The organism is Pantoea sp. 18069, from assembly GCF_902706035.1.
Lineage (GTDB): Bacteria > Pseudomonadota > Gammaproteobacteria > Burkholderiales > Burkholderiaceae_C > Comamonas.
Window position 1 is genome coordinate 1 of record NZ_CACSJA010000037.1, and the last position, 48,738, is coordinate 48,738.

A 48,738-nucleotide genomic window follows, 5' to 3' on the forward strand; every position below is an offset into this window, starting at 1 on the left:
GACAGCCCCACCGCCGCCGCCGGTCGTCGCGCCACCACCGCCGCCACCGCCCGTGGTGCAAAAGGACGACGACCACGAAGCCGAGATTGCGCTCGAACGCAAGAAAAAGCGCGAGCAGGCGGAAAAGGCCGAGCGCGAGCGCGAGGAAAAGGCGCGCGAGCAGCGTGAAAAGCTCGCAGCCGAAAGAAAGGAACGCCTGGAGAAGGAAAAGGCCGAAAAGGCCGAGCAAGCCAGGATAGAGCGGGCCAGGGTGGAGAAAGCCGAGAAGGCCAAGGCCGAAAGGGAAGAAAAGGCGCGCGCGGAAAAGGCCGAGAAGGAAGAAAAGGCCAAGGCAGACAAAGCCAGGGCCGACAAGGCCGCCGCAGACAAGCGCAAGAAGGAAGAAGCGGCCCAGGAAGCCAGGGCCGCGGAAGCGCGTCGCGCCGCCAACCTCGAGCGCATGCGGGCCCAGGCAGGCGCGGGCTCAGAAACCGCCAGGGGCAGCGCCGAACGCGGCAGCAGCCCGAACCAGGGCCAGGGCAATGGCTCGTCGTCGGGCGGGCCATCGGCCGGCTACGGCGCCAAGGTCGCAGCCAAGGTCAAGCCCAATATCGTCTACCCCGACGATATCGCCGGCAACCCGCGCGCCGAAGTCGCGGTACGCACTTCGCCCGATGGCACCATCGTCAGCGTGCGCGTGACCCAGTCCAGCGGCAACCCCGCCTGGGACCAGGCCGTGGTGCGCGCGCTGCACAAGACCGATACGCTGCCGCGCGACACCGATGGACGCGTGCCGAGTTCGTTGACGATCGGGTTCAGGCCAAGAGACTGATTCACCCCCTGAGCCGCTCACGCCGGATGGCCGGCCCCGGCTTCCCCCTCTCATCCTTCGGTGGAGGGGGGCGGCCGGCCAGGCGCGGCCGGCCAGGCGCGCCCGGCCAGGGACGGCAGCCTCGCTGCGGGGCGGCCCTTGCTCGCTGCCCCCATGCTAGAGCGCGCCAGCATTAAACGCCTTGCCCAGAATTTAGAATTCTTTCGCCCTGAACCCTGGACCGAAGTATCGAAAGGTGTTTCAGGGCGAAGCGCCAGCGCAACATTGGTCGCTGCCTGAGCCCATCGTCTCACGCGATTTCTCGCAATCAAGGACAATTGCGCCATGCCTCTCAAAGCCCCCGAACTTCTGCTGCCTGCCGGCTCGCTCGACAAGATGCGCGCCGCCTATGACTTTGGCGCCGACGCCATCTACGCGGGCCAGCCCCGCTACTCGCTGCGCGCGCGCAACAACGAGTTCCGCCTCGAACAGATAGGCCAGGGCATTGCCGAAGCCCATGCGCGCGGCAAGAAATTCTTCGTCACCAGCAACTTGCTGCCGCACAACGACAAGGTGCGCACCTATCTGCGCGACATGGAGCCGGTGATTGCGTTCAAGCCCGACGCGCTGATCATGGCCGACCCCGGCCTGATGATGATGGTGCGCGAGAAGTGGCCCGAAGTGCCCATCCACATCTCGGTGCAGGCCAATACCGTCAACTATGCCGCCGTCAAATTCTGGCAGCGCATGGGCATCGCCCGCATCATCCTGTCGCGCGAACTGAGCCTGGACGAGATCGAGAAGATCCGCCAGGAATGCCCCGACATGGAACTCGAAGTGTTCGTGCATGGCGCGCTGTGCATCGCCTACTCGGGCCGCTGCCTGCTGTCGGGCTACTTCAACCGCCGTGACCCGAATCAGGGCACCTGCACCAATGCCTGCCGCTGGAACTACGCGACCCAGGAAACCGCGGTGGACCCGAACACCGGCGAAGCCATGCCGCTGAAGATGGAAGGCGATTTCGACTTCGCCAAGGCCCAGCAGGAAGCCGAAACCGGCTTTTCGGCCTGCAGCAGCGAGCCGCGCCACCCCAAGGCCGACAACGTCTACCTGCTCGAAGAGCAGGGCCGCCCGGGCGAGCTGATGCCCATCATGGAAGATGAGCACGGCACCTACATCATGAACAGCAAGGACCTGCGCGCCATCGAGCACATCGACCGGCTCACGAAGATCGGCGTCGATTCGCTGAAGATCGAAGGCCGCACCAAGTCGCTGTACTACGTCTCGCGCACCGCCCAGACCTACCGCCGCGCGATCGACGACGCCGTCGCCGGCCGGCCGTTCAACCCGAATCTGATCACCGAACTCGAAGGCCTGGCCAACCGGGGTTACACCAGCGGCTTCCTCGAACGCCGCCCCGCGCAGGACTACCAGAACTACGAGACCGGCCACTCGGTTCTTCAGCGCAGCCACTTCGTCGGCGAAGTGCGCGGCTGGGCCGACGGCCTGGCCGAGATCGAGACCAAGAACCGCTTCTCCGTGGGCGACACGCTGGAAATCATCCACCCCAGCGGCAACCGCCAGGTGCTGCTCGAGAAGATGTTCAACATGGAAGGCGAGCCCGTGACCGTGGCCCAGGGCAACCCGATCCGCGTGCGCATTCCGCTCGAAGGCCCGGTGGACGGCGCCTTGATTGCCCGCCTGCTCTGAGCCGGCGGCACAGTCCACCCTACCCTGTGGGCTGCCTTTGCAGCCCCTTTCTTTTTTCTGCGTCCACCCCATGAATATTGTTGTCAACGAAGAACTCAAGGCCTATATCGATCCGCTGAGCGCCGATGAACACGAAGCGCTGGAGCGCAGCATTCTTGCCGAAGGCTGCCGCGACGCGCTGGTGCTGTGGGGCGACCTGCTGGTCGACGGCCACAACCGCCACGGCATCTGCGTCAAGCACGGCCTGCCGTTCGAGACCGTGCAGGCCACGCATTTCCAGAACATGGACGACGTCCACCTGTGGATGATCGACCAGCACCTGGGCCGGCGCAGCGTGTCCGACTTCCAGCGCGGCGTGCTCGCGCTGCGCAAGCGCGAGATCGTTGCCGCGCGCCGCGCCAAAGCCGCTGAACTGGCGCCCGCGCCCGCCGATGCTGCGGCGGCCGGCGCCGCCCCGGCCGAACCCACGCCCGACGACCAGGCCATGGCCACGCGCGAAGCGCTGGCGCGCGTGGCGCGCCTGAGCAGCACCCAGGTCAAGCAGATCGAGACCATCCAGCAAAAAGCCACGCCCGAAGTCGTGGCCGCCGTGAAGGCCGGCGATATCTCGATCAACGCCGCAGCCGCCGTGGCGCAACTGCCCGCCGAGGAACAGGTGGCCGCGGCCGCCGCGGGCAAGGACGAACTCAAGCAGGCCGCCAAGCGCGTGCGCGAATCCAGGAAGAAGCCGCGCGATGCGGCTGCCGACGACAGCGCGCCGGCCGAAGAACATGTAGACGTCGCCGCCTTGCAGCAGCGCGTAGCGACGCTGGAGCAGGAAAATGGCATGCTGCGCCAGCAAATCAAGGCCCTGCAGGAAATGCTCCAGGAAAGGGCTTGATCTTTTTTTCCTTCCTTTTTCACGGGATGCCATGACCGCCTTGTTCTCCCCCCTGCCCCTGGGCAATGTCGAACTGTCCAACCGCATCGTGATCGCGCCGATGTGCACCTACAGCGCCGCCGAGGGCTGCGCCACCGACTGGCATCTGATGCACTACGGCCAGTTGGCCCAGTCGGGCGCAGGCCTGCTGATCGTCGAATCGACGGCCGTCGAAGCCATGGGGCGCATCAGCCCCTGGGACCTGGGGCTGTGGAGCGACGCGAGCGAAGCCGCGATGCGCCCGGTGGTCGAACATGTGTGCCGCTTCAGCGGCATCAAGCTGGGCGTGCAGCTCAACCACGCGGGCCGCAAGGCGTCCAGCCTGCAGCCCTGGGCCGGCGGCGGTCCCCTGCCCCAGGACCAGGCCTGGCCGACGGTGGGGCCAAGCGCCCTGTCGGCTGCGCCCGAAGTACCCATGCCCGCGGCCGCGACGCTGGCCGATCTCGTGCGCATCAAGAAAGCCTTCGTCGACGCGGCGCTGCGCGCGCAGCGCCTGGGCTATGACCTGATCGAGCTGCACGCGGCCCATGGCTATCTGCTGCACCAGTTCCTGTCGCCGCTGTCCAACCAGCGCACCGACAACTATGGCGGCAGCCTCGAGAACCGCCTGCGCCTGCTGCTCGAAGTGTTCGCCGCGGTGCGCGCGGCGCTGCCGGACAGCCTGCCCGTGGGCGTGCGCATTTCGGCCATGGACTGGATCGAAGGCGGCTGGGACGTGGAGCAAAGTGCGGTGCTGGCCAAGGAACTGCAGGCGCTGGGCTCGGCCTTCCTGCATGTGTCCAGCGGCGGGCTGAGCCCGGCGCAGAAGATCCCGGTGGGCCCGGGCTACCAGTTGCCGCTGGCGCGCGCGCTGCGGGCGCAGCTCACGATGCCGGTGATAGGCGTGGGCCTGATCACCGATCCGCTGCAGGCCCAGGCTGCGCTCGATGCCGGCGATGCCGACGCGATCGCCATCGCGCGCGCCGCGCTGTTCAACCCACGCTGGCCCTGGCATGCGGCCCAGGTGCTGGGCGCGCAGGTCACGGCCGCTGCGCCTTATCTGCGCGGCGAGCCGCATGGCGCGCGCGGGCTGTTCGCGCCGCTGGCTCCGGCTGCGGCTGCGGCTGCGGCTGCGGCCTGAAGCGTTTTCACACGCAGTGGTCTGAAGCAAGACGCTCGTGGACGGATACCCTGCGCCAAACCACAGCTAGAGACTGCGCATTGCGCGCTGGCAGATGCGGCGCGTCGCGGCGCTCGCCTCGCCCTGCAGCCACTGCGCGCACAGCGCACGCACCCAGTCCGGCTGGTCCTTGGCCGCATCGTTGAGCCAGTTGGCGACCGAATCCTGCACATAGACCGACGGGTCGGCACGCAGCGGCGCCAGCAGTGGCAACGCGCGCCCGGGCTGCTGCTTGAGCGCTGCAATATGCGCGCACCACACGCCGCGCGGGCGCAGCGCCTCGCAGGCAAAGCGGCGCAGACGCTCGGATGGCGCAGGGGTCCACAAGACAAGCTGAGCGACCGACGCATCAAGCTCCGCCGCCAGGTGGGGTCGCACCGCCATCCAGGCCCATTCGCGCACACCGAAATGCGCATCGTCGGCCAGCGGCCGTATCGCTTCGAGCCGCGCGGCGAGATCGAGGCCGGGCTGGGCGCCGACCATGAAGCAGGCCCAGCCACGCACGGTGTCCGAGGCATGGCTGCGGCAGGCATCGATGCCCGCGCTGCCCAGCGCGTCGAACAGCAGACTGCCGATGCCGCCCATGCGCTGCAAGATGCCGCGCTCGCAAACCTGGGCCGCGGCCTGCTGGACCGATGCCGGCAACGCGGGGAATACCGCGCGCAGCAGCTGCGCCTGGTCCACGGCCAGGCCTTCGACCAGCGTCGCGCTTTGCGCCGTGCCCAGGGACAGCGCGGTGCGCAACGCCTCGGTAATATCGGTGCCGCGGCGCGCGCCCTTGCGCGCAGCCTGCGTCATGGCGCGTCCCCCTCGCCGCGTGCGGCCAGACCCGTGGCCACCTTGTCGAGCAGGCCCGCGAGCTGGCCGCGTTCCGCCTCGGAAAGTCCTCCGAACAAGCCTGCAATCCATTCACTGTGCCGGGCCACGACCACCTGCGCCAATTGCCGGCCCTTGCCCGTCAAGCGCACGCGCAACGCGCGCCGGTCGGCAGCGTCGGCATGGCGCGCGATCAATGCATCGCGTTCGAGTCCGTCGAGCAGGCCCGTGACCGTCGCACGCGTCACGCCGGCCTGCTCGGCCAACTGGTGCGGCGCGAGTCCATCACCGGCCGCATCCAGCAAGAAAAGCAGCACGAAGCGCCCTTCGGACAGGCCATGCAGCGCGAGCAGACGCGCGCAGTCGCGATCGATCGCCCCGGCAAGCGACAGCGTCTGAAAGCACAGCCGGATGCGCTCCTGCCCTGGCAGCGCGCGCCGCTCGGCTTCGCTCAGCAGCGCCTGGTATTTTTGTTCAAGTGGATACATTCCACCATACTATATGCCGCCTAATCAAATACCCATGAAAATGGGCAAAAAAATACTCCAGGACCAATGTCATGGAGTATTTTGTCCCGGACCCGTTGCCGTGTCCGTGCGCATGCGTGGCCTCAGGGCCGACCGCCGCGCAAGCACATCCGAAATTACTGGTTGGCGAGACCGATGTGGGCTTCGCGGTAGTCGGCGATGAAAGTGATCAGGGTATTGATGGCTTGACGCATGGTGTGCTTTCTATGAGATGCACTCAAAACAACTGGCGGCTAGCATCCCAACACCACCAGAGCGGGAAACCTAAGTAGTAACCCGTAGCCCCAAGTATAAACCCTATACGCGTTTTTACGCAGTCAGTGCCACAAAACAACATGGTAAGCATGTGGAATTGTCACAACAGCATCAAAAACGGGAGCCAAGGCTCCCGTTTTCTCTGCGCTGGCTGCGGCTGCAGCCTTGCATCAGCCTTCGGCCGTGAACCCCACGCGCTGCACGATAGGGCCCCACTTCGCGACTTCGGATTTCACCAGCGCGGCGAGTTCGGCGGGCGTGGAAGACATGGCTTCGAGGCCGAAGATCGCGAGGCTGTCGGCCACTTCCTTCGAGGCCAGCGCGCTGCGCATATGGCCGTTGAGGCGTTGCACCAGCTCGGGCGCGGCCTTGGCGGGCAGGAAGAAGGCAAACCATTCGCTGTGCGCCATGTCGGCATAGCCCTGCTCGACCAGCGTCGGCACCTGAGGCGCAAAACGGCTGCGGCGCTGGCCGCTGACGCCCAGGATGCGGATCTTCCCGCTGGGCAGGTGCTGCAGCATGTCGCCCACGGGGCCGCAGACCGCCGAGACATTGCCCCCGAGCATGTCGAGCAGCGCGGGCTGGGTGCCGCGGTAGCCCGCGTGCTTGAGGTCCACGCCGGCATGCTGGCCGAGCAGCGCGCCGATGAAGTGCGGCGTCGATCCCGGCGCGGGCGAGCCGAAGTTCGCGCCCAGCGGATTGGCCTTGGCCCAGGCCATGAACTCGCGCACATTGGTCACATGTGCGGGCACCGCGGGGCCGACCGCGAAGCCGAAATCGAACACGCAGCCCAGCGACACCGGCGTCAGATCGGTGACCGGGTCATAGGCGAGCTTCTTGTAGATATGCGGATAGATGGCCAGCATGGACGTGGGCGTCTGCAGCATGGTCGAGCCGTCGGCGGGCCGGCCCTTGACGTAGTTGATCGCGATCTGGCCGCCCGCGCCCGTGCGGTTTTCGACCACCGCCATCTTCGCGTAGCCCGGCGCCAGATGGGTCGCGACGCGCCGGCAGATCGCGTCCGACGTGCCGCCCGCGGCAAAGCCCGTGATGATGTTGAGGCTCTCGAGCGCTGCCTGGGCATGGGCCTGCATTCCCAGGCTGGCCAACAGGGCACCGGCGCCGCCCGCGCCCGCAGCGCCCAGCCATTCACGTCGATTCAAAGTCATGTATTTCTTTCTTGGTATTGATGGAAACAGACGCGCAAGGCCGCCCTCTCGTTCAGCCTTCGTCGCGCAGCCAGGTGACCGCGCCCGAGTGCGTGACCGCGCCCTGGTGGGCGGGCCGCACCGTCAGCGCGTATTTTTCCAGCAAGCCGCCCCAACGCACTCCCGTGTTTACGCGAGCATGGTGCGCATGTTCCTGCAGACGCAGTGCGAGTTCGGGCGCCGAAAGCTCCACCGTGATCGAGCGGGCCAGCGGGCGCGCGTCGATGCAGACCATGTCGCCATCGCGCAGCACGGCGATAGGGCCGTTGTCGGCGGCCTCGGGGCCGGCGTAGCCAATGCACAGGCCGCGCGTCGCGCCCGAGAAGCGCCCGTCGGTCAGCAGCGCGACCTTGTCGCCCATGCCCTGGCCATAGAGCAAGGCGGTGATGCCCAGCATTTCGCGCATGCCGGGGCTGCCTTTGGGGCCTTCGTTGCGGATCACGATCACATCGCCCGCGGCATAGCGCATGGCCTGCACCGCAGCCTGGGCCGCTTCCTCCGACTCGAACACGCGCGCCGGGCCGCGGTGCGTCAGCGTGCCCAGCCCCGCGGTCTTGAGCAGCGCGCCATCGGGGCACAGATTGCCCTTGAGCACGGCCAGGCCGCCGTCGCGCGAAATCGGCTTGTCGATGGCACGCACCACCTGGCCGTCGGGCGGCAAGGCCGAGGCGAGCTCCTCGGCCAGCGTGCGCCCGGTGAAGGTCAGCGCCTCGCCATGCAGCAGGCCCTGGTCGAGCAGGCTGCGCAGGATCACGCCCGCGCCGCCGATGTAGTGCACGTCGCGCGCGAGATAGCGCCCGCCGGGCCGCAGATCGGCGATCAAGGGCGTGCGCGCGAAGATTTCGGCGACATCGTCGAGGTGAAAGCGTATGCCGGCTTCGTGCGCGATCGCCGGCAGATGCAGCGCGGCATTGGTCGAGCCGCCGGTGGCGCTGACCACGGCGCAGGCGTTTTCCAGCGCCTGGCGCGTGACGATGTCGCGCGGCAACGGGCCCCGGCCTTCTGCGCTGGCCCAGACCGCGCGCATCAGCGTCCTGGCCGCGCGGCGCATCAGCGGCGCGCGTTCGCTGAACACCGCGGGCACCATGCTCGAACCTATGGGCGCGAGGCCCAGCGCCTCGCTGACCATGCCCATGGTGTTGGCCGTGAACTGTCCGGCGCAGGCGCCGGCCGTGGGCAGGCAGCTGCGGCTGATCTGCGCGAGATCCTGCTGCGTGGCCGTGCCGGCCAGCACCTGGCCAATGGTTTCATAGGTGTCGACGACATTGAGGTCGCGGCCGTCGGGCCCCGGCGCCTGGCCCGGCAGCGCCGAGCCGCCGTGCACGAACACGCTGGGCACATTGCAGCGCAGCATGCCCATCATCAGGCCGGGCAGGTTCTTGTCGCAGGCGCCAATCGCAAAGATACCGTCCCACTGGTGGCCGCGCACCGAGGCCTCGACGCTGTCGGCGATCAGTTCGCGCGAGATCAGCGAGAAGCGCATGCCCGAATGCGCCATCGTCAGCCCGTCGCTCACGGACACCACCGGGCATTCGTGCGGCATGCCGCCGCCCGCGTAGATGCCGGTCTTCGCATGCTGGGCCTGGTCGCGCAGGTTCAGATTGCAGGGGCTCATCTCGCCGCCGGTATGGAACACGCCGATGTGCGGGCGCTCGATGTCCTCGTCGTCCTGGCCCAGCGCATGCAGGAAGCTGCGCGTCGTGGCGCGCACCGTGCCCTGGCGGATGATGGCGGAACGAAAGCCGGGGCCGGCGGGCGCGGCATCTTCCGGCGCGCTGTCGAGGGGGTTTGTCATGATGCTATGCGGACTGAACGTGGGTTCGCACACCATAACCAAACACCGCGCCGGCACGAAGGCGCGGCCGCCCGGACCGTCACCCTGGCGACAGCGCCCTGGTCACCGTGGCACCAGAAACGTCGTCTTCGCCTGCACCGCAATAGCGCCGTCGACCGGCGAATGCACTTCCAGCTGCACCGGGTGCGACCCCGGGCCGGCCACGCCATACGGTGCCTGCAAGCGCACCACGATCCAGCGGTCGGCCGCGGCCTCCACCGTGACTTCGGTGTCCGAGGCCACGCGCAGGCCTTCGAGCCCCGAGGCCGCGAGCTGCAGGCGCTGCGGCGCTTCGGTCGCATTGCCCAGTTGCACGCGGTAGATGTTCTCGATCTGGCCGCCGGCGACGATGCGCGACAGCGTGCCGCGGTCGCGCACCACATCGACCTTGAGCGGCACGCGCACATAAAGGCTCACCACCATCGCCACCGTGAGCCCCAGCAGCACCGCGCCGTAGATCAGCACGCGCGGGCGCAGCACGCGCCGCAGGATCTGCGCGCTGCCCCAGCCCTTGGCCATGCCGTTCTCGGTGGACATGCGGATCAGCCCGCGCGGGTAGTGCATCTTGTCCATCACCGTGTTGCAGGCGTCTATGCACAGACCGCAGCCAATGCACTGGTACTGCAGGCCGTCGCGGATGTCTATGCCCACGGGACAGACCTGCACGCACAGCTTGCAGTCTATGCAGTCGCCCAGCCCCTGCGCCTGGTAATCGATGCCCTTGGCGCGCGGGCCGCGGCTTTCGCCGCGGGCGGCGTCATAGGTGACCAGCAGCGTGTCCTTGTCGAACATCGCGCTCTGGAAGCGCGCGTAGGGGCACATGTGGGTGCAGACCTGCTCGCGCAAAAAGCCCGCATTGCCATAGGTGGCCAGCGCGTAGAACAGCACCCAGAAGATCTGCCACGCGCCCTGCAGCGCCATGACTTCCACGGCCAGCGTGCGGATGGGCACGAAATAGCCGACGAACGTGAAACCGGTCCACAGCGCAATGAGCAGCCACAGCAGATGCTTGGCTAAGCGCTTGAGCAGCTTCTCGCGCGTCCAGCCGCTGTGGTCCAGGCGCAGCCGCGCGCTGCGATCGCCTTCGGTCCTTCGCTCTATCCACATGAAGATTTCGGTATAGACCGACTGCGGGCAGCTGAAGCCGCACCACAGCCGCCCGGCGACCGCGGTGAACAGGAACAGCGCCAGCGCCGACACGATCAGCAGCGTCGTGAGATAGATGAAATCCTGCGGATACAGCAGCCAGCCGAAGATATAGAAGCGCCGCTGCTCGAGATCGAACAGCAGCGCCTGGCGTGCGTTGATCTGCAGCCAGGGAATGCCGTAGAAGAACAGCTGCGTGATCCAGACCATGGCCCAGCGCCAGCGCGCGAAGACGCCGCTGATCGAGCGCGGCTGGATTTTCTTGCGCGCTTCGAACAACGGCTGCTCGTGCGCTTCGATGGGCGCGGGTGCGATGGGGATGACCTTGCGCGGTACTTTGCCGCGCGCTGACGTGGGGTGATCTGACATAAGGCCTCAAGGACAACGGTGCCGGCAGCGCTTTGCACCGTGCCGTAACCTGCCCATTACTATGCGCCGCAAGCGCTTAGGACAAAAGCAGCAGATCGGAGGATTTGGGCCGTATCAGCTGGTTTCTTGATCCAGGTCACCTTTTCGGTCCGGCCCCAGCCGACGCGCTGCATGCTTCGTGCCCTGCATGGTGTCGCGCGCAGCCCTCAGCCCCTTTTCGCCACGGCCTTGCGAATGCAGCGCGCAACGACCTGCCAAGGTGCGAGCATTTCCTCCTGCGGGACGCTGGCGAAGGCCAGCATCAGCCCCGGGCTGGGATTGCGGCCGAAGTAGTAGTTCGACAACGGGCGGGCGATCACGCCCTGGGCCGCCGCATCGGCGGCAATCGCCACATCGTCGGTGCCGGGCGGCAGGGACAGCACGAGATGCAGCCCGGCATTGCTGTCGTATTCGTGGACCCAGCCTGGCCCCAGCGATTGCTCGACCAGCTTGATGAGATAGGCGCGTCGGGCCGCATAGATCAGGCGCATGCGGCGGATATGGGCCGCGTACAGCCCGCTGTCCATGAACTCGGCCAGCGCGGCCTGCTGCAGCATGTGCCCACCTCGGTAGAGCTCCGATTGCGCGGTGCGAAACGCCGCGGCAAACGGCGCCGGCACGACCATGTATGCCATGCGCAAGCCCGGATAGAGCGTCTTGCTGAACGTGCCCACATAGATCACCGGAGCGCCAGGCAAAAGGCCCTGCAAGGAGGCCACCGGATGGCCCGCGAAGCGGAATTCGCTGTCGTAATCGTCTTCGACCACCCAGGTCCCATGGCGTGCGGCATAGCCCAGCAGATCCAGCCGGCGCGACAGGCTCATGACCGGCCCCAGCGGGTACTGGTGCGAGGGGGTGACAAAGGCAAAGCGCGGCGGCTTGCCGCAAGCATTGACCGGAAACCGCATGCCCTCAGCATCCACCGGCATGGGCTTGAGCCGGATGCCGTTGATTTCCAGGATGCTGCGCGTTCCCCAGTACCCCGGCTCCTCGACCCAGGCATGGTCCCCCGCATCGCCCAATACCCGCGTGATGAGGTCTATGGCCTGGTGCACCCCTTCCGTCACGACAATCTGGCCGGGCTCGCAGACGACGGAGCGCGCCTGGCGCAGATAGACCGCCAGGCTCTGGTGCAGCTTGGGATAGCCGCCGTTGGTCGCGTAGCTGAGCGTCGCGGGCGGCAGCTCCCGGCTCAGGCGTGCCGTGATCTGCGCCAGCTTCGCATGCGGCACCTTGGTGACGTCGGGAACACCGGGCAAAAAGGCGCCCCACTGCGTGGCCTGGGCCTGGGCATTCATGACGACCTTGCGCCCGCGCGCGGAGAGGCGCCCGGTCACGGCCTTGCCGGGCAGCGCAACGGCCGGATGGCTGGGCTTTGCGGGCGCCAGGTCGGGGAGGCGGTCCGCCACATAGGTGCCACTGCCCGTCAGTCCCTTGGTATACCCCTCGGCAATGAGCTGCTCATAGGCATGCATGACGGTGTTGCGAGAAATCCCGGCCTCCAGGGCCAGGTCCCGCGTGGGCGGCAAGCGCGTCGCGGCGGGCAGGCTGGCGTCGTGGATGGCATCGCGCAGGCATTCATAGAGCAGTCTGTTGACCGGCATGGATGGCTTTTCGCGGCGCAATTGCGCCAGCCGGGGGGCGATCAGGTCTGGGCTGATGGACTTCAATTGGCACCATCCATTTTGGTCAAAGTGGCGCTGGATTATAGGACCGATTATCTATGTAATCCTTTCATCAACCACCCGCTACCGAGGTCTTCCATGAACAACCAGCAGATCAACCAGCGCCGCCTGGATGCCACCCCGCGTGGCGTCGGCGTCATGTGCAATTTCTACGCGGATCGCGCCGAGAACGCGACCATCTGGGACGTGGAGGGCAAGCAATACACCGACTTCGCCGCCGGCATCGCCGTGGTCAATACCGGCCACCGCCACCCCAGGATCGTCGCGGCCATCCAGGCCCAGCTGGAGCGTTTCACGCACACGGCTTTCCAGATCGTCCCCTATGAAAGCGCGGTGGCACTGGCCGAGCGCATCAACGCCCTGGTCCCTATTGACGGCGCCAAGAAGACCGCCTTCTTCACGACCGGCGCCGAGGCGGTCGAGAACGCCATCAAGATCGCCCGTGTCAGCACCGGCCGCCCCGGCGTCATCGCCTTCGGCGGAGGCTTCCACGGCCGCACGATGATGGGCCTGGCGCTGACCGGCAAGGTGCAGCCCTACAAGGCAGGTTTCGGCCCGTTCCCGGGCGAGGTCTATCACCTGCCATTCCCGGCGCCCCTGCGCGGCGTGTCCGTGCAGGACAGCCTGGACGCGCTCGAGCAGCTCTTCAAATGCGACATAGAACCCGGCCGTGTGGCCGCCATCATCGTCGAGCCGGTGCAGGGGGAAGGCGGCTTCAACGTGGCCGATGCGGGCCTTTTCGCCGGCCTGCGCCAGGTCTGCGACCAGCATGGCATCCTGCTGATCGCGGATGAAGTGCAGACCGGCTTTGGCCGCACGGGAAAGCTGTTCGCGATGCAGCACTACGCGGTGCAGCCCGACATCATGACCATGGCGAAGAGCCTGGCGGGTGGCATGCCGCTGTCGGCGGTCTGCGGCCGCGCCGAAGTGATGGACGCCGCCAACCCCGGCGGCCTGGGCGGCACCTATGCGGGCAACCCGCTGGCCGTCGCATCGGCCCATGCGGTGCTCGATGTCATCGAGCAGGAGCAGCTGCTGGCGCGCGCCGTGACGCTGGGCGCGCGCCTGGAAGAATTCCTCACCGGCTTGCGCGAGCGCATTCCCGCCATTGCCGAAGTGCGCGGGCTGGGCTCCATGATCGCCATGGAGTGCGTCGATCCCCGGACGCAGGCACCGGACAGCGCGCTGGTGGCACGCATCCAGAAGGAGGCGCTGCAGCGCGGCCTGCTGCTGCTGAGCTGCGGCCAGTACGGCAACGTGATCCGTTTCCTCTATCCGCTCACCATCCCCTACGACCAATTCGAGGCAGCGCTGGAGACGCTAGGCGAGGCAGTGTCCGCCGCGGCGGATGTGGCGGTTGCAGCGTAAGGAGACACCCCAATGGACATGAAGACCTCCCCCCTGGCCTTGCTCAATGACCCCAGCCTGCTCAAGACCGATGCGCTGATCGACGGCCGCTGGATCCAGGGCGACACGCGTTTCGACGTCAACGACCCCGCCACCGGGCTCAAGCTCGCCGATGTACCCAACCTGGGTGCCGCCGAGGCGCAGCGCGCCCTCGACGCAGCGAACACCGCCTGGCCCGCCTGGCGCACCAAGACGGCGAAGCAGCGCCATGCCATTCTCCTCAAGTGGTATGAACTGCTGATGGCCCACAGCGACGACCTCGCGCGCATCATGACAGCCGAACAGGGCAAGCCATTCGCCGAAGCCAAAGGCGAGGTCAGCTACGGCGCGAGCTTCGTCGAATGGTTTGCCGAGGAAGCCAAGCGCGTCAACGGCGAGACACTGCCGCAGTTCGACAACACCCGGCGCCTGATGGTGCTCAAGCAGCCCATAGGCGTATGCGCGGCGATCACGCCCTGGAACTTCCCGCTGGCCATGATCACGCGCAAGGTCGCCCCGGCGCTGGCCGCGGGCTGTCCGGTGGTCATCAAGCCCGCCGAGCTGACCCCGCTCACGGCACTGGCCGCGGCGGAGCTTGCGGTGCGCGCCGGCATTCCCGCGGGCGTGCTGAACGTGGTGACGGCCGACAGCGCCAGCAGCATCGCCGTGGGCAAGCTGTTCTGTGCCAGCGACATCGTTCGCCATCTGAGCTTCACCGGCTCCACCGAAGTGGGCCGCATCCTGATGGCGCAAAGCGCTCCCAGCATCAAGAAGCTGGGCCTGGAGCTGGGGGGCAATGCGCCCTTCATCGTCTTCGATGACGCCGACATCGACTCCGCGGTGGAAGGCGCCATGGCCAGCAAATACCGCAACGCCGGGCAGACCTGCGTCTGCGCCAACCGGCTCTATGTGCAAGATGGCGTGTATGAGCAGTTCGTGCAGAAGTTCGCGGCCAAGGTGCAGGCCTTGAAGGTCGGCAATGGTTTCGAGGACGGCGTGGTGCAGGGCCCGCTGATCGAGCCGGCGGCGGTCGTCAAGGTCCAGCGGCATCTCGATGATGCGCTGGCCAAGGGCGCGCGCGTGGTGGCGGGCGGGGCCAGGCTCGAGGGCCAGTTCTTCCAGCCCACCGTGGTGGCCGATGCCACGGCCGACATGCTGTGCGCGCGCGAAGAGACCTTTGGCCCCTTTGCCCCGGTGTTTCGCTTCCAGACCGAGCAGGAAGCCATAGATGCGGCCAACAACACGGAGTTCGGCCTGGCCAGCTACTTCTACAGCCGCGACGTGGGGCGCATCTTCCGCGTTGCCGAAGCGCTGGAGTACGGGATGGTGGGCATCAATGCCGGCGTGATCGCCTCCGAGCATGTGCCCTTTGGCGGGGTGAAGCAATCGGGCCTGGGCCGCGAAGGGTCGCACCACGGCATCGATGATTACCTGGAGCTGAAATACCTCTGCCTGGGCGACATCAACCAGTAAGGCGCAAAGCCCGGGCCGGTGCGGCCCGGCTATGCCACGCCGTGGGCGGCGCGCATGGCGCGGGTGATTCCGTCTGCCGTGCGTCGCACATGCGCCCGCATCTCCTGCTCGATGCGTTCCGGGTCCCCCGACTGCAGCACGGCCAGCAGTTGCTCGTGGGCTTCCTGCACCGCGCAGGACCCGGGATCGTTCTCTAGCCATATGCGCATCAACGGCTCGATCACCGAATGCAATGCCGAGATCTGCTGCATGAGCCGCGGTGCGGCGCTGATCTCGCACAGACGCTCATGGAACTGCCTGTGCACCGTGATCCACTGCGAGAGGTCGTTGCCGCATCGCTGCATGCTGGCAAGAAGGTCCTGCAGGTCGGCGATGTCGCGCGGCGTGCAGCGGCGCGCGGCCATGGCGGCCGCAAGGCCTTCGAGCACGGCCCGCATCTCGAACACCTCCATGACCTCGCTTTGCGAGAGCTCGCGCACGATGGCTCCCCGATTGGGCGGCATCACCAGCAGGCCTTCGGAAGCGAGGCGGCGCAAGGCCTCGCGCACCGGCATGCGGCTCATGCCGATGGCGTTGGCGACCTCATCCGCGACCAGCCGTTCGCCGGGTTTCATGTGCCCCATTCGAATGGCATGGGAAAGATGGTGATAGGCCTGCTCGTGGGCACTCGTGGCCGAGCCATCGAGCGGCTGCGAAGCTAAGAAGTTCATTATTGGTCCTCAGGAGCCTCGCCCCCGCTTCGATTCTAAGAGTGCGCGCACCTTTCGACCTTCATGCCCAAGCCCTGCGGCCAAGACCTTGGGCGGCTGCGCAGCAAAAGCTGCACACCCATTCTGCCCAAACGTTGACACAAGCCTTGCATCCCGCACAAAATCTCAGATTGGATACAAAGATACAGGGATATTTCCAATCCTATAATTCCGCTGCGGGCTTAGGCTCTCGGTCGACCCGCTCGCTGCGGCAGACGCAACCCGTCCACCTTTCGAGGTCTTCATGAACATTGCCTTCAGTCGAATCGCCATCGGCCCCGCCATCTCCTGCTGCACGGCAGCGGGTGCCTGCGCGCAACCCCGGGCCGGCGGCATCGAGGGAGCCCTGGACGACACCCTTTCATTGGCAAGAACAGCCTGATCAACGCAAGAAAGAAACACAGTTATGCGCGATTTCCAGAAGCCCGGTCGATCCGTCGTCATGTCCACCCATGGCATGGCCGCCACCTCCCACCCCGCGGCAACCCAGGCCGCCGTTCGCATCCTCGAAGCCGGCGGAACCGCCATGGATGCCGCCGTCGCCGCCTGTGCGGTGCAGTGTGTCGTCGAGCCGGGCTCGACCGGCATAGGCGGGGACTGCTTTGCGCTGTACAGCGAAAAGGGCACCGACAACATCACTGCCTACAACGGCGCGGGCTGGGCGCCCCAGGCCACCTCCATCGACGCCTTGCTGGCTGCCGGCGAGAAAAAGCAGTTGCCCCGCCAGTCGCCGCATGTGGTCACGGTGCCAGGGGCCGTGGACGCCTGGTTTGCGCTGACGGAAAAATTCGGCCGCCTGCCCATGGGCCGCCTGCTGGAAGACGCGATCCGCTTCGCCGAGCAAGGCTATGCCGTGGCACCGCGTTCGGGCACCGACTGGGCCGCGCAGACGCAGTTGCTCGCCGCCACGACCGCGCGCGACATCATGCTGGTCGATGGTCGGGCCCCCGCGATCGGCTCGGTCCACCGCCAGCCGCAGCTCGGCGCCACTTTCCGCACCATTGCCGAAAAAGGCCGCGCGGGCTTCTACGAGGGCGAGGTCGCCGAAGACATCGTGTCGTACCTGCGCAGCCTGGGCGGCGTGCATACCCTGGAGGACTTCGCCACCTACCGCGGCGAGTTCGTGCAACCGGTCAAGAGTGCGTTCCGCGACTACGTGGTCCACGAATGCCCGCCGCCCGGCCAGGGCATCATCGCCTTGCTGCTGCTGAACATCCTGCAGGGCCTGGAACCGGGCCTGGACCCGCTCTCGCCCGAACGTCTCAAGGCCGAGATCGACGCCACGCGCATGGCCTACAAAATGCGCGACGCCTTGCTCGCGGATCCGCGCTTCGCGAATGTCGACGTCGACTATCTGCTGTCGCAGGAGCTGGCCAGCCAGCTGCGTTCAGGCGAGTTTCCGGCCCAGTTCGAGACCTCGGCGACCAACGCCGCGGCCGAGCACAAGGACACGGTGTATATCTCGGTGGTCGACAAGGACCGCAACTGCGCCAGCTTCATCAACTCGATCTTCCATCCGTTCGGCTCCGGCCTGATGGCGCCCAAGTCCGGCGTGCTGCTGCACAACCGCGGCCAGAGCTTCGAGCTCACCAAGGGCCACCCCAACTGCATAGGCCCGGGCAAGCGGCCCCTGCACACCATCATCCCCGGCATGGCCACGAAGAACGGCAAGGTGGAACTGGTGTTTGGCGTGATGGGCGGCCACTACCAGGCCATGGGCCACGCCCACTTCCTGTCCAAGGTCATCGACTACGGCTGCGACGTGCAGGCGGCCAGCGATCTGCCACGCCTGTTCCCCGTTCCAGGCACCGACACCGTGGAGTTTGAAAGCACGCTCCCGCAAGATGTCAAGGAAGCGCTGGAGCAGCAGGGCTACAAGCTCGTGGCCCCCGTCCATTCGGCCATTGGCGGCGCCCAGGCCATCAAGGTGGACTGGGAGAATGGCGTGCTGCAAGGTGCGTCTGACCACCGCAAGGATGGTTGCGCCATGGGCGTGAACCTCGCCTGACCGGCGTGCCGTGCGCCACTCGCCGCGCGCCCTCACCGGGGCGGGCGCACCAGGCCTGTGCCCCCCGGTTCAGGGGGTCTGGTTGGCCTGGAGTATGCCCGGGAGCGTGCGCAGGATATGGGCACGCATCAAACCTTCGACCAGCGCGCCGTCCTTGGCCTTGAGCGCCGAGATCAGTTCGTGATGGCGGTCATGCACATAGTCCGGCGACGGGCGCCCTTCGAGCCATACGCGCATCAACGGTTCCGAGACCGAGTGCAAGGCCGCGATCTGCCGCAGCAGCTGGGGGGCGTCCGCGATGATGCACATGCGCTCATGGAACTGGCTGTGCGCCGTGATCCACTCCGATGCATTCAGGCCGCTGCGGTGCATGCGCTGCAGAAGCTGCTCCAGATCATGGATGTCATTGGCGGTGACGTTCTCGGCGGCAAACGATGCGGCCAGTCCTTCGAGCACCGCGCGCATGGCGAACACCTCGCGCACTTCCTTCTGCGTCAATACCCGGACCATAGCGCCGCGGTTCGGACGGTTGACGATCAGGCCCTCCGTGGCCAGTCGATTCAAGGCTTCGCGCACCGGCATGCGGCTGGTGCCGATCTCGGCCGCGATGTCATCCGGCGCCAGCCGCGTGCCCGGGCGCAGCTCGCCCATGCGGATGCCACGCTTGATGTGCTGATAGGCCTCTTCCTGCGCGGTGGCGGGAGCAGTGTCAAACGAGGATCGTCGGTCGGTCAGCATGGAGCGCATAGGTTCTTTGGTGTCATGTGCCCCAAGAAAGGGCTGGCCAATTTTACGGGGAGCTGCGATGTCCCCGCTCCCGCGGCCCCGGACGCAGCCGCCTGGAGCGCACGGAATGCACCCGTTTCAGCAACAACCTGAGGTTTCCCCTAGGACTGGTTCGTTTATTGCTTGGTAGTCTCTGCTGGATTGGATACAAATATCTAAATATCCTTGCACTTCACTTCATCGCTGCGATGGCCCTGCTCTTGCTCGATATCCGCAACCCAACCTGATGATGACCATGACACTCCGCCTGCTTCGCTCCCCACTTGTCACTGCCCTCTTTTCCACGCTGGCCTTTGCGGCATCGGCCCAGGCGCCTGCGGCCTGGCCCACCAAACCCATCCGTATCGTGGTGCCGTTCCAGGCAGGGTCGGCCACCGATCTGCTCAGCCGCCAAATTGGCACAGGACTGAGCAACGCGCTGGGCCAGCCCGTGCTGGTGGAAAACAAGCCCGGTGCCGCCGCCATGATCGGCAGCACCACCGCCGCCCGGGCGCCAGGAGACGGCTACACGCTGTTGATGAGCGGCCCGGCCTCGATGGTCACGAATCGCTTCCTGTACAAGAACCTGAGCTACGATCCGGACGCATTCGAGAAGGTCGTGGTCGTGGCCATCACGCCCAATGTGCTGCTGGCCGACCCGGCCCTTCCCTTCAAGACGCTGGCTGAAATGGTGGCCTATGCCAAGGCGAATCCTGGCAAGCTGACATACGCGTCGTTTGGTGCCGGCACCACATCGCACATGGCAGGAGAGTTCCTGCGCCAGGCTGCGGGCATTGACCTGGTGCACGTGCCCTACAAAGGTGCCGCCGAGGCCATTCCTGCACTGATGGCGGGCCAGGTGTCCCTGTACTTCGACACCATCATGACCGCGCTGCCGCAAGTCAAGGCCGGCAAGCTGCGCGCCCTGGGCGTGTCGACCACGAGCCGCGCGGCCATGGCGCCCGACATTCCCACGATTGCCGAGCAAGGCTATCCCGGCTTCGACATCGCCCCCTGGTACGGCATCGTTGCCAGCAACGGCACGCCTGCGGCCGTGGTCTCGAAACTCAACACGGAAATCAACAAGCTGCTGACCACGCCGGAATTCCGCGAGCGCCTGGTGGCCACCGGCGCCGAAGCCCGCGGCGGCAGCGTGGCGGACTTCGAAGCCTTCATCAAGACGGAGATTCCGCGCACGGAGAAGCTGGTGCGCCAGTCCGGCATCGCCATGCAATAACGGTGCACCGCCCCCGCGGTCACGGGGGCGGGCCGGGCCTAGCCCTGAAGCAACTGCCGCAGCACGAACGGCAGAATGCCGCCATGGCGGTAGTAGTCCGCTTCGATGGGCGTGTCGATGCGCAGCGTCAGCGTGCGCCGCAGCTGGCTGCCGTCGGCGCGCGTGATGCACAGTTCGGCATCGCTTTGCGGCGTGAGCAGCGGGTCGGGAATCACTTCGATGAACTCGTCGCCGACCAGCCCCAGGCTGCTCCAGCTGTCGTCGCCGCGCAGCTGCAGCGGCAGCACGCCCATGCCCACCAGGTTGTTGCGGTGGATGCGCTCGAAACTGCGTGCGATCACCGCCTTGATGCCCAGCAGCTGCGTGCCCTTGGCGGCCCAGTCGCGGCTCGAGCCGGTGCCGTACTCCTCGCCCGCGAAGATCACGCTGGCCCGGCCTTCGGCCTGGTATTGCATGGCCGCGTCGTAGATCGGCATCTTGCGCGCTTCGCAGGCCGCGTCGCGGTACAGCGTGAGCCCGCCCTCCTCGCGCCCGCCGTCGGCCAGCGGCGGCAGCATCAGGTTCTTGATGCGCACGTTGGCGAAGGTGCCGCGCATCATCACTTCGTGGTTGCCGCGGCGCGAACCATAGCTGTTGAAATCCGCCTGCTGCACGCCATGCGCGCGCAGCCATTCGCCCGCGGGCGACTTCGGATGGATGGAGCCCGCAGGTGAGATATGGTCGGTGGTGATCGAGTCGCCGAACAGCGCGATGATGCGCGCGCCGTGCACCGCATAGGGGTTGCTCGGCTGTATGCCCGTGGTCACGGGGGTGGCGATGTCAAGGGTGAAATCGCTGAAGAACGGCGGCTCGGCGATATAGGTGCTTTCCGGCCAGGTATAGGTCGCGCCGCTGACGCCGCGTATCTTTTCCCAGAGCTTGCCCGGCTCGCTGCCGACCTTCTCGTAGTTCTCCCGGAAGGCCGCGCCATTCATCGCATGGTGCATCAGCGCCTGGACTTCCTCCGAACTCGGCCAGATGTCGCCCAGATAGATGTCCTTGCCGCCGCGCCCCTGGCCCACGGGCTGGGTCATCAGGTCGGTGAGCACCGTGCCGGCCAGGGCATAGGCCACGACCAGCGGCGGGCTCGCCAGGAAGTTGGCCTTGAGATTCGGGTGGATGCGGGCCTCGAAATTGCGGTTGCCCGAGAGCACGGCGGCGCAGACCAGATCGCTCTGGCGGATGGCCGCATTGATTTCGGCCGTGAGATCGCCCGCGTTGCCTATGCAGGTCGTGCAGCCATAGCCGGCCAGCGCGAAACCGAGCTTCTCCAGATAAGGCAGCAGGCCGGCTTCGGTCAGGTAGCGCGTGACCAGGCGCGAGCCCGGCGCCAGCGAGGTCTTGATGTGCGGCTGCACCTTGAGGCCGGCCTCTACGGCCTTCTTCGCCAGCAGCCCCGCGGCCAGCATCACGCTGGGGTTGGAGGTATTGGTGCAACTGGTGATGGCCGCGATCAGCACATCGCCATTGCCGATGGTGAACACGCCGCCATCGCCGGTCGTGCGCGCCGCGGCCGGCGTGGGCACTTCGGCCGAGGCATGGGCCGTGGCCGCTGCGGGCTTGTTGGACTCCATTTCCACGAGCTGGCGCTCCGCGCCTTCGGGCGTGGGCCGCGCAGCGGGCAGGCCGGCCTCGACGCCGCTGTCCTGCACCAGATGGCGGGTCTGCAGCAGGTCGGCCGACTGGTTGAAGCCATTGTCTGCCGCCGACGCACTGAACAGCCTGGCGAACTGCGTGGCCACCTGGCCGAGCTCGATCCGGTCCTGCGGGCGCTTGGGGCCGGCCAGGCTGGGCGTGACGCTGCCCAGGTCCAGCGACACGACGCGCGAATAGTCGATCTCGCCCCGGCCCGGCACGCCGAACAGCTGCTGGGCGCGGAAGTAGGCTTCGAACGCCTCGATCTCGGCCGCGCTGCGGCCCGTGCCGCGGAAGTACTCGAGCGTCTTGTCGTCGACCGGGAAAAAGCCCATGGTCGCGCCGTATTCGGGCGCCATGTTGCCTATCGTCGCGCGGTCCGGAACCGCCAGGCTTTGCGTGCCTTCGCCAAAGAACTCGACGAACTGGCCAACGACCTTTTCCTGGCGCAGCTGCTCGGTGATCGTCAGCACCAGGTCGGTCGCGGTCACGCCTTCGCGCAGCCGGCCCGTGAGCTCGAAGCCGACGACATCGGGCATCAGGATATAGACCGGCTGGCCCAGCATCGCGGCTTCGGCCTCGATGCCGCCCACGCCCCAGCCAACGACGCCGATGCCGTTGATCATCGTCGTATGGCTGTCGGTGCCGACCAGCGTGTCAGGGTAGTAGACGCCGTCGGCGCGCCGGTGCACGCCGCGCGCGAGGTATTCGAGATTGACCTGGTGGACGATGCCGAAGCCCGGCGGCACGACGCCGAACGTGTCGAAGGCCTGCATGCCCCATTTCATGAACTGGTAGCGCTCCTGGTTGCGCTGGAATTCCAGCTTCATGTTCAGGTCCAGCGCTTTTTTCGTGCCGAAGTAATCGACCATGATCGAATGGTCGACGACCAGGTCGACCGGCACCAGCGGCTCTATCGCCTCGGGCTTCTTGCCCAGGCGCGCGGCCACGCTGCGCATCGCGGCCAGGTCGGCGAGCAGCGGCACGCCGGTGAAATCCTGCAGCACCACGCGGGCCACGACAAACGGAATTTCCTCGGTGCGCGCCCCCCGTGGCTGCCACTCGGCGAGCTGGCGCACATGTTCGGGCGTGACCTTCTTGCCGTCGCAGTGGCGCAGCACGGCTTCGAGCACGATGCGCAGCGAGACCGGCAGGCGCTTGACGCTCGGGTATTGCCTGGCCAGTGCGGGCAAGGAATAGAACTTTCCGGTGGCGCCGGAAGACGTCTTGAAGCTCTTGAGCGTGGTGGCGAACGCGTGTTTCATCGGGGCTCTCCTGATTGCTGTAGGACCATTGTGCCCCGTGTGTGTGACGCATGCTGTGGGTGAAGAACCTGAACCACCACACCGCGGATATGAAAAAACCCGCCGAAGCGGGTTTCTCACTCAACATGCCGCCGCGCGGCGGCAGCGAGATCAGGCAGTCACGCCCTTGGCGACTTCCGCGTACTCTTCGATCTGGTCGAAGTTCATGTAGCGGTAGACGCTGGCCTTGTCGGCATCGATGACGCCCATGGCCTCGAGGTACTCTTCCTTCGAAGGCAGGTAGCCGAGCTTGGAAGCGATGGCCGCGAGTTCGGCCGAACCCAGGTAGACATTGGTGTTCTTGCCCAGGCGGTTGGGGAAGTTGCGGGTCGAGGTGGAGATCACCGTCGCGCCTTCGCGCACCTGGGCCTGGTTGCCCATGCACAGCGAGCAGCCGGGCATTTCGGTGCGCGCACCGGAAGCACCGAACGCCGCGTAGTGGCCTTCCTTGATCAGCTCGCTCTCGTCCATCTTGGTCGGCGGAGCGACCCACATCTTGACGGGAATGTCGCGCTGGCCGCCGAGCAGCTTGGCAGCTGCGCGGAAGTGGCCGATGTTGGTCATGCACGAACCGAGGAAGGACTCGTCGATCTTGGTGCCGGCCACTTCGGACAGGAACTTGGCGTCATCGGGGTCGTTCGGGCAGCAGACGATGGGTTCCTTGATGTCGGCCAGGTCGATCTCGATCACGGCCGCGTATTCGGCGTCCTTGTCGGCTTCGAGCAGGCTGGGGTTGGCCAGCCAGGCTTCGACCTTCTCGATACGGCGCTGCAGCGTGCGCTTGTCGGCGTAGCCTTCGGCGATCATGTTCTTCATCAGCACCACGTTGCTGGTCAGGTATTCCTGCACAGGCGCGGTGTTGAGCTTGATCGTGCAGCCGGCGGCCGAGCGTTCGGCCGATGCGTCGGACAGCTCGAACGCCTGTTCGACCTTGAGGTCCGGCAGGCCTTCGATTTCCAGGATGCGACCCGAGAAGATGTTGATCTTGCCGGCCTTGGCAACCGTGAGCAGACCGGCCTTGATCGCGTACAGCGGAATCGCATGCACCAGGTCGCGCAGCGTGACGCCGGGCTGCATTTCGCCCTTGAAGCGCACCAGCACCGACTCGGGCATGTCCAGCGGCATCACGCCCGTGGCCGCGCCGAACGCGACCAGGCCCGAGCCCGCGGGGAAGGAAATGCCGATGGGGAAACGCGTGTGCGAGTCGCCGCCGGTGCCGACGGTGTCGGGCAGCAACAGGCGGTTGAGCCAGCTGTGGATCACGCCGTCGCCAGGACGCAGGGACACGCCGCCGCGGTTGCTGATGAAGGCCGGCAGTTCGCGGTGGGTCTTGACGTCGACCGACTTGGGGTAGGCCGCGGTGTGGCAGAACGACTGCATGACCATGTCGGCCGAGAAGCCCAGGCAGGCCAGGTCCTTGAGCTCGTCACGCGTCATCGGGCCGGTGGTGTCTTGCGAGCCCACGGTGGTCATGCGCGGTTCGCAGTAGGTACCGGGGCGCACGCCCTGGCCTTCGGGCAGGCCGACGGCGCGTCCGACCATCTTCTGTGCGACGGTGAAGCCCGCCTGCGTGGCGACCGGTGCCTGGGGCAGACGGAACACGGTGGAAGCCGGCAGGCCCAGCGACTCACGCGCCTTGGCCGTGAGCGAACGGCCGATGATCAGGTTGATGCGGCCGCCGGCGCGCACTTCGTCCAGCAGCACATCGCTCTTGAGCTGGAATTCGACGACGGTCTCGCCGTCGCGCAGGATCTTGCCTTCATAGGGCAGAACGTCGATCACGTCGCCCATTTCGAGCTTGGTGACGTCGACTTCGATGGGCAGCGAGCCCGAGTCTTCCTGGGTGTTGAAGAAGATGGGGGCAATCTTGCCGCCCAGCGTCACACCGCCGAAGCGCTTGTTCGGCACGAACGGGATGTCCTGGCCCGTGGCCCAGACCACCGAGTTGGTCGCCGACTTGCGCGACGAGCCCGTGCCCACCACGTCGCCTACGTAGGCGACGATGTGGCCCTTGGCCTTGAGGTCTTCGATGAACTGCATCGGGCCGCGCTTGCCGTCTTCCTCGGGGCGGAACGCCGCGTCGGGACGCGTGTTCTTGAGCATCGCCAGATAGTGCAGTGGAATGTCGGGGCGGCTCCAGGCGTCGGGCGCGGGCGACAGGTCGTCGGTATTGGTTTCGCCGGGCACCTTGAAGACGGTGACGGTGATCTTCTGCGCGACTTCCGGACGGCTCGTGAACCATTCGGCTTCGGCCCAGCTTTGCAGCACTTCCTTGGCATGGGCATTGCCGGCCCTGGCCTTGGTTTCGACGTCGTTGAAGAAGTCGAACATCAGCAGCGTCTTCTTGAGCGCAGTCGCGGCCACGCCGGCAACTTCCGCGTCGTCGAGCAGCTCGATCAGCGGGTGCACGTTGTAGCCGCCCACCATGGTGCCCAGCAGTTCCGTGGCACGGGCCTTGGAGATGAGAGCGACCTGCAGGTCACCATGCGCCACGGCCGCCAGGAACGATGCCTTGACCTTGGCCGCATCGTCCACGCCCGGAGGCACACGGTGGGTCAGCAGGTCCAGCAGGAAGGCGTCTTCGCCAGCCGGCGGGTTCTTGATCAGCTCGATCAGTTCCGCCACCTGCTTGGCCTCCAGCGGCAGGGGTGGAATGCCAAGCGCGGCGCGCTCGGCCACATGATCGCGATAGGCTTTCAACATGGTTCTCTCTCCAATGGTTTTCTAAAGTGGGGCGGCGTGCTGCCTCTCCCAGGGACGGCGTGAAGTGGCTAAGACCACCCAGCAAATCGAAGATTTGCGGTTGAGACCAGGCGCGTTGCCGCAGACAGTGCGAATAGCACGGCAAGGCGACGCAACGATGTCTCAAGGGTGGTATTGGCCACTACTTGCTGCCGGTCGCCTGGTCGAACACGCTCGGGGGTGGGTTTTTCTTGATGGCTTCCGCCACCTGGAACTGCTCGGGGCTCATGCACTCGTCGGCCAGGCGCTGGCCCAGCTTCTGGTTCATGAGCATGGACTTGTTGGCGATCTGCAGCCAGACCGCGCCGGCGGCCTTGTCTTCGAGTCGCACCGTGCCGGTGGACGTGGCCACGGGCACCATCTGGTACTTGAAGCCCTTGCCATCGATCTGGAAGTGCCCGGCATGCTGCTGATGCGGGTTCACGTTGACATGCGCGCCGAGTTCACAGGCAATGCGGCCGGTGTGCACGCGCTCGGCAATGGCCAGCTCATCGGGTGTCAGCGCCAGGGCCACCGTGGCCACGCCGGCGGCGCCGGCTGCGGCAGCGGTCACTACGGGCGCCCTGGATTTGGCCTTGGCCTGGGTGGCCTTCTTGGCCACAGGCTTTGCAGCCGCCTTGGCCTGGGCTGCAGGCTTGGCGGCCGCCTTGGAAGTGGGGGCGGCGCCTGCGGCCAGAGCCAGTACAGGAGCCAGGAGCAGGAAGGAGGCGATGAAGGATTTCATGTGAGCTCCGGCGATCATTAAAAAGGGTCAGGAAAAAGAGGGCGCAGCGAACCACGGCTGCACGCTGGCAGGCAGGCTGCGCCCCGTCTGGTGCGCGCGCTCAAGCAACTGCCAGTAATAGCGGTAGCTCGCGCGGTCATGGAGCACGCCATCGGCACTGATCGGAGCCCAGTGCACGGCGGCGGCGGACAGCAGTATCTGCGCGGCCTGATCGATTTCGGGCTGCGCAGGTGCAAAGGCCGTCAGGATGGAACGGATCTGGCCCGGATGGATACTCCACATCCGTGTATAGCCGAACTCGCGCGCGGCGCGCATTGCTGCTGCCTGCATGCGATCAGGGTCTTTGAATTCCGTGACCACGCAGTGCGATGGCACCTTGCCGTGGGCATGGCAGGCAGCGGCGATCTCCAGCTTGGCACGCACCACCAGCGGGTGCTCGAACTGGCCTTGCACGCCCATGGCCGAACCGGGAATGGCGCCGCCGTGGGCCGAGACGAAGTCCATCAGGCCGAACGAGATGCTCTGCACGCGCGGATGGGCGGCGATCTCGAAAGCGCGGTAGACGGCCGCTGGCGACTCGATCAGCACGTGCAGCGGCAGATGGCCGCCCGAGGCGCGCTCCAGCGCCTTCTCGGCAAGCAGCACGTCATCGACGGTCTCGACCTTGGGCACCATGATGTAGGCCAGGCGATGGCTGGCCTCGCCGACGATGGTTGCCATGTCTTCGGCAAATGCGGGGTGGTCGACCGCGTGCACGCGCGCCGCGACGCGGGCCTGCGGATCGGACTCGCGCGCCAGCTGCGCAACCAGGCGCGCATGCGCGGCTTCGTCACCCACCGGAGCGCCGTCTTCGCAGTCCAGCGTCACGTCGAACACGCAGGTGCCGAACTCGGCGGTCATCTCGGCCTGCAGCTCCAGGCTCTTGCGCATGCGCAATTCCACGCCGCTGTAATGGTCGCAGACCGGCAGGCGCTGGGCGCTGGCCTGCGCATCGAGCAGCACCGCGGCCGGATGGGCTGGCGTCTTGGCGCAAGAATCAGCGAAAGAATCGACGGGCAAGGAGCTCATGGGGCGCGCTTCGCAACAATGAACAGGCGGGGAAACGCCAGCAGGCGCTGGCCGTCTGCACGCAGGCAATAGGCCAGCGCCACGCGGCGCTCGTATTCTTCAAGAAAGGCGGCTTGCAGCGCTTCGGGCAGCGGATCGACGAACGACTTGAGGCCGGTGCTGCGCAGCCACTGCACGATGGCCTGGGCGTCGGTCATCGGATGCTGGTAGATGGTGTGCCAGACATCGACCTGCGCGGCATGCGGTGCGAGCAGGTCGTAGTAGTCATGGATGCCCAAAATGGCACGGCCGGCGGCCACCTTCGCGGCGATGTGCGGCGCGAACTGCGGCAAGGCGGCAACCTCGCGCATCAGGTGATGCGAAGGCTCGTTGAAATTGTCCGGCATCTGGACGGCAAGCACGCCGCCCGGAGCCAGGGCCGCGAACAAACGCGCAATCAGTTGCTGGTGCCCGCCCACCCATTGGAGCGCGGCATTCGCATAAATCAGATCGGGCGCCTGCGAAGGCGCCCAATCGGCAATGTCAGCCTGGTCGAAGACCAGTTGGGGCAGGCGCTGGCGGGCTTGCGCCAGCATGGCTGCGGAATTGTCCACCCCCAGGATCTGCGCCTGGGGGAAACGTTGCGCCAGCAGCTCGGTGGAGTTGCCTGGACCACACCCCAGGTCCACCACATGGGCGGGACCGGGATGATCGACCCGGGCCAGCAGATCGCTGGCCGGGCGCGTGCGCTCCTGCGCAAAACGCAGGTAGAGCGCGGGGTTCCAGTCGGCCATCGGGCTGCGCGGCTTTCTTTACAGCAGGTGCTTGACGCCGTCTTGCTCGCCTTGCAGCTCGGCCAGCGTCTTGTTGATGCCTTCTTGCGAGAACGCATCGATTTCCAGGCCTTCGACGATCTTGTATTCGCCGCCTTCGGTGGTCACGGGGAAACCGAAGACCACGCCGGCAGGAATGCCATATTCGCCATTCGAAGGCACGCCCATCGTGACCCATTCGCCGTTCGAGCCCAGGGCCCAGTCGCGCATGTGGTCGATGGCGGCGTTGGCAGCCGAAGCCGCCGACGACAGGCCGCGTGCGGCGATGATGGCCGCGCCGCGCTTGCCGACCGTGGGCAGGAACACGTTGGCGTTCCATTCCTGGTCGTTGATCATTTCCTTGACCGACTTGCCGTCGACCGTGGCGAAACGGTAGTCAGCGTACATCGTGGGCGAATGGTTGCCCCAGACAGTCAGCTTGCGGATGTCGCCGACCTTGAAACCGGCCTTGGCCGCGAGCTGCGAAGCTGCACGGTTGTGGTCCAGGCGCAGCATGGCGGTGAAGTTCTTTGCCGGCAGGTCGGGCGCCGACTTCATCGCGATGTAGGCGTTGGTGTTGGCGGGGTTGCCGACGACCAGCACCTTGACGTTGCGCGAAGCGACGGCATTCAGGGCCTTGCCCTGGGCCGTGAAGATCTGGGCGTTGGCGGCCAGCAGGTCGGCACGTTCCATGCCGGGGCCGCGGGGACGCGCGCCGACCAGCAAAGCGTAGTCGGTGCCCTTGAAGGCTTCCAGGGGGTCGGAATGGGCTTCGATGCCGGCCAGCAGCGGGAAAGCGCAGTCTTCGAGTTCCATGATCACGCCCTTGAGCGCGTTCTGGGCCTTTTCGTCAGGAATTTCCAGGAGTTGCAGAATGACGGGCTGATCCTTGCCCAGCATTTCGCCCGAAGCGATGCGAAACAGCAGCGCGTAACCGATTTGACCAGCAGCGCCAGTGACGGCGACGCGAACAGGTGCTTTGCTCATAGTGATAACTCCAGAAACAGAAAAAATGGTGGGCGCATCTTGCACCAGCCTCTGTTGTCCAGCCAAGCCTGTGCCCCCGCAAACAGCCTGCAAGTGTACTCGTGATTTTGCCCGCCAGTCAATTTGTCTTATGTCTTATATAAGATATGATAGGCCCGCTGTGCAATGTGCGCCTCGACGCGTCGCCGGGCGCCTTCCATTCACAAAACAACATGTCTTCCTCTTCCTCCCCCACCTCTGACACGCCCGTGGCGCCACCCGCGCCGGGCCCGGCTTTCAGCCCCCTTTACCAGCAGATCAAGGGGCTGATCCTGCAGAGCCTGGAGGCTGGAGAGTGGCGCCCCGGCGAGCTGATCCCCAGCGAAATGGAACTTGCCGCGCGCTTTCGCGTGAGCCAGGGCACGGTGCGCAAGGCCATTGACGAGCTGGCCGCCGAAAACCTCGTGATGCGCCGCCAGGGCAAGGGCACCTTCGTCGCCACCCACGCCGCCCAGCAGGTCCAGTACCGCTTTCTCAAGCTGCAGCCCGACTCCGGCGACCAGCGCGAGGAAGGCCGCGCCCAGCGCCAGATCATGGAGTGCAAGCGCGTGCGGGCATCCGCCGAGATCGCGCGCCTGCTCGCGCTGCGCAGCGGCGATGCGGTGATGCAGGTGCGCCGGGTGCTGGCGTTTGTCGGCACACCGACCATTCTCGAGGATATCTGGCTGCCCGGCCAGGCCTTCAAGGGCCTGAGCGCCGAGCAGATCGGCGCCTACCAGGGCCCGACCTACGCGATGTTCGAGCTCGAATACGGCGTGCGCATGGTGCGCGCGGACGAGAAAATCCGCGCCGTGCTGCCCGACGCCGAGCAGGCGGAACTGCTCAATGTAAGTACTTCTACACCATTGCTCAGCGTCGAGCGTGTAGCCTACACTTACAACGATGTTCCGATGGAGTTACGGCGCGGGCTGTACCGCACCGACACCCACCACTACCGCAATGCCCTGAATTAGTCCGGTGATTCATGAGCCAAGCGGCAGCAAACCAACGCAATTGGAGAAATAGCGGCAGCAAGCGGGCCTTTGCTGCTGCATTGCAATAGAATTTTGCGGCGATCGCATTGCCCGATTACGAAGCAGTTACCACCCACGAAAGCACATCAATGACAGAGTTAGCCAAAAAGCGGCCCGAGTTCCGCAACATCAACGCACTCAAAGACCTCCCCACCTACCGCATGCCTGCGGCTGCCTGGGTCTCGATCCTGCACCGCATCAGCGGCGTGATCATGTTCGTGCTGCTGCCGTTCATCGTGTGGATGCTCGACAAGTCGTTGACGTCGGAGATTTCGTTCGACGCGTTCACGGCCGCGTTCCGCGCGGGCGTGGGCTTCGTGCCCGGCTGGTTCCTGAAACTGACGGTCCTGGCGCTGATCTGGGCCTACCTGCACCACTTCGTCGCCGGCCTGCGCCACATCTGGATGGACCTGAGCCATTCCGCCGTGACCAAGGAATTCGGCAAGTCGTCGGCCATCACCACGCTGGTGATCAGCATCGCCCTGGCCGTGGTCCTGGGCGCCAAGCTGTTCGGCCTGTACTGATCCGCTCCCCGCACCCTGAACAAGAAGGAATTCCCATGTCCGTGAATTACGGCTCCAAGCGCACCGTCGTCGGTGCCCACTACGGTCTGCGCGACTGGCTCGTCCAGCGCGGCACCGCGGCCATCATGGCCCTCTTCACCATCGTCCTGCTGGCCCAGGTGATCTTCTCCAAGGGCGCGATCGGCTACGACCTGTGGGCCGGCATTTTCGCCGCCCAGTGGATGAAGGGCCTGACTTTCGCCGTGATCATTGCGCTCGCCTGGCACGTCTGGGTCGGCATGCGCGACGTCTGGATGGACTATGTCCAGCCGGTGTTCGTCCGTTTCGTGCTGCAGGTTCTGACCCTGGTCTGGCTGGTGGCCTGCGCGGCCTGGGGTTTCCAGGTGCTGTGGCGCCTGTGATCGAGCAAACGATCTCCACGATTGAAGGTTAAGAATGAGCTATACCAAAGCAAAAATCACCAAGCGCAAGTTTGACGTCGTCATCGTCGGCGCTGGCGGCTCCGGCATGCGTGCCGCGCTGGAACTGTCGCGCGCCGGCCTGAATGTGGCCTCGCTGTCCAAGGTCTTCCCCACGCGCTCGCACACCGTGGCCGCCCAGGGTGGCGTGTCGGCTTCGCTGGGCAACATGTCCGAAGACAACTGGCACTATCACTTCTACGACACCATCAAGGGCTCCGACTGGCTCGGCGACCAGGATGCGATCGAGTTCATGTGCCGTGAAGCCCCCAAGGTGGTCTACGAGCTCGAACACTTCGGCATGCCGTTCGACCGCAACCCCGATGGCACCATCTACCAGCGTCCGTTCGGCGGCCACACCGCCAACTACGGCGAAAAGCCCGTGCAGCGCGCCTGCGCCGCGGCCGACCGTACCGGTCACGCCATGCTGCACACGCTGTACCAGCAGAACGTCAAGGCCAAGACCAACTTCTTCGTCGAGTGGATGGCGCTGGACCTGATCCGCAACGAAGCCGGCGACGTCGTCGGTGTCACGGCCCTCGAACTCGAGACCGGCGACCTGTACGAACTGCAGGCCAAGGCCGTGCTGCTGGCCACCGGCGGCGCGGGCCGCATCTTCGCGGCTTCGACCAATGCCTTCATCAACACCGGCGACGGCTTAGGGATGGCGGCACGCGCCGGCATTCCGCTGCAGGACATGGAATTCTGGCAATTCCACCCCACGGGCGTGGCCGGCGCGGGCGTACTGCTGACCGAAGGCTGCCGCGGCGAAGGCGCGATCTTGCTCAACAGCGAAGGCGAGCGCTTCATGGAGCGCTATGCGCCCACGCTCAAGGATCTGGCACCGCGTGACTTCGTGTCGCGCTCGATGGACCAGGAAATCAAGGAAGGTCGCGGCTGTGGTCCGAACAAGGACTACGTGATGCTCAAGCTCAGCCACCTGGGCGCGGACACCATCCACAAGCGCCTGCCTTCGGTCTACGAAATCGGCGTGAACTTCGCCAACGTCGACATCACCAAGGAAGACATTCCCGTGGTGCCGACCATTCACTACCAGATGGGTGGTATTCCCACCAACATCAACGGCCAGGTCGTGGTGCACGACGGCCAGTCCAACCAGGTCGTCAATGGCCTGTACGCCGTGGGCGAATGCTCCTGCGTGTCGGTGCACGGCGCCAACCGCCTGGGCACCAACTCGCTGCTCGACCTGCTGGTCTTCGGCAAGGCCGCCGGCCGCCACATCGTCGACTTCGTTCGCACCGGTGTCGAGCACCAGCCCATGCCCGCCGACGGCGCCGACCGCACCCTGGCGCGCCTGAACCAGCTGCAGGACTCGGCCGAAGGCACCTACGCCCAGGACGTGGCCGGCAACATCCGCACCACCATGCAGCAGCATGCGGGCGTGTTCCGCACGCAAAAGAGCATGGACGAAGGCGTCGTGAAGATCAACGCCATCCGCGACACCGTGGCTGCCGTGACCCTCAAGGACAAGTCCATGGTCTGGAACACGGCGCGCATGGAAGCGCTGGAAGTCGACAACCTGATCGAAGTCGCCCAGGCCACCATGACTTCGGCCGCCGCCCGCACCGAGTGCCGTGGCGCCCACACCGTGTACGACTACGAGCACGACGCCGACCACGCCGAATTCCCGCTGGGTCGCAACGACAAGGAATGGCTCAAGCACACCTTGTGGCACAGCGCGGGCAACCAGCTCAGCTACAAGCCCGTGAACCTCAAGCCCCTGACGGTGGACAGCGTGCCTCCCAAGGTCCGCACGTTCTGATCGCCCCGCAGCCCGACGAGAAAAAACCATGAAGCGCAAATTCCAAATCTACCGCTACGATCCGGACAAGGACGCCAAGCCCTACATGCAAACCGTGGAGGTCGAGCTCGACGGCCACGAGCGCATGCTGCTCGACGCCCTGGTCAAACTCAAGGAACAGGATCCTTCGATCTCGTTCCGCCGCTCGTGCCGCGAAGGCGTCTGCGGCTCGGATGCGATGAACATCAACGGCAAGAACGGTCTGGCCTGCCTGACCAACATGAACACCTTGCCCGGCACCATCGTTCTCAAGCCCCTGCCCGGCCTGCCGGTCATCCGCGATCTGATCGTGGACATGACGCAGTTCTTCAAGCAGTACCACTCGATCAAGCCGTACCTGATCACCGAGACCATCACGCCCGAGAAGGAGCGCCTGCAGTCGCCCGAAGAGCGTGAAGAGCTCAACGGCCTGTACGAGTGCATTCTGTGCGCGAGCTGCTCGACCAGCTGCCCCTCGTTCTGGTGGAACCCCGACAAGTTCGTCGGTCCCGCAGGCCTGCTGCAGGCCTACCGCTTCATCGCCGACAGCCGCGACGAAGCCACGGGCGCGCGCCTGGACAACCTGGAAGATCCGTACCGGTTGTTCCGCTGCCACACCATCATGAACTGCGTGGACGTGTGCCCCAAGCACCTGAACCCCACGAAGGCCATCGGCAAGATCAAGGAACTGATGGTGCGCCGCGCCATCTGATGCACATGACGAACACCCTGCTCGACGAACGCGAACGCAACCTGCTTCAGTGGCGCAGCCGCCGGGGCCTGGTCGAGAACGACATCTTCATCGGGCAGTTCTTCGCCACCTACGGAGACCAGCTGACGCACAGACACGCAGCTGGCCTGTCTGCCTTGATGGACTTGGCAGACAACGACCTTCTGGACCTGTTCTTGCATCGCAAGGAGCCGGAAGGCGCACTCGACACAGAAGAAATCAAAGAAGTGCTGGAACTGGTGCGCAAGCGCCAGCCCGGATCACTTTCACATGTAGGCTAGGCAAACTAGAGAAGGAAGTTGGAAATGAAACTCGCCGATAACAAAGCAACACTGTCGTTCACGAATGGCAGCCCCAGCGTTGAATTGCCCGTGTACCAGGGCAATATTGGCCCTGACGTGATTGATATTCGCAAGTTGTACGGCCAGACCGGCATGTTTACGTATGACCCCGGCTTCCTCTCTACGGCAGCCTGCCAGTCCGCCATCACCTACATCGATGGCGACAAGGGCGAGCTGCTGTACCGCGGCTACCCCATCGAGCAACTCGCGAAGAACTGCGACTACCTCGAAACCTGTTACCTGCTGCTGTACGGCGAACTGCCCAACGAAACCGAAAAATCCGATTTCGTCGAACGCGTGACCAAGCACACCATGGTCAACGAGCAGATGCAGTTCTTCCTGCGTGGCTTCCGCCGCGATGCCCACCCCATGGCCGTCCTGACGGGCCTGGTCGGCGGCATGTCGGCCTTCTACCACGACAGCACGGACATCAACAATCCCGAGCACCGCGAAATCGCTGCCATCCGCCTGATCGCCAAGATGCCCACCCTGGTGTCCATGGCCTACAAGTACGGCACGGGCCAGCCCTACATGTACCCCAAGAATGACCTGTCGTACTCCGGCAACTTCTTGCGCATGATGTTCGGCAACCCCTGCGAAGAGTACCAGGTCAACCCCGTGCTCGAACGCGCTCTGGACCGCATCTTCATCCTGCACGCAGACCACGAACAGAACGCTTCGACTTCGACCGTGCGCCTGTGCGGTTCGTCGGGCACCAACCCCTTCGCCGCGATCTCGGCCGGCGTGGCCTGCCTCTGGGGCCCTGCCCACGGCGGCGCCAACGAAGCCTGCCTGAACATGCTGGAACAAATCCAGGCCAACGGCGGCATCGCCAAGGTCGGCGAGTTCATGGAACAGGTCAAGGACAAGTCGTCGGGCGTCAAGCTCATGGGCTTTGGCCACCGCGTCTACAAGAACTACGACCCCCGCGCCACGCTGATGCAGGAAACCTGCAATGAAGTGCTGGCCGAACTGGGCCTGGAAAACGACCCGCTGTTCGCGCTGGCCAAGGCCGTCGAGAAGATCGCCCTGGAAGACGACTACTTCGTGCAGCGCAAGCTCTACCCGAACGTCGACTTCTACTCCGGCATCGTGCAGCGCGCCATGGGCATTCCCGTGAACATCTTCACCGGCGTGTTCGCCCTGGCCCGCACCGTCGGCTGGATCGCCCAGCTGAACGAACAAATGGCCGACCCCGAGTACAAGATCGGCCGTCCCCGCCAGCTGTTCACCGGCTCGGCACACCGCACCGTCAAGCCTATCGGCCAGCGTTGATTGCCAGCGGCTCAGGCCGCTTGCAGAAATCAGCCCGCAGATGCCTTTGGCCCTGCGGGCTTTTTTGCGTCTGGCCCGCTGCGGCAGAAGAAGCGCCAAGCCAGCATCCCCGGCGTGAAGCGCCAGACGCGCAGAACGTTCAATCCGCGATGCCACGCCCGATCTGCTGGGCCAGGTCCTGCAACCTCGGCAGAAAGGTCGACACGATGGCACTGGCCTGGTGCTTGGCAAGGCTCAAGCTGGTGGTCAATGCGGCCACCGTTTCACCAGATCTGTCTTTCACCGGAACTGCCAGGCCGCAGACGCCGAGCTCCAGTTGCTCGCTGGCCATCGCATACCCTTGTGCGCTCGCCTGTGCAATGGCCTGCGCCAATGGATCGGCGTCGGTCAGCGTCCATTGGGTCAGGCGCTCGAATGGCGCAAGCCTCAGATAGTCCGCGAGTTCTGCTGCGGGAAGGCATCCCAGCAGCACATGCCCGCTTGATGTGGCATGCGCGGGCAGCCGCTCACCTGCGGCCAGGCGGCGCGATATGGGACTGCGTATCTCTGTGCGCGCGACATAGACCACGTCGGTTCTGTCCAGGAGGGATACCGTGCAGACTTCGCCGGTATCACGCGCGAAGGCGTCCAGAAAAGGCATCGCGACTTCGCGCAGCGACAGGGAGCTGAGATAGGAATAGCCCACATCCAGTACCGCCGGCGTCAGTGAAAACATCCGGCCATCGACACGCGCATACCCCAATGCCACTAACGTGTGCAGCAGGCGCCGCGCACCCGCAGGCGTGACGCCGGATCGCTCGGCCACTTCGGACAGGGTCAGCTCACGGTGACCAGGACCAAAGGCGCGTATCACGGCAATGCCGCGCGCAAAAGCTTCCACGAACAAGTCGCTTCCCTTGGGTAAACCCTTTATGTCCATCATGCTTTCATGTCCTATTATTAAAATTCGATGAGCGAAATTTATTTCGACTAACGAAAAACACCATCATCATTCCCAGGAGCCTTGGATGCTTGAAATCACCCCGGTTAACAACGACTTCGTGGCAGAGATCGCCGGCATTGATCTTTGCGCACCGTTGACCCCAGCGACGGCTGACGGCCTGAGAGGCGCTTTGGAGAAGTATGCCGTGCTTGTCATCCCCGGCCAGCCTCTGGATGAAGCACGGCAACTCGAACTCGCCCAGATATTCGGGCCCCTGGAGACATCGGTCGGGGCATCCATCTACAACGCCAAGCGACCACGTCGGCTGGATCACGCCCAGCTTTCAGACATCTCCAATCTGGATGAATCAGGCCAGCTCCTGGAAGCGGGTGACATCCGGCGGCTGATCAATTTGAGCAATCAGCTGTGGCACACGGACAGCTCCTTCAAGAAAACCCCGGCAAGCGCTTCACTGCTCTCCGCCCAGGAAGTGACGCCGGTGGGTGGTGCCACCGAGTTCGCGGACATGCGCTCTGCCTGGGATGCACTCGACCCGGCCCTGCAGTCAAGGATCGGAGAGCTGATCGCCGTGCATGACTACTTCTATTCACGCAGTCTCACGGGCTTCGACCTCGCGGGCATTCCCTCCGAGTGGCGCGAGATACAGCCCCCCGTTCAGCAGGTACTGGTGCGCACACATTCGCACAGCAATCGGCGGTCCTTGTATCTCGCATCCCACATCCGTTCCATCGTGGGAATGAGCGACGACGACAGCAAGGATCTCCTCGATCACCTGATGCGCCTGGCAACGCAACCCCAGCATGTCTATCGCCACCGCTGGCGCACGGGCGATCTTGTCATCTGGGACAACCGCAGCACCATGCACCGGGGCACGACGTTCGATGAGAAATACCGTCGATCCATGCGGCGTGCGACCGTACAGGACATTGGCCCGACCGTGCCCCACTAAGCAAAGGAGTCCCCCATGCGCAACATATTTTCAGCATCCAAAAATACACTGGCGATCTTCGCGGCCGGCCTGTGCCTGAGCCTCTTCGCAATCAGCGCCCAGGCGGCCTATCCCGAGAAACCCATCAGCATCGTGGTCCCGTTTGGGGCGGGCTCCGGCACGGACATGGTGGCCCGGGCAATTGCCAAGGGACTCACAGAAAAGCTGGGGCAGCCCGTCGCGGTCGAGAACCGACCGGGTGCCGGCGGAGGCCTCGGGTCTTCGGTCGTGGCGCGCAGCGCTGCGGACGGCTATACATTCCTGATGGGCACCAATGGACCCATGGCAGCCAATGCAAGCCTCTACAGCAAGCTTCCCTATGACCCGGATCGTGACTTCGAAGCCGTCGCGCTGATGGGCAAGCTGCCGATGATCCTGGTGGGCAGCAAGCAAGCCCAGGCCAAGGATCTCAAGGAACTCATTGCGCAGGCCAAAGCCCAGCCAGGGGTCATCAACTTCGGCGCCAGCAACACCACTGCACGCGTGTGGGTGGAACTGCTGAAGAAGATGGCCGGCATCCAGATCGAGACTGTCATCTACAAGGATGTGAGCACGATGATGACTGACCTCATCAGCGGCCGTATCCAGTACGCTTTCGAGAACGTGGGACCTTCTCTTGCCCAGGTTCAGGCCGGCAAGCTCAACGGCATCGCGGTCACCGCGAACCAGCGGGCCTCGTTTGCCCCGGACATTCCGGCGACCGGGGAATATGGGCTCAACGCGTATGAACTCGTGGTCTGGTATGCGCTGTTCGCGCCGAAGAACACGCCCGCCGACGTGATCCACAAAGTCAATGCGGCAGCCAACGAAATCCTTCGCACACCGGATATGCAACGCCTGGCCCACCAGGTCGGGCTGGAGCTTGGTTCGGGATCGGCCGAAGAGATGAAGAAGTACCAGCGCGCCGAGATCCAGAAATGGAAGAATCTCGTCGACATGACGGGCGTGAAAATCGACTAGCCAGTCTGCGGGTGGATCGCCTGCGCGGTCCGCCCCAGGCGCAGTCCAGCACAGCCCTGGCACACCTTGAAGCCGCATGCAGATGCGATCCTCGCCTTTCCTGCCTCGACCAAGCGCGGCTATTCCTGCTTCGCTGCCACCATGACCACTCTCTACTACACCCCGGGCAGTTGCGCCCTCGCCGTGCGCATCGCGCTGGAAGAAGCCCAGTTGCCCTATAGGCTCGAGCGGGTGGACTTTGCGAGCGCACAGCAGCGCTCGTCCGACTACCTCGCCATCAACCCCAAGGGGCGCGTGCCCGCGCTGGTGACGCCCGAGGGCGTGCTCACCGAAACCCCGGCGTTGCTGGCCTATGTGGCGCAAACATGTCCCCGGGCGCAGCTCGCACCGGTGACGCCGTTCGGCCTTGCGCGCATGCAGGAGCTCAACAGCTACCTGGCCTCGACCGTGCATGTGGCCCATGCGCACCGCCTGCGCGCCAGCCGCTGGGCCGACGATCCCGAGGCCATCGCGGCGATGCAGCGCAAGGTCAGCGCCAACATGAGCGACTGCTTTGCCTACCTGGAGACGCATTATCTGCAGGACTGCTGGGTGCTCGGAGAGCAGTTCACGGTCAGCGATGCGTATCTGTTCACCGTCGCCACCTGGCTCAAGAACGACGGCGTGGACATCGCGCAATTTCCGAGAATGCAGGCGCACCATCAGCGCATGCTCGCGCGGCCTGCGGTACAGCGCGCCATGGCCTGACGCCTGCCGGCAACGCCCCCGCCAGCCCATGGATTCACGTTCTGCCGTGGCCTCCCACGGCGCAGACCATCGCCAGGACCGACATGAAGATTGCATTTCTTGACCGCGCCACACTATCCCCCGAGACCACGCTGCGCCCCCCCTCCTTCGCGCATGAGCTCGTCTGCCATGCCAACACCTCAGCGGATGAAGTCGCGCAGCGGATTGCCGACGCGGACATCGTCATCACGAACAAGGTCAAGCTCAGCGCCGAAGTGTTGCAGCACGCGTGCAGGCTCAAGCTCGTGGCCGTGGCGGCCACGGGGACGGACAACATCGACCTCGCGGCATGCGCGCAGCGTGGCATCACGGTCAGCAACATACGCAATTACGCCGGCAACACGGTGCCGGAGCACACCTTCGCACTGATTTTTGCACTGCGTCGCAGCATCTGCGCCTACCGGGAGTCGGTCAAGGCCGGCAGGTGGCAGGAGTGCGGGCAGTTCTGCTACTTCGACCATCCCATCCGGGACCTTGCAGGCTCGACGCTGGGCATCATCGGCGACGGTGCGCTGGGAAATGCCGTGGCAACGATGGGACGTGCGCTCGGCATGAAAGTGTTGTTCGCGGCATTCAAGGGGCGCAGCAACATGGGAAATCTGTACACCCCGTTTGAGGAGGTGCTGGCACGCGCCGACATCATTACCCTGCACTGCCCGTTGACCCCACAGACACGCCACATGATCGGGGCCACAGAGCTCGCAGCGATGCAGCGCAAGCCCCTCGTCATCAATACGGCGCGTGGCGGCCTGGTCGATGAAGAAGCACTGGCCAGGGCACTGCGCAGCGGCCAGATTGCAGGCGCGGGGTTCGACGTGGTTAGCGCCGAGCCGCCACCTGCCCAGCACCCCTTCATGGAACTGCTGGAAATGCCCAACTTCATCCTGATGCCCCACGTGGCCTGGGCCTCCCAGGAGGCCATGCAAGGCCTCGCGGACCAGCTCATCGCCAGCATCGAGGCGTTCGTCGCAGGCGAGCCCGTCAACACGGTGCAACCGAAAACATAGCGGCGGTGGCTGCCGCCCTTCATTGGCGCGTGGCTGATAGGCATCCAAACGCGTGCGACCCCTTTTGGCGCGGCTGCCCTGGTGGTGGGCGTGCTGTTGGCAGTTTCCATGCAGGGACTGGGCAAACGCGCCGCGCCGCAGCAATGAGGGGCTGGCTGCGACGCGCCCACATGGACGTAAACTGGCACCCGGAAGACAAGCGCCCTATCGACGGCCTGATCCCCTGGTATTTCGATCTCGAGAAAAGCAAGGCTTCGACCGACTCAGCCCGAACGGCAAAAGCCCAGCCCGAACCGCATTCGATACTTCGCCCCCGACTGCCCGTGCAACCCCGCATGGGCAGCGCCATTTTTGAGGAAACACCGCATGACCGATGCCCTGGAATTGCTCAGCGCCCACGCCGCCTTTGGTGGCGCCCAGCGCTTTTATCGCCACGCTTCGAATGAAATCGGCCTGGCTATGAAGTTCTCGGTCTATCTGCCGCCCAAGTCCGTCGCCGGCGAGAAGGTGCCGGCCCTGGTCTATCTGGCGGGCCTGACCTGCACCGAGGAAACCTTCATGACCAAGGCCGGCGCCCAGCGCCTGGCCGCGGAACTGGGCCTGGCGCTGATCGCGCCCGACACCAGCCCGCGCGGCGCCAATCTGCCCGGTGAAGCCGAGAGCTGGGACTTCGGCGTGGGCGCGGGCTTTTACCTCGACGCCACGACCCGCCCCTGGGGTCTGCACTGGCGCATGGAAAGCTATCTGGTCGAGGAACTGCTGCCGTTGCTGGGCCGCAAGCTGCCTATCGACATGGAGCGCGTGGGCATCTTCGGCCACTCGATGGGCGGCCATGGCGCGCTGACGCTGGCCTTGCGTCACCCGGGCCGGTTCAGGAGCGTGTCGGCGTTCGCGCCCATCGCCAACCCCACGCAATGCGCCTGGGGCCGCAAGGCGTTCACCGGTTATCTGGGCGAAGACGAGTCGACCTGGGCCGCGCACGATGCCAGCGCGCTGATGGCCGCCCGGACTTCGGCGCCCTACCCCGCGGGCATCCTCGTCGACCAGGGCCTGGCCGACAAGTTCCTGATTGAAAAGCAGCTGCTGCCCGAAGCCTTCGAAGCCGCCTGCGCCCAGGCCGGCCAGCCCCTGACGCTGCGCCGCCAGCCGGGATACGACCATGGCTACTATTTCATCCAGACCTTTATCGACGACCACTTGCGCCACCACGCTGCGCAACTGAAAAGCACCCCCTGAGCCGCTACGCGGCTTGGGCCGCCCCGGCTTCCCCCTCTCAACCTTCGGTGGAGGGGGGCGCCCGGCCAGGGACGGCACCATCGCTGCGGGGCGGCCCTTGCTCGGTGCCCCTGACCTGGGCCGTGCCGGCTTCCAGTGCTGCGCCTAAGCTCAGCCCAGCGAAAGCTGCACTGCGGGTATCGCACCAAAACAGTGCGATATCCGCGCTCCCCTACAGTGGGGCGTTAGTCTTCAGCAAGGTACCCCCATGTCGCGCAAACCGCAGATCATTCTTTCGTCCCTCGATCTCGATCGCATCGAAGCCTTGCTGGCGGCCATTCCCGCGTCGGTGTTTCCGGGCAAGGCCGATCTCGAGGCCGAACTCGACCGCGCCGATGTGGTCGAGCCGGCGCAGATGCCGCCCAACGTGGTGACGATGAATTCCACCGTGCAGTTCGAGATTCTCGAGACGCGCCAGGACTTCCGCCTGACCCTGGTCTATCCACGCGACATCGATGGCAGCGCCGACCGCGTGTCGATCTTCGCGCCCGTGGGCAGCGCGCTGCTGGGCCTGTCCGTGGGCGACGAACTCGCCTGGCCCGGCCCGGGTGGCAAGTCCATGACCGTGCGCGTGACCGGCATCCTCTACCAACCCGAAAGCGCGGGCGAACTGCACCGCTAAAGCCCCGCCAAGGCAAAACGCATCTGGGGGGCTCCCCCCCCAGCGAGAGCCACACGAAGTGGGCAAGCGTGGGGGCTTGGGTTTTGCCGCCGGGCCGCCCCAAGGCAAAACGCGGCCCCCTCGGGGGGCAGCGCAGCCACACGAAGTGGGCAAGCGTGGGGGCTTGGTTTTGCCGCCGGGCCGCCCCAAGGCAAAACACGGCCCCCTCGGGGGGCAGCGCAGCCACACGAAGTGGGCAAGCGTGGGGGCTATTTAATTCCGGGCCGTAATCCACGCCATCAACATTCCCGTACCCACCAGGCTGGCCTGCCAGCGCAGCGCATCCTGCCAGCTGGGCATATGGCGCTCCACGCGCTGGTACAGCAACTGGCCCATGGCCAGCGACAGCGCAAAAGCCGCCCACAGCCCCGCCAGATTGACGGCCGGCGAATCCGGCCAGAACCAGGTCACCACGGCATTGACCAGCAGGCACACGGGAAAGTGCACCAGGAACACCGAATACGACATCCGGCCCAGCTGCTGCAGGCGCGCCGGGCCGCGCCAGGCCGGGCCCTGCAGGCCGTAGAGCCTGGAGCTGCGCATCACGGCGACCAGTGCCAGCGCCGCGGCGCCGGCCAGCGCGATGCGGGTGCGCCACTCGAGCCACAAAGCCACGCCCAGCAGCAGCGCCATCAGCGCGCTCCAGGCCCAGGGACGGGGCGCGCGCACTGCCCAGAAGGCCATCATGCCCAGGCCGTAGGCACCAAAGAAGTAGACGGCCCAGTTGTCGAAATCGGCATCGCGGTTGAAGCCCCAGAGCGAGGCAGCGGCCAGCAGCACGACCACCACCTGGCCCGGCGTGGGCCGGGCGCTGGGCGTTGAACCTGGCTCGGCTTTGAACCAGCGGCTCATGGCGAACAGCAGCGCGGTCAACGCAAACAACTGGAAGTCGATGGAGACATACCAGACGCCGGCCGACAGCGACTCCTCGCCAACGATGCCCTGCAGCAGCAGCGCATGCGCGAGCAGCTGGAGCAAGGTGGGCGCGGCCGAGAGCGAGGCATGGTCGAACCACGGCCGCACCAGCGTAGACACCAGCACCGCGAGCACCAGGGCCACGGCCAGCGGCACGACCAGGCGCACGAAGCGCCGCGCGATCTGCGGCAGCACCTCGCTGTGGCGCGCCAGGCCCGCGGGCGCGAGGCTGGCCGCGGCCAGGTAGCCGGCAAGCACCAGGAACAGCTGCACGGCCATGCGCGCGTCCTGGTCCAGCCATTCGATCAGGCCGGGCAGCAGCGGCTGCACCACATCGGCCATGGGACCGTAGAAGGCCAGGTGATGCCAGACAATGGCAATGCAGGCCAGGCCCTTGGTGCAGTCGATGACCGCATTGCGCGAGGCAGGTAACGTGGAAGACATAGAAAAAATTTGGATCGCGAAACGGTGCCAACCTACAACGCGGGCAACGACTGCATGGCTGAATGGGCCAAAGCCCAGGGCATGCGCCCGGTATTTTGCGCCTTTCCTGCCGCCGCCGCTGACACCGGCGCAGGACGCGCACTCAATGACCCTACTCAGATGTTTCGAAGTTCCAGTAGGTACTGAAAAGCCATTCAACAAAGGGACAATGCCTTCATGACGCAAAGCACTCCTCTTCCTGAACTCAACCGCCAATTCATTTCGCACTTTGGCGAGATGGGCAGTCGCTGGGGCATCAACCGCACCGTGGGCCAGATCTACGCGCTGCTGTTTCTCTCGCCCGTGGCGCTCAATGCCGACCAGATTGCCGAAGCCCTGGCTTTCTCGCGCTCGAATGTGAGCATGGGGCTCAAGGAATTGCAGTCCTGGCGGCTGGTGCACCTGCGTCACCACCCTGGCGATCGCCGCGAGTACTTTGACGCGCCGCAGGACGTCTGGGAGATTTTCCGGCTGCTGGCGGAGGAGCGCCGGCGCCGCGAAATCGAGCCCACGCAGTCCATGCTGCGCGCCGCGCTGCTCGAAGAACCCGCGAGCGACGACGAGCGCTATGCGCAGGAGCGCATGCGCGACATGCACGAGCTCATAGACCGGCTGATGACCTGGTTCGACGAGATCCAGCGCCTGTCGCCCGACACCGCCAAGCAGTTGATGGGCATGGGCGCGGCCGTGACGCGCGTGCTCGAACTCAAGGATAGATTGACAGGCAAAGGCGGCAACAGCCGCGCCGCCCAGGACCGCTTGCCACCGACCAAGCCCTGAACCGCACTTAGCCCAGCGCCAGGCGTGTTCGGGCCGCCTGGTATTCGCTGCGCAGCTGGGCCACGCGCTCGGCCACGCTGGTCACCGCGGAAATCGTGCCAATGCCCTGGCCGCAGCCCCAGATGTCCTTCCAGGCCTTGGTCGATGCGCCACCGAAGTTCATCTTGCTGGGGTCGGACTCGGGCAGATTCTCCGGGTCCAGGCCGGCCGCGCGTATCGACGGCGCGAGGTAGTTGCCGTGCACGCCGGTGAACAGGTTGCTGTAGACAATGTCGTCCGAGTTTCCATTGACGATGGCCTGCTTGTATTCCTCGCTGGCCCGCGCTTCATGGGTGGCGATGAACGCCGAGCCGATGTAGCCGAAGTCGGCGCCCATGGCCTGGGCCGCGAGCACGGCCCCGCCCGAGGCGATCGCGCCCGACAGCGCCAGCGGCCCGTCGAACCACTGGCGGATTTCCTGGACCAGCGCGAACGGGCTCTTGCCACCCGCATGGCCGCCCGCGCCCGCGGCCACGGCCACCAGGCCGTCGGCGCCCTTTTCCACGGCCTTGTGCGCGAACTTGTTGTTGATGATGTCGTGCAGCACCACGCCGCCCCAGCTGTGCACCGCCTGGTTGACGTCTTCGCGCGCGCCCAGCGAAGTGATCACGATGGGCACCCGATAGCGCGCGCAGACTTCCATGTCGTGCTCGAGCCGGTCATTGCTCTTGTGCACGATCTGGTTGATCGCGAACGGCGCGGCCGGTTGATCCGGATGCGCGCGGTCATGCGCGGCCAGGGTCTCGGTGATTTCGGCCAGCCAGTCTTCGAGCTGGGCCGCAGGCCGCGCATTGAGCGCGGGCATGGAGCCGACGACGCCGGCCTTGCACTGCGCGATCACCATCTGCGGGTTGCTGATGATGAACAGCGGCGAAGCGATCACCGGCAGGGACAGCCCCTGCAGTGCCTTGGGAAGTTGCGACATGTTTGTCTCCTGTTTCTTCTCAGAAATCTTCGATGGCCAGCGCCATGACGCTGTCCGCGCCCTGCACCACGCTGTCGCGCAGCGCAGTGACCTTGACCAGGATGTGCTCGGCGTAGAACTGCGCGGTGGCAATCTTCGCGCGCAGGAAGCGGTTGTCCTGTCCCGTGGGCAACAGTTGCTCGGCAACCCACAGCGCGCGGCCCAGTTGCCAGCCGGCCATCAGGTTGCCCGCGAGCATCAGATAGGGCACGCTGCCCGCGTAGACCGCATTCGGCTGCTGCCTGGCGTTCTCCAGCACATAGTCGACGACTTCGAGAAATGCGTGGCGCGCGGCCTGCAACTGGCGCGCGACCGACTGCGCGGCCGGCGTGCCGCAGGACTGCAGCTGCTGCTCGGTTTCCTCGATCTGCGCCGCGAAAGTGCGCGCCGTGTGGCCGCCATCGCGCACCGTCTTGCGGCCCACGAAGTCGTTGGCCTGGATGGCCGTCGTACCTTCGTAGATGGTCAGGATCTTCGCGTCGCGGTAGTGCTGGGCCGCGCCGGTTTCCTCGATGAAGCCCATGCCGCCGTGCACCTGCACGCCCAGGCCCGTGACTTCCTGGGCCATCTCGGTGCTGTAGCCCTTGACCAGCGGCACCATGAATTCGTAGAGCGCCGCGTGGTGCGCGCGCTGCGCCGCGTCGGGATGGTGGTGGGCCAGGTCGTAGGACGCGGCAGCCGTCGCCGCCATCGCGCGGCAGCCTTCGGTCGTGGCGCGCATCACCATCAGCATGCGGCGCACATCGGGGTGGTGGATGATGGTCGCGCTGGCCTTGACGCTGCCGTCGACCGGGCGGCTTTGCACGCGCTCCTTGGCAAACGCCGCGGCCTGCTGGTAGGCGCGGTCGGCAATCGCTATGCCCTGCACGCCCACCGCGTAGCGCGCGGCATTCATCATGATGAACATGTATTCAAGGCCGCGGTTTTCCTCGCCGACCAGATAGCCCACGGCGCCCGCGCCCGTGCTGTCGGCCACGCTGCCCTGAGTGCCGTCGCCGAACTGCAGCACGGCCGTGGGCGAAGCCTTGATGCCCATCTTGTGCTCGATGGACACGCATTGCACATCGTTGCGCGCGCCCAGGCTGCCGTCCTGGTTCACGAGGAACTTGGGCACGACGAACAGGCTGATGCCCTTGACGCCTTCGGGCGCGCCCTGCACGCGTGCGAGCACCAGATGGACGATGTTCTCGGCCATGTCGTGCTCGCCATAGGTGATGAAGATCTTGGTGCCGAAGACCTTGTAGCTGTTGTCGCCCTGGGGTTCGGCACGGGTGCGCACCAGCGCCAGGTCGGAGCCGGCCTGGGGCTCGGTCAGGTTCATGGTGCCGGTCCATTCACCGGTCACGAGTTTTTCGAGATAGCTGGCCTTGAGTTCATCGCTGCCGGCCGTGAGCAGCGCTTCGATCGCGCCATCGGTCAGCAGCGGGCACAGCGCAAAGCTCAGATTCGCCGCGTTGAGCATTTCGACGCAGGCCGCGCCAATCGTCTTGGGCAGGCCCTGGCCGCCGAAGTCTAGCGGATGCTGCAAGCCCTGCCAGCCGCCTTCGGCGTACTGGCGAAACGCCTGCTTGAAGCCTTCGCTGGTCATGACCACGCCGTCCTTCCAGCTCGACGGTGCGATGTCGCCCGGACGGTTGAGCGGCGCGACCACGCCCTGCGCGAACTTCGCGCATTCCTCGAGCACCGCCTGCGCGGTGTCGAGGCCGGCTTCCTCAAAGCCGGGCAGTTGCGCGACCTGGTCGATTCCGGCCAGATGCTCCATGTTGAACAACATGTCTTGAAGAGGTGCTACGTAGCTCATGGAATTTCCTTTCGAGGGCCGGGGCGCCAGGGTGCTTACTGGCTGATGCGTCCCGACGCGCTGACAATGGAGAGATCGACAAAACGTGAACCGAACTGCGACTCGGGCTTGAACGTCACCCAGTAGCCGCCCAGGTCGTGGGCATTGAAATGGCGCAGGCTGGCGGTGACTTTTTCGCGGTTCACGGACTGGGCCCGGCGCAGCGCTTCGGCAACCACCTTGGCGTTGACGTAGCCTTCCATCATCGCGTAGCTCACGGGCATTTCCGCGGCCTTGGGATGGGAGTTCAGCGCGTCGCGGAACTCCTTGTTCAGGCGCATGGAAACCCGGTAGGGGCTGGGCACCACCTGCGCGATCGACAGGCCGCTCATCAACTCCGGCGGCAGTCGCGTGGCCAACTGCTCGATGTCCGAGTCGGAATTCGCATAGATCTGCGCCGTTCCCGAATCCATGCGATAGGCTTCGACAAAAGCCGCGGTCGCCGGGCTCGAAGCGACCAGCAGGATGGCCTGGGGCCCGGGCTTGGTTTTGCTTAACTGCTCGACGGCCTGGGTCGCGGTGCTGCGCCCGCTCTTGAGCGTGACCTGGGCCACGAGCTTGGCGTTGGCCGGCGTCACGGCCTGCTGCACCAGTTGGGTCACGGCCTCTATGTCGGCACGCTCCTCGATCACCAGCGCCAGCCGGGTGATGCCGACGATGGCCAGATGGCTGGCGATCTTGGCCATCTCATCTTGCAGGCTCGCGCGGGTGCTGAAGATCGCCGCAGCGTGCGCCACCTGCGTGTCGTTGCCCTGATAGCCGACGAGGCTGATGCGCTCCTTCTCGAGCACGCCGCTGCCGAGCAGCCCCGCAAGATTGCCGTTGCCCATGTAGCCGGCGAGCACGACGGGGTTGGACCTGGCGAGCAGCTCACGCGTGCGGGCCACCGTATCTTCGGCATGGCCGCCGTCGTCCATGACCACCAGCTGCACCGGCTGACCCAGGATACCGCCGGCCTTGTTGACCTGCTCGAAATGCAGCCGCATGCCTTGCGCATAGGCCCGCCCCTGAGGGCCGCCCTTGCCGGACAACGGTACGACCTGCCCGACCACCCACTGGGCTTGAACGCCCACGCAGACCAGCGCACAGGCCAGCGCAACTGCCGCCCGAGACCAGGGTGCCATGTTCGATTCCATGCGCTTGTCTCCCTCTGAAGCACGCCTGGCGCGCCGCAGTATTTTTATATGAGGGGGGGCCTGTCCCGGCACCCGTACGCCAGCCGACAGACCCAAAGAGACAGGCCCGCGGGGGCAAGTCCCTCTTTCTGGCGCTGTGCTTACAGCGCCTTGACCAGCTCGGGCACGGCCGTGAACAGATCGGCCTCGAGGCCGTAGTCGGCCACGCTGAAGATAGGCGCTTCGGGGTCCTTGTTGATCGCGACGATCACCTTGGAGTCCTTCATGCCGGCCAGATGCTGGATCGCACCCGAGATGCCGGCCGCGATATACAGCTGGGGCGCAACGATCTTGCCGGTCTGGCCGACCTGCAGATCGTTGGCGGCGTAGCCTGCGTCCACAGCGGCGCGCGAGGCGCCAATGGCCGCGCCCAGCT

General features: G+C 65.5%; 43 protein-coding genes. 23 read left to right on the forward strand and 20 right to left on the reverse strand.

The window, feature by feature from the left end:
• The 4 genes from tolA to GVL12_RS21465 form a co-directional block, all read left to right on the forward strand.
• The coding region (gene tolA, locus GVL12_RS21450) for a cell envelope integrity protein TolA (protein WP_159917598.1) at positions 1 to 811 on the forward strand (811 nt) is incomplete at its 5' end.
• A gap of 324 nt (positions 812 to 1,135) precedes the next feature.
• Positions 1,136 to 2,500, forward strand: a complete 1,365-nt coding sequence (yegQ, locus tag GVL12_RS21455) for a tRNA 5-hydroxyuridine modification protein YegQ (protein WP_159917599.1) — start codon at positions 1,136 to 1,138, stop codon at positions 2,498 to 2,500.
• Between the two features lie 70 nt (positions 2,501 to 2,570).
• Positions 2,571 to 3,380 (forward strand): plasmid replication/partition related protein, encoded by an 810-nt coding sequence (locus GVL12_RS21460; protein WP_159917600.1) that lies wholly within the window; start codon positions 2,571 to 2,573, stop codon positions 3,378 to 3,380.
• A gap of 31 nt (positions 3,381 to 3,411) precedes the next feature.
• Complete coding sequence (locus GVL12_RS21465; RefSeq protein ID WP_159917601.1) at positions 3,412 to 4,539, forward strand: NADH:flavin oxidoreductase/NADH oxidase; 1,128 nt, start codon at positions 3,412 to 3,414, stop codon at positions 4,537 to 4,539.
• A gap of 66 nt (positions 4,540 to 4,605) precedes the next feature.
• On the opposite strand, the gene GVL12_RS21470 is transcribed toward GVL12_RS21465, so the two are convergent.
• The 6 genes from GVL12_RS21470 to GVL12_RS21495 form a co-directional block, all read right to left on the reverse strand.
• Complete coding sequence (locus GVL12_RS21470) at positions 4,606 to 5,376, reverse strand: DNA alkylation repair protein (protein WP_159917602.1); 771 nt, start codon at positions 5,374 to 5,376, stop codon at positions 4,606 to 4,608.
• Complete coding sequence (locus GVL12_RS21475; RefSeq protein WP_159917603.1) at positions 5,373 to 5,882, reverse strand: MarR family winged helix-turn-helix transcriptional regulator; 510 nt, start codon at positions 5,880 to 5,882, stop codon at positions 5,373 to 5,375. Before GVL12_RS21475 ends, GVL12_RS21470 begins: the two co-directional genes overlap by 4 nt.
• Positions 5,883 to 6,346: 464 nt before the next feature.
• Positions 6,347 to 7,345, reverse strand: coding sequence for a Bug family tripartite tricarboxylate transporter substrate binding protein (locus GVL12_RS21480; protein WP_159917604.1), 999 nt, complete (start codon positions 7,343 to 7,345; stop codon positions 6,347 to 6,349).
• A gap of 52 nt (positions 7,346 to 7,397) precedes the next feature.
• Positions 7,398 to 9,179 carry a dihydroxy-acid dehydratase gene (locus tag GVL12_RS21485; RefSeq protein WP_200843980.1) on the reverse strand — a complete coding sequence of 594 codons (1,782 nt, stop codon included), beginning with the start codon at positions 9,177 to 9,179 and terminating at the stop codon, positions 7,398 to 7,400.
• A gap of 102 nt (positions 9,180 to 9,281) precedes the next feature.
• Positions 9,282 to 10,733: a cytochrome c oxidase accessory protein CcoG gene (gene ccoG / locus GVL12_RS21490; protein ID WP_159917606.1), complete on the reverse strand. Its 1,452-nt coding sequence runs from the start codon at positions 10,731 to 10,733 to the stop codon at positions 9,282 to 9,284.
• Between the two features lie 206 nt (positions 10,734 to 10,939).
• Positions 10,940 to 12,442 carry a PLP-dependent aminotransferase family protein gene (locus GVL12_RS21495; RefSeq protein ID WP_159917607.1) on the reverse strand — a complete coding sequence of 501 codons (1,503 nt, stop codon included), beginning with the start codon at positions 12,440 to 12,442 and terminating at the stop codon, positions 10,940 to 10,942.
• A gap of 93 nt (positions 12,443 to 12,535) precedes the next feature.
• Here GVL12_RS21495 and gabT point away from each other — a divergent pair, with 93 nt between their 5' ends.
• The gene (gene gabT, locus GVL12_RS21500) at positions 12,536 to 13,825 is read left to right on the forward strand and encodes a 4-aminobutyrate--2-oxoglutarate transaminase (protein ID WP_159917608.1); all 1,290 of its coding nucleotides are present in this window, start codon (positions 12,536 to 12,538) and stop codon (positions 13,823 to 13,825) included.
• 18 nt (positions 13,826 to 13,843) lie between these two features.
• A complete protein-coding gene (locus GVL12_RS21505) occupies positions 13,844 to 15,316 on the forward strand; it encodes an NAD-dependent succinate-semialdehyde dehydrogenase (protein WP_200843984.1) in 1,473 nt (490 codons plus the stop codon).
• Between the two features lie 29 nt (positions 15,317 to 15,345).
• On the opposite strand, the gene GVL12_RS21510 is transcribed toward GVL12_RS21505, so the two are convergent.
• Entirely contained in the window at positions 15,346 to 16,026 is a 681-nt protein-coding gene (locus GVL12_RS21510; RefSeq protein WP_159917610.1) for a GntR family transcriptional regulator, read from the reverse strand.
• 283 nt (positions 16,027 to 16,309) lie between these two features.
• On the opposite strand from GVL12_RS21510, the gene GVL12_RS26730 reads away from it, so the two are divergent.
• Together GVL12_RS26730 and GVL12_RS21515 are read left to right on the forward strand one after the other, a co-directional pair.
• Positions 16,310 to 16,447 carry a hypothetical protein gene (locus GVL12_RS26730; protein WP_235033943.1) on the forward strand — a complete coding sequence of 46 codons (138 nt, stop codon included), beginning with the start codon at positions 16,310 to 16,312 and terminating at the stop codon, positions 16,445 to 16,447.
• Between the two features lie 24 nt (positions 16,448 to 16,471).
• Positions 16,472 to 18,073 carry a gamma-glutamyltransferase family protein gene (locus GVL12_RS21515; protein WP_159917611.1) on the forward strand — a complete coding sequence of 534 codons (1,602 nt, stop codon included), beginning with the start codon at positions 16,472 to 16,474 and terminating at the stop codon, positions 18,071 to 18,073.
• A gap of 69 nt (positions 18,074 to 18,142) precedes the next feature.
• Here the strand turns inward: GVL12_RS21515 and GVL12_RS21520 are convergent, their stop codons facing one another.
• Entirely contained in the window at positions 18,143 to 18,811 is a 669-nt protein-coding gene (locus tag GVL12_RS21520) for a GntR family transcriptional regulator (protein WP_159917612.1), read from the reverse strand.
• A gap of 283 nt (positions 18,812 to 19,094) precedes the next feature.
• On the opposite strand from GVL12_RS21520, the gene GVL12_RS21525 reads away from it, so the two are divergent.
• On the forward strand, positions 19,095 to 20,075 hold the full coding sequence (locus tag GVL12_RS21525) for a tripartite tricarboxylate transporter substrate binding protein (protein WP_159917613.1): 981 nt from the start codon (positions 19,095 to 19,097) through the stop codon (positions 20,073 to 20,075).
• Between the two features lie 38 nt (positions 20,076 to 20,113).
• Here the strand turns inward: GVL12_RS21525 and GVL12_RS21530 are convergent, their stop codons facing one another.
• The 6 genes from GVL12_RS21530 to GVL12_RS21555 all read right to left on the reverse strand — a co-directional run bounded on the left by GVL12_RS21530 (position 20,114) and on the right by GVL12_RS21555 (position 29,365).
• Entirely contained in the window at positions 20,114 to 23,014 is a 2,901-nt protein-coding gene (locus GVL12_RS21530) for an aconitate hydratase (protein WP_159917614.1), read from the reverse strand.
• A 150-nt stretch (positions 23,015 to 23,164) separates the two neighbouring features.
• Positions 23,165 to 25,756: a bifunctional aconitate hydratase 2/2-methylisocitrate dehydratase gene (gene acnB / locus GVL12_RS21535; RefSeq protein WP_159917615.1), complete on the reverse strand. Its 2,592-nt coding sequence runs from the start codon at positions 25,754 to 25,756 to the stop codon at positions 23,165 to 23,167.
• 181 nt (positions 25,757 to 25,937) lie between these two features.
• Positions 25,938 to 26,519, reverse strand: a complete 582-nt coding sequence (locus GVL12_RS21540; RefSeq protein WP_159917616.1) for a hypothetical protein — start codon at positions 26,517 to 26,519, stop codon at positions 25,938 to 25,940.
• A 27-nt stretch (positions 26,520 to 26,546) separates the two neighbouring features.
• Positions 26,547 to 27,587, reverse strand: a complete 1,041-nt coding sequence (locus GVL12_RS21545) for a CoA ester lyase (RefSeq protein WP_159917617.1) — start codon at positions 27,585 to 27,587, stop codon at positions 26,547 to 26,549.
• Positions 27,584 to 28,360, reverse strand: coding sequence for a trans-aconitate 2-methyltransferase (gene tam / locus GVL12_RS21550; protein WP_159917618.1), 777 nt, complete (start codon positions 28,358 to 28,360; stop codon positions 27,584 to 27,586). The genes GVL12_RS21545 and tam overlap by 4 nt, the downstream gene beginning before the upstream one ends.
• Before the next feature lie 18 nt (positions 28,361 to 28,378).
• Positions 28,379 to 29,365, reverse strand: coding sequence for a malate dehydrogenase (locus GVL12_RS21555; RefSeq protein ID WP_159917619.1), 987 nt, complete (start codon positions 29,363 to 29,365; stop codon positions 28,379 to 28,381).
• 212 nt (positions 29,366 to 29,577) lie between these two features.
• Here GVL12_RS21555 and GVL12_RS21560 point away from each other — a divergent pair, with 212 nt between their 5' ends.
• The 7 genes from GVL12_RS21560 to GVL12_RS21590 all read left to right on the forward strand — a co-directional run bounded on the left by GVL12_RS21560 (position 29,578) and on the right by GVL12_RS21590 (position 35,546).
• Positions 29,578 to 30,357 (forward strand): GntR family transcriptional regulator, encoded by a 780-nt coding sequence (locus GVL12_RS21560; RefSeq protein ID WP_159917620.1) that lies wholly within the window; start codon positions 29,578 to 29,580, stop codon positions 30,355 to 30,357.
• 149 nt (positions 30,358 to 30,506) lie between these two features.
• Positions 30,507 to 30,941 (forward strand): succinate dehydrogenase, cytochrome b556 subunit, encoded by a 435-nt coding sequence (gene sdhC, locus GVL12_RS21565; RefSeq protein WP_159917621.1) that lies wholly within the window; start codon positions 30,507 to 30,509, stop codon positions 30,939 to 30,941.
• Positions 30,942 to 30,976: 35 nt separating this feature from the next.
• Positions 30,977 to 31,342: a succinate dehydrogenase, hydrophobic membrane anchor protein gene (sdhD, locus tag GVL12_RS21570; RefSeq protein WP_159917622.1), complete on the forward strand. Its 366-nt coding sequence runs from the start codon at positions 30,977 to 30,979 to the stop codon at positions 31,340 to 31,342.
• A 34-nt stretch (positions 31,343 to 31,376) separates the two neighbouring features.
• Positions 31,377 to 33,182 (forward strand): succinate dehydrogenase flavoprotein subunit, encoded by a 1,806-nt coding sequence (gene sdhA / locus GVL12_RS21575; RefSeq protein WP_159917623.1) that lies wholly within the window; start codon positions 31,377 to 31,379, stop codon positions 33,180 to 33,182.
• A gap of 28 nt (positions 33,183 to 33,210) precedes the next feature.
• Entirely contained in the window at positions 33,211 to 33,912 is a 702-nt protein-coding gene (locus tag GVL12_RS21580; RefSeq protein ID WP_159917624.1) for a succinate dehydrogenase iron-sulfur subunit, read from the forward strand.
• A 5-nt stretch (positions 33,913 to 33,917) separates the two neighbouring features.
• Complete coding sequence (locus GVL12_RS21585; RefSeq protein ID WP_200843981.1) at positions 33,918 to 34,211, forward strand: succinate dehydrogenase assembly factor 2; 294 nt, start codon at positions 33,918 to 33,920, stop codon at positions 34,209 to 34,211.
• A gap of 24 nt (positions 34,212 to 34,235) precedes the next feature.
• Complete coding sequence (locus GVL12_RS21590) at positions 34,236 to 35,546, forward strand: citrate synthase (protein WP_159917626.1); 1,311 nt, start codon at positions 34,236 to 34,238, stop codon at positions 35,544 to 35,546.
• Positions 35,547 to 35,685: 139 nt separating this feature from the next.
• Here the strand turns inward: GVL12_RS21590 and GVL12_RS21595 are convergent, their stop codons facing one another.
• On the reverse strand, positions 35,686 to 36,426 hold the full coding sequence (locus GVL12_RS21595) for an IclR family transcriptional regulator C-terminal domain-containing protein (protein WP_235033944.1): 741 nt from the start codon (positions 36,424 to 36,426) through the stop codon (positions 35,686 to 35,688).
• 127 nt (positions 36,427 to 36,553) lie between these two features.
• On the opposite strand from GVL12_RS21595, the gene GVL12_RS21600 reads away from it, so the two are divergent.
• The 6 genes from GVL12_RS21600 to rnk all read left to right on the forward strand — a co-directional run bounded on the left by GVL12_RS21600 (position 36,554) and on the right by rnk (position 42,127).
• Positions 36,554 to 37,438 (forward strand): TauD/TfdA family dioxygenase, encoded by an 885-nt coding sequence (locus GVL12_RS21600; RefSeq protein WP_159917628.1) that lies wholly within the window; start codon positions 36,554 to 36,556, stop codon positions 37,436 to 37,438.
• 15 nt (positions 37,439 to 37,453) lie between these two features.
• Positions 37,454 to 38,437 carry a tripartite tricarboxylate transporter substrate binding protein gene (locus GVL12_RS21605; protein WP_159917629.1) on the forward strand — a complete coding sequence of 328 codons (984 nt, stop codon included), beginning with the start codon at positions 37,454 to 37,456 and terminating at the stop codon, positions 38,435 to 38,437.
• 141 nt (positions 38,438 to 38,578) lie between these two features.
• Positions 38,579 to 39,184, forward strand: coding sequence for a glutathione S-transferase family protein (locus tag GVL12_RS21610; RefSeq protein WP_159917630.1), 606 nt, complete (start codon positions 38,579 to 38,581; stop codon positions 39,182 to 39,184).
• An 83-nt stretch (positions 39,185 to 39,267) separates the two neighbouring features.
• Positions 39,268 to 40,230, forward strand: coding sequence for a D-2-hydroxyacid dehydrogenase (locus tag GVL12_RS21615; RefSeq protein WP_159917631.1), 963 nt, complete (start codon positions 39,268 to 39,270; stop codon positions 40,228 to 40,230).
• A 366-nt stretch (positions 40,231 to 40,596) separates the two neighbouring features.
• The gene (gene fghA / locus GVL12_RS21620) at positions 40,597 to 41,466 is read left to right on the forward strand and encodes an S-formylglutathione hydrolase (protein ID WP_159917632.1); all 870 of its coding nucleotides are present in this window, start codon (positions 40,597 to 40,599) and stop codon (positions 41,464 to 41,466) included.
• 247 nt (positions 41,467 to 41,713) lie between these two features.
• Positions 41,714 to 42,127, forward strand: a complete 414-nt coding sequence (gene rnk, locus GVL12_RS21625; protein WP_159917633.1) for a nucleoside diphosphate kinase regulator — start codon at positions 41,714 to 41,716, stop codon at positions 42,125 to 42,127.
• A 252-nt stretch (positions 42,128 to 42,379) separates the two neighbouring features.
• Here rnk and GVL12_RS21630 read toward each other — a convergent pair whose 3' ends face one another.
• Positions 42,380 to 43,525 (reverse strand): acyltransferase, encoded by a 1,146-nt coding sequence (locus GVL12_RS21630; protein ID WP_159917634.1) that lies wholly within the window; start codon positions 43,523 to 43,525, stop codon positions 42,380 to 42,382.
• A gap of 216 nt (positions 43,526 to 43,741) precedes the next feature.
• On the opposite strand from GVL12_RS21630, the gene GVL12_RS21635 reads away from it, so the two are divergent.
• Positions 43,742 to 44,344, forward strand: coding sequence for a GbsR/MarR family transcriptional regulator (locus GVL12_RS21635; RefSeq protein WP_159917635.1), 603 nt, complete (start codon positions 43,742 to 43,744; stop codon positions 44,342 to 44,344).
• A gap of 7 nt (positions 44,345 to 44,351) precedes the next feature.
• On the opposite strand, the gene GVL12_RS21640 is transcribed toward GVL12_RS21635, so the two are convergent.
• The 4 genes from GVL12_RS21640 to GVL12_RS21655 form a co-directional block, all read right to left on the reverse strand.
• Complete coding sequence (locus GVL12_RS21640; protein ID WP_159917636.1) at positions 44,352 to 45,308, reverse strand: nitronate monooxygenase family protein; 957 nt, start codon at positions 45,306 to 45,308, stop codon at positions 44,352 to 44,354.
• A gap of 19 nt (positions 45,309 to 45,327) precedes the next feature.
• The gene (locus tag GVL12_RS21645; protein WP_159917637.1) at positions 45,328 to 47,148 is read right to left on the reverse strand and encodes an acyl-CoA dehydrogenase; all 1,821 of its coding nucleotides are present in this window, start codon (positions 47,146 to 47,148) and stop codon (positions 45,328 to 45,330) included.
• Positions 47,149 to 47,183: 35 nt separating this feature from the next.
• Positions 47,184 to 48,311 (reverse strand): ABC transporter substrate-binding protein, encoded by a 1,128-nt coding sequence (locus tag GVL12_RS21650; protein WP_200843982.1) that lies wholly within the window; start codon positions 48,309 to 48,311, stop codon positions 47,184 to 47,186.
• A gap of 152 nt (positions 48,312 to 48,463) precedes the next feature.
• On the reverse strand, positions 48,464 to 48,738 hold a 275-nt coding region (locus GVL12_RS21655), incomplete at its 5' end, for an electron transfer flavoprotein subunit alpha/FixB family protein (RefSeq protein ID WP_200843983.1).

Bases quoted from the DNA above. Each gene is read 5' to 3' on its own strand.
- GVL12_RS26730 (WP_235033943.1), top strand. From the start codon at position 16,310: ATGAACATTGCCTTCAGTCGAATCGCCATCGGCCCCGCCATCTCCTGC.
- GVL12_RS21615 (WP_159917631.1), top strand. From the start codon at position 39,268: ATGAAGATTGCATTTCTTGACCGCGCCACACTATCCCCCGAGACCACG.
- GVL12_RS21480 (WP_159917604.1), bottom strand. From the start codon at position 7,345: ATGACTTTGAATCGACGTGAATGGCTGGGCGCTGCGGGCGCGGGCGGC.
- GVL12_RS21465 (WP_159917601.1), top strand. From the start codon at position 3,412: ATGACCGCCTTGTTCTCCCCCCTGCCCCTGGGCAATGTCGAACTGTCC.
- ccoG (WP_159917606.1), bottom strand. From the start codon at position 10,733: ATGTCAGATCACCCCACGTCAGCGCGCGGCAAAGTACCGCGCAAGGTC.
- sdhD (WP_159917622.1), top strand. From the start codon at position 30,977: ATGTCCGTGAATTACGGCTCCAAGCGCACCGTCGTCGGTGCCCACTAC.
- GVL12_RS21630 (WP_159917634.1), bottom strand. From the start codon at position 43,525: ATGTCTTCCACGTTACCTGCCTCGCGCAATGCGGTCATCGACTGCACC.
- GVL12_RS21485 (WP_200843980.1), bottom strand. From the start codon at position 9,179: ATGACAAACCCCCTCGACAGCGCGCCGGAAGATGCCGCGCCCGCCGGC.
- GVL12_RS21475 (WP_159917603.1), bottom strand. From the start codon at position 5,882: ATGTATCCACTTGAACAAAAATACCAGGCGCTGCTGAGCGAAGCCGAG.
- sdhC (WP_159917621.1), top strand. From the start codon at position 30,507: ATGACAGAGTTAGCCAAAAAGCGGCCCGAGTTCCGCAACATCAACGCA.
- GVL12_RS21545 (WP_159917617.1), bottom strand. From the start codon at position 27,587: ATGAGCTCCTTGCCCGTCGATTCTTTCGCTGATTCTTGCGCCAAGACG.
- GVL12_RS21635 (WP_159917635.1), top strand. From the start codon at position 43,742: ATGACGCAAAGCACTCCTCTTCCTGAACTCAACCGCCAATTCATTTCG.
- GVL12_RS21555 (WP_159917619.1), bottom strand. From the start codon at position 29,365: ATGAGCAAAGCACCTGTTCGCGTCGCCGTCACTGGCGCTGCTGGTCAA.
- fghA (WP_159917632.1), top strand. From the start codon at position 40,597: ATGACCGATGCCCTGGAATTGCTCAGCGCCCACGCCGCCTTTGGTGGC.
- GVL12_RS21530 (WP_159917614.1), bottom strand. From the start codon at position 23,014: ATGAAACACGCGTTCGCCACCACGCTCAAGAGCTTCAAGACGTCTTCC.
- GVL12_RS21525 (WP_159917613.1), top strand. From the start codon at position 19,095: ATGACACTCCGCCTGCTTCGCTCCCCACTTGTCACTGCCCTCTTTTCC.
- GVL12_RS21605 (WP_159917629.1), top strand. From the start codon at position 37,454: ATGCGCAACATATTTTCAGCATCCAAAAATACACTGGCGATCTTCGCG.
- GVL12_RS21470 (WP_159917602.1), bottom strand. From the start codon at position 5,376: ATGACGCAGGCTGCGCGCAAGGGCGCGCGCCGCGGCACCGATATTACC.
- yegQ (WP_159917599.1), top strand. From the start codon at position 1,136: ATGCCTCTCAAAGCCCCCGAACTTCTGCTGCCTGCCGGCTCGCTCGAC.
- GVL12_RS21580 (WP_159917624.1), top strand. From the start codon at position 33,211: ATGAAGCGCAAATTCCAAATCTACCGCTACGATCCGGACAAGGACGCC.
- acnB (WP_159917615.1), bottom strand. From the start codon at position 25,756: ATGTTGAAAGCCTATCGCGATCATGTGGCCGAGCGCGCCGCGCTTGGC.
- GVL12_RS21640 (WP_159917636.1), bottom strand. From the start codon at position 45,308: ATGTCGCAACTTCCCAAGGCACTGCAGGGGCTGTCCCTGCCGGTGATC.
- sdhA (WP_159917623.1), top strand. From the start codon at position 31,377: ATGAGCTATACCAAAGCAAAAATCACCAAGCGCAAGTTTGACGTCGTC.
- GVL12_RS21590 (WP_159917626.1), top strand. From the start codon at position 34,236: ATGAAACTCGCCGATAACAAAGCAACACTGTCGTTCACGAATGGCAGC.
- GVL12_RS21505 (WP_200843984.1), top strand. From the start codon at position 13,844: ATGAAGACCTCCCCCCTGGCCTTGCTCAATGACCCCAGCCTGCTCAAG.
- GVL12_RS21610 (WP_159917630.1), top strand. From the start codon at position 38,579: ATGACCACTCTCTACTACACCCCGGGCAGTTGCGCCCTCGCCGTGCGC.
- GVL12_RS21460 (WP_159917600.1), top strand. From the start codon at position 2,571: ATGAATATTGTTGTCAACGAAGAACTCAAGGCCTATATCGATCCGCTG.
- rnk (WP_159917633.1), top strand. From the start codon at position 41,714: ATGTCGCGCAAACCGCAGATCATTCTTTCGTCCCTCGATCTCGATCGC.
- gabT (WP_159917608.1), top strand. From the start codon at position 12,536: ATGAACAACCAGCAGATCAACCAGCGCCGCCTGGATGCCACCCCGCGT.
- GVL12_RS21510 (WP_159917610.1), bottom strand. From the start codon at position 16,026: ATGAACTTCTTAGCTTCGCAGCCGCTCGATGGCTCGGCCACGAGTGCC.
- GVL12_RS21520 (WP_159917612.1), bottom strand. From the start codon at position 18,811: ATGCTGACCGACCGACGATCCTCGTTTGACACTGCTCCCGCCACCGCG.
- GVL12_RS21585 (WP_200843981.1), top strand. From the start codon at position 33,918: ATGACGAACACCCTGCTCGACGAACGCGAACGCAACCTGCTTCAGTGG.
- GVL12_RS21600 (WP_159917628.1), top strand. From the start codon at position 36,554: ATGCTTGAAATCACCCCGGTTAACAACGACTTCGTGGCAGAGATCGCC.
- GVL12_RS21515 (WP_159917611.1), top strand. From the start codon at position 16,472: ATGCGCGATTTCCAGAAGCCCGGTCGATCCGTCGTCATGTCCACCCAT.
- GVL12_RS21540 (WP_159917616.1), bottom strand. From the start codon at position 26,519: ATGAAATCCTTCATCGCCTCCTTCCTGCTCCTGGCTCCTGTACTGGCT.
- GVL12_RS21645 (WP_159917637.1), bottom strand. From the start codon at position 47,148: ATGAGCTACGTAGCACCTCTTCAAGACATGTTGTTCAACATGGAGCAT.
- GVL12_RS21650 (WP_200843982.1), bottom strand. From the start codon at position 48,311: ATGGCACCCTGGTCTCGGGCGGCAGTTGCGCTGGCCTGTGCGCTGGTC.
- GVL12_RS21560 (WP_159917620.1), top strand. From the start codon at position 29,578: ATGTCTTCCTCTTCCTCCCCCACCTCTGACACGCCCGTGGCGCCACCC.
- tam (WP_159917618.1), bottom strand. From the start codon at position 28,360: ATGGCCGACTGGAACCCCGCGCTCTACCTGCGTTTTGCGCAGGAGCGC.